Source organism: Paenibacillus xylanexedens (assembly GCF_001908275.1).
Taxonomy (GTDB): Bacteria; Bacillota; Bacilli; order Paenibacillales; family Paenibacillaceae; genus Paenibacillus; species Paenibacillus xylanexedens_A.
The window spans coordinates 4,844,407-4,902,077 of the sequence record NZ_CP018620.1 but is presented as its reverse complement, the minus strand read 5'-3'; the positions used below and the strand labels follow the sequence as shown (position 1 = coordinate 4,902,077).

The window sequence follows — 57,671 nt, the reverse complement described above, 5'->3', positions numbered from 1 at the left end:
TTTATCTACTAACTTATTAAAGAGAAACTGAGATTAGAATTCTTTCTACAGTGCATTAAACTGTCTGAAGCAAAAGATTTAAATCAAACTTCCTTAGAAATTCTGATAGCCACGAATAGGAGGGAATACTAGCTCTCACTCTTTCAAAATTCCAACCATCCTTCAAATACATACAAATGGATGTTTCATTTGTATGTTGAAAGTTTCATATAGAAGAGGTATACTTTAATTAAATTTTGAGCAATTTAATTTCAAATAACTAATTGGAGATGTTAATGTGGATCAGGCAAAACAACTTGTGACAGAACAACGTACATTTTTTTATACAGGACAAACTAAAAATATCGAGTATCGGATTAATGCACTTCAACAGCTTAGAAAGGGAATTGAAAAGTATCAGCAACGGATTCAAGATGCACTTCGGGCAGATCTGAACAAATCTGAGGCGGAAGCTTACGGTTCCGAGATTCGCATTGTTTTGGGTGAACTGGATTTTGCATTAGAACATCTGCAGGAATGGGCTGCACCAAAACAAGTCCCAACTAATCCGGCTATGCCGGATGGGGTGAGCACCATTTACCCTGAACCGTACGGAGTGGCTCTTATTATTGCACCTTGGAACTATCCTTTCCAACTGGCCTTTGGTCCACTGATTGGAGCAATTGCAGCCGGTAACTGTGCAGTTATCAAGCCTTCTGAATTAACACCAGCGGTATCTCGTCTGACATATGATCTGATTCAGGAGATCTTCCCTCAGGAGTATATCGCCGTTATGGAAGGGGAAGTTGAAGCCAGTACAGCATTGTTGAAAGAGAAGTTTGATTATATTTTCTTCACAGGAAGCACAGGTGTTGGTCGCATTGTTATGAAGGCAGCTGCGGAGCATTTGACTCCTGTAACCCTGGAGCTAGGGGGCAAGAGTCCTGCTATTGTCCATAACGATGCAGAACTGAAGCTGGTGGCCCAGCGTATTGTTCGTGGAAAGTTCCTGAATGCAGGGCAAACATGCGTTGCTCCGGATTACTTGCTTGTGCATGAACAAGTTCATGATGAATTGATCAATCTGATTGGCGCAGAGATCAAAGATAAATTTGGGGATGATGTGTTACAGAACGCTGATTTCCCGCATATTGTCAACGCGCGTAACTTTGATCGGTTGTCGAAATTCCTCACAGATGGCAAAACGCTGATTGGTGGGCGTTCTGTACGTGAGCAGTTGCTTATTGAGCCGACGGTAATCGGAGATGTGAACTGGGAATCAGCTGTCATGCAAGAAGAGATCTTCGGTCCGATTCTTCCTGTATTTACGTACAGTGACCTGAATCCTATGCTGGATGAGATTGTTCGCCGGCCAAAACCATTGGCGCTATATCTCTTCACACAGGATGAGCAACTGCAGGATCAGGTTCTGAATCAAGTATCCTTCGGTGGTGGATGTATTAATGACACACTTTCTCATATGACTTCACACTATCTCCCGTTTGGTGGTGTAGGAGAGAGCGGTATGGGCTCATATCACGGACAACAGAGCTTTGATGTGTTCTCGCATCACAAGAGTGTTCTGAAACGCAGTGAATAATTAGCCGGAAAAATAACATAAACATGAAAAAAAGAGGTTGTCCTGTTGATCAGGACAACCTCTTTCGTATTTCATTACATCTAGTTTTGTTACTCAAGTTAAATATTAATGAATATCTCGGAAAAGGCCAATGACTTTACCCAGAATACTAACATGTTTCAAACGTAAAGGTTCGAAGGTCGCATTCTCCGGTTGAAGGCGAATATGATCTTTCTCTTTATAGAACGTTTTCACTGTAGCTTCATCGTCTTCAGTCATTGCAACGACGATATCACCGTTATCAGCAGTTTGCTGTTGACGGACAATAACGTAATCTCCATTAACGATTCCAGCTTCCACCATACTATCTCCCACTACTGAAAGCATAAACACTTTCTGTTCGCCTACATAATGTGTAGGAAGGGGGAAGTAGTCTTCAATGTTCTCGGTTGCAGTGATTGGAACCCCGGCTGTAACCTTACCAACGACAGGAATACGTGCAACGCTATGAGCAAATTGATGAGAATGCTCAGACTCTTCCTGGCTCAAAAGCTCAATGGCTCTTGGCTTGGTAGGGTCGCGTCGGATCAAACCTTTTTTCTCCAAACGATCCAAATGTCCATGTACTGTTGAGCTGGAAGCCAGTCCAACCGCTTCACCAATTTCCCGTACGGAAGGAGGATACCCCTTCAACCGGACTTCATTTCGTATAAACTCCAGAATAGCCTGCTGCCTGCTGGATATCTTCGACATACCGTATCAACCCCATTTTAGTAACGTTTGGGAAAATTATAACATAGAACCTCCGTTCGTACAAACATAAGTTCTAAATAAAATAGCATTAAATCAGTGTTTTTTAACTTATAGAATAGAAATTGTCCAAAAGTCAGAGCATAATACTGCAAATGTTTTGCAAAAGTACTTGAAATAAGATATTGCTCCTTCTAAAAAAAAGCGAACAATTGTTCTAAAAAATCTATTGAACAAAACAAGTGTTCGTGTTATATTGATTTCAACAGATAGGAACAAACGTTTGGAGGCGGGTATTTAATGAGATATTCTACTTATCAAAGCATTTATGAACCAATGAATTCGGAACTGGTGAAGTCTAACATAGGGAACTACAAGAAGGTTTTAGCGCGTTTCAAGATTTCTTCATGGATGTTAAAGGTAGCCATTACCTCTATGATTATATTTATTGGATGCAGCACCGTTTTAACTGTATTTGCCGGCAATGAGAATGATGTTCTGCCTGGAGGAAAGATAGCTGTTTCACAAGGGGAAACATTATGGAGTATTTCTTTGGAACATAAACCGACGAATATGGATACACGTATTTATATAGAAGCAATTAAGAAAGTGAATCAACTTCATACAACTTCCATCCAAGTGGGACAAGTACTAGCTCTGCCGCAATTTGCAAAATAAAATGCACATCAATGAGTGTTAGCGCGTGTCAGCTTGACAAGCAGCCTTTATAATGGCAAAGTTAATATGACTTTGTATTTTTGGAGGGGACAAGCTTGGATATAGATAGTCTGGTAGCACGCATTAACGAATTGGCTCGTAAGCAAAAGTCCACTGGATTGTCGGAGGAAGAACTTGCTGAACGTGCCGAGCTAAGAGAGATTTATTTGAGCAATATTCGCAGTAATTTCAGACAACAACTGGATACCATTGAGATTGTTGATGATGAGAATGACAAAGGCCACCAAGGCAAACTCAAACACTAACGAAACCTAATGATATCATATATGATATTTAGGTTTTTTCCTGTTATTTTGAGTGTGCAATTTATAGGGGGAAATGTTGGTTTGCAATTATGTAAGCCGATACAAAGACACATAAGGGGGATTCTCATGTCGCGTTCGTTCGAGAGAACGGTTAAGAAAAATTCCAAGCAGTTAAATCAGCAACGCAAAAAAAGTGGTCAACCAATCACGGGTACACCAGGTGAAGAAGTCTTTAAGGGACGCAGCTTGTTGTTCCCAATATTTTTGATCGGTCTCGCCTTTTTGTATCTGTTTATGAGCACATTCCTTGTGCAAGCTCCAATGACAACTTGGGACTGGGTGACCATGCTGCTTTACGTATTTTTGGCAGTCATCTTCATGCTTCGCCGTCCATACATCAAGATTAGCAGTAATCGGATTATAACGACGAAGGGTAATCGTGAACGTTCAATTGGGGTTGACGATATCGTCAAATTCAGAATTGAACCAGGTACAGTTGTTATCGAACATAACAGTCGCGGGAAAAGATGGGTGTTCACCAAGTTATTGAACCGTTACGATACAGATGCGATTGCAGAACGTTTGCTGAAGTTTGCAAAAGCACACCAGATCACCGTGGAAACCGTCGAAAAGTAATTATTGCATAAAGGGGTAGATGATCGGAATGGCGTTAAAAGCGATTTTGTTCGACCTAGATGATACTTTATTATGGGATGAGCGTAGTGTTCGAGAAGCTTTTCATGAGACTTGTCTAATCGCAGCGCAAGAGACTGGGGTCAAACCAGAAGAACTTGAAGAAGCTGTTCGTAATGAGGCACGTGGACTGTATGAATCATATGAAACCTTTCCTTTTACCAAAATGATTGGAATCAATCCGTTTGAAGGCCTATGGGCTAACTTTACTGGTGGGGATCAACCTGAGTTCCGTCAGTTGGAACAGCTTGCTCCAGTATACCGTAAAGAATCCTGGCGTCGTGGCTTGTTGAAGTTGGGTATAGATCGGGAAGATCTTGCTGAACAACTGGCTGCGCAGTTTGGAGTAGAACGGAGATCCAGACCACATGTATACGAAGAAACGATGGATACCTTGCGTCAGTTACAAGGCAAGTACAAACTGTTGTTGTTAACGAACGGTTGTCCTGCTTTGCAACAAGAGAAGTTGGATGGTGTACCTGAATTGACGCCTTTCTTTGATGAGATTATTATCTCGGGTAACTTCGGAAAAGGAAAACCAGATCCGTCGATATTTGAACATGCTTTGAGTAAACTGGATGTTAAACCCGAAGAGAGCATGATGGTTGGAGACAAGTTAACGACTGATATTCGTGGTGCTTTATCATCTGGCATCCAATCCGTATGGATTAACCGTGAGCATAAGACCAACAATGAAGCGTATGCGCCAGACCATGAAATAACACATTTATCGGAATTAAATCAGCTTATTGCTAATTTCTAAGCGGAATCAGTTATAACATCTTTCCTCAGCACCCTGAAACATTGGAAGCTTCAATGAACGATGATGTCGTTCTTGAAGTTACCAATGTTTTTTATTTGAGCTTGTTGAGTAAATTACCTTGTTAAAAGAGATCTCCACTTTTTTTTGCTAAAAGTTATTGAAATTAGGGGGAAGCTGGATTAGAATATAACTAACATACTAGTATGACTAGTATTTAGATTGTCATAAAGCAATTTCTTTTTGACTTACTTCATTAAATGGAAGCAGGGAGTTATTGCTTATTATTTTCGATTAATTGTAAGCGCTTAATATTTTAGAGTATCTTCTTCCGTTTTGGCAATCACACCACTTAGTAAGTGCTAATGAATGATGTGAAGCACCTTGGATTGTGTGATTCTACATAATACATCAAATTGATATCGCTTACATTTAGAAATTATCTATTTGGTAGTGGGGGTGAAGTTAAAGGAGTTGTTGTCTTCTACAAGAGGAGAAACGATGGGAACTGTACATGAATTACTCTTACTTATCAAGTCCTGGATCGGAGTGAAAACACATGGAGTCGGAAACCGCTAAAACAACGTTAACCATGACATCTTTACGTAAAGAGAGCAGATTACGAACGGCAGCAACTTTGTTCCGCAAAGACTGGCAGCTGTATTCACTATTAATCCTTCCCATCATTTATCTCCTTATTTTCAAATATGGACCGATGATTGGTAATGTGATTGCGTTCAGACGTTTTGTTCCCGGGGGAAGTATATTTGGAGAAACGTGGGTTGGATTAAGATACTTCAAAATGTTCATTGAGGACCCTACCTTCTGGAGAGTATTCGGTAATACGCTGATGTTGGGCGGACTTGCATTGCTCTTTACATTCCCGGTTCCAATCATTTTTGCCTTGATGCTTAACGAAGTGAAGAGTAAACGATTCAAGAAGTTTGTACAGACCGCGTCATATCTGCCTCATTTTCTGTCCATCGTTATCGTTGCGGGTATGATCCTGCAGCTGACAGCAGTGAATGGTTCCATTAATGGACTGGTGGCTTTCTTCACCGGAGACAATATTCCTTTTATGCAGCGGGCTGAGTGGTTCAGAACAATCTATATCACTTCCGAGGTATGGCAGGGTATGGGTTGGGGAGCGATTCTGTATCTGGCTGCACTGACAACCATTGATGATTCTTTGTATGAAGCTGCGCGTATCGATGGTGCCAATCGGTGGAAGCAAACGATTCATGTAACGTTACCAGGGATCTTGCCAACGATTGTGACGTTATTGATTTTGAACATGGGTAATTTCCTGGCAGTTGGATTTGAAAAAATCTTACTCTTGTACAATCCGCTGATCTACGAGACATCTGATGTGATCTCCACTTACCTGTATCGGGTTGGACTGGAATCCAGTAACTTCAGTTATGCTACCGCAATTGGCTTGTTCGAATCGCTGATCGGTCTGATTCTGGTATTCTCCGTAAATGCCATTTCACGCAGACTGACACAAAGAAGCTTATGGTAAAGGAGGAGCACCATGCAGGAATCCAGATCTTACAAAGTATTTAAAGTATTCAATGTCATCTTTCTGCTGTTCGTGGTATTTATAACGCTCTATCCATTCTTAAATGTCGTGGCACAATCCTTCAGTAGTGAGTCCTATATTAATTCGGGTAAGGTTAGTTTGTTCCCAAGAGGATTTAATGTGGAGACATACAAGACCATCTCACGTGACAGCATGTTCTGGACAAATTATAAAAATACGATTATCTACACTGTAGTAGGTACGTTAATCTCCATGTTTATGACGACTATTTTCGCATATGCCCTGTCCAAAAAGAGGTTGATGGGTCGCAAGTTTCTGACGATGTTCGCCGTATTTACCATGTTCTTCAGTGGTGGATTGATTCCAAACTATGTGTTGATTAATTCCCTTGGGTTCAACAACACCATGTGGGCACTTGTTGTTCCTGGCGCAATTAGCATATACAACATGCTGATCATGAAGTCATTTTTTGAAAATATGCCTGAAGAACTGGAGGAAGCTGCCTCCATTGACGGTTTGAACACATACGGGATCTTGTTACGCATTATATTGCCGCTTAGTAAAGCAGTTATGGCAACCATGGTGCTGTTCTACGCAGTAGGTCATTGGAATTCCTGGTTCCCAGCCTTTCTGTATCTGGACAAAAAAGAACTGTTCCCTGTCACCATTTATTTGCGCAATATGATTGCAGGAGCGACAAGTGGGGCATCTGCCGGTGCAACCTCAGCTGATAACCTGACACAGATTGCTGCCAATATTAAGTCAGTAACGATGGTATTAACCATCTTGCCGATACTCACCATCTATCCATTTGTCCAAAGATACTTTGTAACCGGTATCATGTTAGGGTCTGTTAAACAGTAATACGCAGCAGCTATATAAATTGAACTAAAGATGATTTACACGGAACACTTCGATGACAGAATAACCTTTCAATCGCTGTTATCCCCAGATTTTTTCGATTCCCTTTTTTAAAGGAAAAATCCGGTGATAGCATATGCTTCCGATGCAGCTTTCTTTCAGAAAGCTCTAGGCGAGCGCTTCGCTTTTTATTGAATAAAAAGTTTTAAGTCAAGGTCAACCTAAACCAAATTCAGGGGGATAACCTAAATGAATCAAAAGCCACGTAAGTTTGTTGGTAAAATGGTGTTGGCAACAATGATGACTTTCGTACTGGCAGCATGTAGTAGCGGTGCTGGAACTGGTGGGGACGTCACGGAAGTTCAAACCAAGGCAGCGATGGAAACGTACAATGTAGGTGACACATTCAAGGCAACTGAGCCGTTTAATCTATCGATACTATATAGCGACCATCCGATCTATCCGTATAAAAAAGACTGGTTGTTTTTTGACAAAATTACCGAACTGACGGGTGTTACGCTTGAACCAACGATTGTTCCCATGAGTGACTACTCTCAGAAGAGATCTCTTCTAATCAGTTCAGGCGATGCACCGCTGGTTATTCCCAAAACCTATCCTGGTGAAGAATCTGCATTTGTATCTTCCGGTGCGGTCTTGCCCATTAGTGATTACATTGATTTGATGCCGAACTTCAAGGATAAAGTGGAAAAATGGGGATTGGAAGAAGAACTCGAAGGACTTCGGCAAGAAGATGGAAAGTACTATGTGCTCCCGGGTCTGCATGAAGAAGTATGGCCGGATTATACATTACTGGTAAGAACGGATGTTTTTGAAGAAAATAACATCCCCATCCCGACGACATGGGACCAATTGTATGATGCAGCCAAAAAGCTGAAAGAAATCTACCCGGATTCCATTCCATTTTCAGATGGATTTAAATTCAATAGTACATTGAACATCGCTGCTACTGGCTTTGGTACCAAGGCAGGATGGGGTTTTGGTAATGGATTGACGTATAAGGAAGATCAGGATGAATTCGTATACACGGCTACAACACCAGAATACAAAGAGCTGCTGACGTATTTTAACAAGTTGGTATCCGAAGGATTGCTGGACAAAGAAAGTTTTACACAGGATGATGATCAGGCTGTACAGAAATTTGTATCCGGCAAATCATTCATGATTAATGGTAATTCCCAAACGGTAGTGCTGCACCGAAATGATATGAACAAAACGCTGGGAGAAGGTAAATACTCTGTTGCGAAGATTACAGTTCCTGGTGGGCCAAAAGGGCAATTAATGTCTGGCTCCAGACTTGAAAACGGTGTCATGATATCCGGGAAAATTCAAAAAAGCGAAAACTTCAAAGCCATTATGCAATTTGTGGATTGGTTATACTACAGTGATGAGGGTCAAGAGTTTGCCAAATGGGGCGTTGAAGGCGAAACATTTACCAAAGAGGGCGGAAAACGTAAATTGGTAGAAGATGTGAACTACAATGGTTTGAATCCTAAAGGCACGAAGGATCTGCGTATTGACTTTGGTTTCTCTGGTGGAGTATTTGCCTACGGTGGTACCACAGATCTGCTGCAATCGATGTTTAGTGAAGAAGAGTTGAAATTCCAACAAGACATGAAGGATACCAAGGAAGTGATCCCGGCAGAACCACCAATTCCTTACTCTTCAGAGGACCGTGAACGGGTGACACTTCTGAGTACACCATTGAAAGATTATTCGGATCAGAATACACTTAAATTTATCTTGGGTGAGCGAGACTTGTCTGAATTCGATACGTTTGCCAAAGAGCTGGATAGCCAAGGATTATCTAATTATCTGAAGCTGGCAAATGACACGTACAAAGCCTACAAAGAAAACAAGCAATAATATAGTTGATGCTGGCCAGATTACCGTTTCACACCGATATAAGTGGAACGGTAATTTGTGCTAAGATGAATGAATACGGCTGATAGAAAGAGGTCTAGGCATGTCACTTAATCAAAAAATTAGAGGCTCGACCCGGGCATATTCATATAACCTGTTAAAAGAACGAATTCTTCATCTGGAACTTAAGCCGGGTACCAAGATTTCAGAGAAAGAGATTGCAGATGAACTGCAGGTGAGCAGAACACCCGTGCGAGAAGCATTCATGAAGCTTGCTGAAGAAGAACTGCTGGACATTATTCCCCAGAGTGGAACGATCGTCTCTCATATTAATCTGGAGCATGTGGAAGAAGGCAGGTTTATGCGGGAGAAGATGGAGAAGGAAATCGTGACTTTGGCTTGTGTTTCTTTTCCTGAAGAGTACAGATTTCGACTTGAAACCAACATTGCAATGCAGGAAGTCTGTATAGGGAAAAACAATTTCTATCGTCTATTTGAACTGGATGAAGAGTTTCATCAGATTTTGTTCCAGGGCACGGGTAAGCTAAGAACATGGAGAATGTTGCAGCAACTGAATATTCCGTTTAATCGGTTGCGTTTATTACGTCTAGCGGAGGACTCCAACCTGGAGGTCATTATCTCCCAGCACAAAGAGATTTATCGTCTTATCACAGAGCGTAAGACCGAGCAAGCTGTTCAGGTGATGGAAGCTCATCTTAGACTCGTTGTTATTGAACAGGAATCGATAAAGGCGAAATACCCGCATTATTTTATATAATGCATCGATGTTGTGTAATACTTTCCATATGCATATGCCAAAACCCCTGTTCAATTGAACAGGGGTTTTGGTTAAGCAAGTTGTAACACGAGAGTGTTAGGCTTGTTTGATAAAAGTAGGATCAGGGTATGGATCTGCAATCCAGCCATCTTTTTCGATGAACAGACGTACAGCAATAATTTGTTTGTTCTCCATTAAGGTGAAGAAGTGCGGTGTATTCTCAGGTACAGAGATAACGTCTCCAGGAGACAGTTCTACATTAAAGTAGCCCACATCATCTGTAGCTTTGATAACAAAGATTCCTTTACCAGCGACAATTGCACGGATCTCATCTTCAGCGTGGGTGTGGATCTCTTCGAACTTAGCCAGCTTTTCTTCGATATCTGGTGTTTGTTCGGACAACGTGATGACATCCCAGATCTGATATCCGCGACGTGCAGCCAAATCTCTGATTTCATAATCGTAAGTTTCCAAAACCTCGGTTTTCTGTTCATCCGTTAATCCAAAGTTATTTTGCAGATCAGTGTTCAGTTTGGAAGCGTCCCACTTCTCATATAATACTTCGTATTTGTTTAAGAAATTTCGAACATTTTCGTCACCAGTGATGCGTTCGTTCGTATTTCGGATAACAATTTCAGCCATTTTCTTTCCCTCTTTTCCACTTGGTTTAATTGAATTATATCGGATTGCTTTGTTTTTGTCGATTCTCAAATTCCGTTCATATTCGTGCAAACCCGCCATCTTTCGGGACCAAACCCGATCTTTCACATTAAGTTAGTTTCTGTTAAACTAAGATCTAACGTTTTGCGGGGGTGAAGATATTGGATAAGATTAGTCTACACGATGCATTAAAACAACGAATATTAATCCTCGACGGTGCAATGGGGACCATGATTCAACAAGTTGATCTGACTGGCGAAGATTTTGGCGGCGAAGATCTGGATGGATGTAATGAAATGTTAGTGCTTACTCGTCCAGAACTGATCCAGCGCATTCATGAAGAATATCTGGAGGCGGGCGCCGATTTAATTGAAACCAATACATTTGGTGCCACATCCGTTGTGCTTGCTGAGTACGATATTCAGGATCGGGCACGCGAGATCAACCTGGAAGCAGCCAGAATTGCGAAAGCTGCGGTTGATCGTTTCTCTACACCTGAATCTCCACGTTATGTGGTAGGTGCGATGGGACCAACAACCAAAACACTGTCTGTAACTGGGGGCGTGACGTTCCAGGAACTTATCGAAAGTTATTTGGAGCAAGCGCTTGCTTTAATAGAGGGAGGCGTTGATGCGCTACTACTCGAAACCTCACAGGATACCCTCAATGTAAAAGCAGGCAGCATTGGAATTCAGCAGGCCTTCGAACAGAGTGGCGTTACACTGCCCCTGATGATATCAGGAACGATAGAACCGATGGGAACGACCCTTGCGGGTCAGAACATCGAATCCTTTTATATATCCTTAGAACACCTTAACCCAATTTCAGTAGGACTAAACTGTGCTACGGGTCCAGAGTTCATGCGTGATCACATTCGTTCACTTTCCGGAATGGCATCGGTTGCCGTTAGTTGTTACCCGAACGCGGGTCTTCCAGATGAGAATGGTAATTACCATGAGTCACCAGACTCGCTTGCTCAGAAGATTGGTGCTTTTGCCGAGCAGGGCTGGTTGAATATCGCTGGTGGATGTTGCGGGACAACCCCTGCACATATTCGGGCGATGCGCGACACACTTGCCCAGTACCCCCCAAGAGAAATGAACGGAACACATCCACCGGCATTGTCTGGTATAGAGCCAATTTATATTGAACAGGACAATCGTCCATATATGGTTGGTGAGCGTACGAATGTGCTAGGATCACGGAAATTCAAACGCCTCATCGTAGAAGGTAAATATGAAGAAGCCTCGGAAATTGCACGTGCTCAAGTGAAAAATGGAGCGCACATTGTTGACGTGTGTGTACAAGATCCGGACCGCGAAGAGTCTGAAGACATGGTGAAGTTCCTTGAATTGGTTGTGAAAAAAGTAAAAGTACCACTCATGATTGATACGACAGATGCTTCCGTAATTGATCTGGCCCTCCAGTACTGTCAAGGTAAAGCGATAATTAACTCCATTAACCTTGAGGATGGCGAAGAGAAATTTGAAGTGATTACGCCGTTGCTTCATAAATATGGTGGTGCGGTTGTTGTCGGAACGATCGATGAACGGGGTCAGGCGATTAGTCGGGAGGACAAGCTGGACGTAGCCAAGCGCTCTTACGATCTGCTGGTGAACAAATATGGACTTAAACCAGAAGACCTCATTTTCGATACGTTGGTGTTCCCGGTAGGTACGGGAGATGAACAGTACATTGGTTCAGCCAAAGAAACTATTGAAGGTATAAGAGTGATTAAAGAAGCGATGCCAGAATGTCATACGATCCTCGGGATTAGTAACATTTCATTCGGACTGCCTGAAGCAGGCCGTGAGGTCCTGAACTCTGTATTTTTGTATGAATGTACCAAAGCAGGTCTCGACTATGCGATTGTGAACACAGAGAAACTGGAGCGTTATGCGTCTATTCCGGAAGAAGAACGCAGACTCTCGGAAGAACTTTTATATAACACGAATGATGAAACACTGGCGGCGTTCGTAGCGGCGTTCCGTAACAAGAAGGTTGAGAAGAAGGAAAAAATCTCGAACCTTTCATTAGAAGAGCGTCTCGCTTCATATGTAGTCGAAGGAAGTAAAGAAGGATTGCTGCCAGATCTCGAACAGGCACTTGCCAAATATACAGCACTTCAAGTGATTAACGGTCCACTGATGCGGGGGATGGAGGAAGTAGGTCGTCTCTTTAACAACAATGAGTTGATTGTAGCTGAGGTGTTGCAGAGTGCGGAGGTTATGAAGGCTTCTGTAGCATATCTGGAGCAATTTATGGAGAAGAACGAAACTTCGGTTAAAGGCAAGATCATTCTCGCCACTGTCAAGGGTGATGTGCATGACATCGGGAAGAACCTGGTTGAGATCATCCTGTCCAATAACGGTTACCGAATCATTAATTTGGGTATAAAAGTACCACCAGAACGTATCATTGAGGCATACCGAGAAGAAAAAGTCGATGCGATCGGTCTCTCGGGTCTATTGGTAAAATCAGCGCAACAGATGATTCTTACCGCTCAGGATTTGCGAACAGCAGGTATTGATGTTCCTATTATGGTTGGCGGAGCGGCGCTAACACGTAAATTCACCAAAAATCGTATCCGTCCTGAATATAACGGAATGGTTGTATATGCGAAAGATGCGATGGATGGTCTGGATCTGGCGAACAAATTGATGAATCCCGTTTCACGTGAAGTGATGCAACTGGAGATGGAAGCAGAAAAAGAAGCTGATGCTTCAGGTGCTGTAGCTGTTCAGGCTCTTCCAGAGCTTACCCGGGTAGAACGTTCGGATATTGCTGTAGATCATCCGGTTCTTGTACCGCCTGATCTGGAGCGGCATACGATGCGTAACTATCCTTTATCACATATCCTGCCATACGTGAACATGCAGATGTTGCTTGGACATCATCTGGGGTTGCGCGGTTCAGTAGAACAACTGCTTGCTTCAGGTGATAAGAAGGCTACCGACCTGAAAGCAGTCGTGGATGATATCATGCAAGAGGCTGTTCGTGACGGGATTATTCAGGCGCATGCCATGTATCGTTTCTTCCCGGCTCAGTCCAGTGGTAACAGCGTCATTATCTATGATCCAAAGGACACCAGTAATATTTTGCATACATTTACGTTCCCACGTCAAAAAGTCGAGCCGTTCCTGTGCCTGTCCGACTTCCTGAAACCTGTTGAATCCGGTCAGATGGATTACGTTGGTTTCATGGTTGTTACGGCCGGACACGGTGTGCGTGAACTATCCACGGCGTGGAAAGATCAAGGGGATTACCTTCGCTCGCATGCTCTGCAATCCGTAGCGCTTGAAGTAGCAGAGGGATTAGCTGAACGTGTGCATCATATGATGAGAGATATATGGGGATTCCCGGATTCTGCCCAGATGACCATGAAGCAACGTCACGGTGCACGTTATCAAGGGATCAGGGTATCTTTTGGATATCCGGCTTGTCCGGATCTGGAAGACCAAGGGCCGTTGTTCAAGTTGCTGCAGCCTGAGGATATCGGTGTGGAATTGACGGAAGGTTTCATGATGGAACCTGAAGCTTCCGTATCAGCGATGGTATTCAGCCATCCGCAAGCTAAGTATTTTAATGTAGAGAAGGCATAAATTCAGTAGAGTGTCAGGCAAAGCCCTCCGCATTGTCGGAGGTTTTTTGCTGGCAACAGAAAGAGGTGCGATCCAGAATGGAACTATATTTCCTGGGAACTAATGCTGGTGTACCTACGCTTCAACGGAATGTAACTTCCATTGGGCTACGCATGTTGGATGAGCGCAGAGCTTTGTGGTTGTTTGACTGCGGGGAAGGAACGCAGCACCAGATTTTAAGTTCTCCGCTTAAACTAAGCAAATTGGAGAAAATATTCATTACTCACCTGCATGGTGATCATGTATTTGGACTTCCTGGACTGCTATCTAGCAGAGCCTATCAAGGTGGCACCACACCATTAACGGTATATGGTCCGCCAGGTACGGAACGAATGATCAGTACAACAATGGAGCTGAGCCAATCGCGGGTTAACTATGATCTGAATATCGTGGAACATACGGGCGGTGTCCTGTTCGAGGATGACAGTTTTATTGTGGAAGCTGCTTTGCTTGAGCATCGGATTGATAGCTATGGATACCGGATCACGGAAAAAGATCGTCCAGGAAGCCTGGACCCAGCCAAACTGGCGGAATACGGTTTGAAACCAGGCCCATTGTTCGGCCGGCTGAAACGTGGAGAAACTATTACGCTGGATAACGGTGATTCGCTTCGTCCAGAAGATGTATTGGGAGCGCCAAAACGAGGCATGGTGATCACCATATTGGGTGATACACGTCCATGTGACAATGTACAGCCACTTTCCATCAATGCAGATGTACTTGTACATGAAGCTACATTCATGCATGATCTGGCCGATACAGCGCATGAGTACTATCATAGTACTTCTAAACAAGCGGCAGAAGCGGCTAGAGCAGCCAATGTAGGGCAACTAATCATGACTCACTTCAGTTCACGCTATAAGGATGAGGATCAACTTCAGCCACTTTTGGAAGAGGCGCAGTCCGTATTCCCAAATACCAGACTTGCAAACGAACACCAGCTTATTCCTGTCGTGCATCGCAAGCAAGAATCTTAACCCTGATTGCGAACCAGTGCACGGTTAAACACGTCATATAAAGATCCGGGTAATTGCACGGGACTGAGGGAGAGGAACTCCCGCGGTCCCTTTTGCAATCTGGTCAGAAAGCGTGTAGGATGGGCAATATGAAGAGGGAAATGATTCAAATTATTTTCCGGGAAAGCGCAGGAAATGACAAGCTTGTACAGAAGACGCGCGAGTTAAACCGTCGGTGTTCGATCCGGTTCGACTTGTTGCGTGCATATGCCAGCAAGCCATTATTTTTTGCCTGAATACATAGGTTCGCGGTCAAGTTCGAGGTAATTGATTAAGGACATGAAACGTTAATGGAATGAAGAAAGGAAGTGCTGTGTGTGATTAAGGCCTATCTGATTGACTTGGATGGTACGCTCTATCATGGCAGACATCGTATCGAAGGAGCCGATCAGCTTATTCGAACACTGCAAGAGCTAGGAAAGCCGTATTTATTCGTAACAAATAATTCTTCCCGTACACCACAAGGTGTGGCAGATCATCTGAACGGGATGGGCATACCTGCCGACGCGTCTCAAGTATGTACTTCTGCTGTGGCGGCTGCTGAATATGTTGCTGAAGAGTCCCCGGGTGCAAAAGTGGCATGTATTGGAGAAGCAGGACTGCTGGAAGCCATAGAAGAAGCAGGACTACAGCTGACGGAAGATTTACCAGATTACGTGATACAGGGGATTGATCGTGAATTTTCCTATCATAAACTGACCAAGGCGCTAAGGTGGATTAATGCGGGATCAAAATTCATCATGACCAACCCGGATCTGCAGCTTCCTTCCGATGATGGACTGACACCTGGGGCGGGAACTATTGGAGCAGCAATTGAAGCAGCAACCGGAGTTCATCCTACCGTTATTGGCAAGCCATCGAGTGTTATAATGAAGTCAGCCATTAGCCGGCTAAACCTGGCGTCTCATGAAGTGGCAGTGATCGGAGATAATATGCGAACCGATATTGCAGCTGGAGTGGCAGCAGGGTGTGAGACGCTGTTGGTACTTACCGGTGTGACAACACGGGATAATATGGATGGACACATTCAAGCAGCGAAGGCTCGACCTGATCATGTGTTTGAAGATTTGCATAAATTGATGGAGTGGCTGTCGCAAGAGGCAGACCAAGCTTCCAAAAAGGGGTAATGTACGATGCCGGAACTGCCGGAAATGGAAAATTACCGGACCTTGCTGTCCGAGGAAATACTTGATCTACTGATTACAGGTGTTGTAATTAACCGCGATAAAACGATAAATACGGAGCCTGATCTGTTTATCAATGAACTTACAGGTAATCGCATCATATTTGTTGAGCGCCGAGCGAAGCATCTGATTTTCCACTTGGCTAATGGTAAACGCCTGGTGCTGCACCTCATGTTGGGTGGTATGATTTTCTGGGGCACGGAAGAAGAACGTCCTGATCGTTCCACGCAAGTGGAAATTCAGTTTGGCGATCACATTTTATTCTTTATCGGACTGCGCTTGGGTTATTTACATCTGCTTACTTCGAAAGAAACCGAAGAGGCGATGTCTGATCTTGGACCTGAACCTTTGGATCGACGGATGAATGTGGAACGTTTTGCTTCCCTGTTAAAAGGTCGCCGGGGTACGCTCAAGACAACATTGGTAAACCAACATATTATTGCGGGGATCGGCAATTGTTATTCGGATGAGATTGCCTTTGCTGCTGGTCTGAGACCAAGCTCCAAAACGCAGAACATCGCGAATTCACCTGAGCTGACGGAGCGTTTGTTCCATTCGATGCAGTCCGTGTTGCGTGAAGCAGCTTCTGAGGGCGGTTATATGGAAATGCCACTGATGCAAGGGGATACGAAGACAGGAAGTTTTGACGAGCAATGTCGCGTGTACGATCGGGAAGGCGAGACTTGTCCGCGCTGCGGGGGAACGATTGAACGAGTGGAAATTACGGGCAAGAAGGCATTCTTCTGTCCGAAATGCCAGCATGAAGCCTAAAACCGGAATCGGGGCACATGTCAGCACCAGAGGTGGATTTCTTCTGGCAGCCAAGAGAGCACATGCGATGGGGGCAACGGCGTTTCAGTATTTTCCGAAGAACCCGCGTAGTCTCAGCCTGAAAAGTCTGGACCTCAAGGATGCTGAGCAGTGCAGGGATTGGTGTGAACAGCAGGGACTTGCTTCGATAGCCCATTCACCCTATCCCACGAATCCGGCGTTGGGCATGACCCGTGGAGAGGCGGGGTTTCATGCTACAATAGCTTCTATTCGCAATGATCTTGAAATTTCGAATGCTTGCGGTTCTGTTGGGACGGTGGTCCATTTTGGACATATCAAAACAAACAATCCGCTGGAGGGTTATCAGAACCTCATTCATTGTCTGGATACCGCCTTGGAGAATTGGAATGGACATTCAAAGGTACTGATTGAAAATCAGGCAGGTGATCATGGCCCGATGGGCACGACAATGGAAGAAATGATACAGATTCGCAAATTAAGCCGATATCCGGAGCATATTGCTTTTTGTTTTGACACATGCCATGCTTTTGCTTCAGGTTTGTGGTCGTCAGGCAACGAAGCGGCGATGCTCGATAAGGGCAGGATGCTCGGATATTGGGATAATGTTGCTGCTGTCCATTTTAATGATTCCAAATATGCGTCTGGTTTGTGTAAGGATAGACATGCAAGGATCGGACAGGGATATATAGGAAATGAATCAATGAAAGCATTGTTAAAGGCGCCTGAGTTCCGAAATGCGGTTGTTGTGCTCGAGACAGAAACGGGCGAAGATGGAACGCACCGTGATGATATAGCGCTCATGCGTTCCTGGTTATAATGGGGAGAGGAGCGATTGTATGCATGTTTTTTTGGATGACTATCGGGCATGTCCGAAAGGATTTGTTCTGGCAACGAATGCTGAAGAGTGCCTGATGCTGCTAAGAGAAGGTGACGTGGACATTTTGTCTCTGGATTATGAGCTTGGTCCAGATTCGCCCAATGGCGGTGAGGTCGCGGCATCCATTGTACGAGAAGGTTTATTTCCGCGCGAGATCTATTTGCATACGTCCAGTATGTTTGGGAAACGCCAGATGTACGAGATGTTATATAGCAATAAACCGGATTCGGTAACCATTCATAATGGACCAATGACGGGTGAGGTCATGCTGCGTGTTGCCGCGGGAGATGAAAGTTAATGAAGCCAATTACATCCAAAATGTTAATGCGCAGTGTATGGGAAGGCATGCCACAGGCTGTATTTATATATACCCCTTTATGTGGGACATGTGCGGCAGCACGGCGTATGTTAGAGGTCGTTGAGCACATGCTGCCAGAAGGTATTTTATTCGAAATGAACATTCATGACATTCCTGAACTTGTACAACAATTTAAAATTTCAAGCGTTCCAGCAGTGATGCTCTTTGATGGCCAGTTAGATGTTCCAAAAATGGTTTATCGGATGAGCTCTGTGGAGCATTTGCTCTCGGAGATCCGGAAGGCGGTGCTGAAATGAGTATAATCTCGATGGAACATGTCTCACTTAGACGAGAAGAGAATCAAATCTTGGATAACGTGCATTTGCGCATTGAACAAGGCGAACATTGGGTTATTCTGGGCCGGAATGGTTCTGGCAAAACAACGTTACTGGAAATGATGAATGGATATATGTTTCCAAGCCAGGGGCGCATTGAAGTGCTCGGTAATCTGTATGGACAATGTGACGTCAGGGAAGTTCGTAAGGAAATCGGTTATATCAGCCAAACGTTAATTGAGAAACTCACGCCAAGAGATCCGGTATGGGAGGTCGTCGCTACAGGAGCTTATGCTTTTTTGCGTTTTTATCAGACAATTCCTGATGAAGTAAAAGCAAAGGCAATGAGTTTGCTGGATGACATGGGCTTTGCCAACTTGGCCAACAACCCGCTTGGAACGTTATCCCAAGGGGAGCGCAAAAAAGTCATGCTTGCTCGTTCATTAATGGCTGAGCCAAAATTGTTGATTATGGACGAGCCTTGTGCCGGACTAGACTTATATGAACGTGAGAAAATGCTGGCTGAGATTGATCGTCTGCGCCAGCGTAACATTACAGTTGTGTATGTAACACATCATGTTGAAGAGATCGTACCTTTATTTACACATGTGGCCTTGATCCGCGATGGACGTATTGCGGCAGCAGGCCCCAAACATGAAGTTTTGACACAAGATACAATTAAGCATACGTACGATGTTCCGGTCGATATCCAGTGGGATAATGGTCGTCCGTGGATACGCGTACGTTCTGGAGGGTAACACAATTTGAGTACACAATCGTCTTGGGAAGAAGGCAACTTCTCCCGTTTTATCTGCACGGCCAATCATGGCTTTGCCCCTTATGCTCAGGAAGAGTTGCGCCGTACGTTTGGTGCGGTGAAGAGCACGGTACTCGTACCAGGAGAAATATTGCTTGCGGGTCTGCCTGTAGCGGAGGAAGAAGTTGCAGATAAGCTGTGGGCAGAGTATCCAACGTTTTTACGTCATATTCAACCTGTTCAGTTTCAGGAGAATACTGAAGATTCGGAGCAGTCTATTGAGAAATTGATTGCATTTGTGTTGAATCATAAGGAACTGACCGGTACCCCTGTCGTGCTGCAGGTACGGAAGACAGAAGGGGCCTTTTGGCAAGAAAATGCAGCCTCATTGAAGCAATTGCTAACTGAAAAGCTGGATGAGCTAGGCTGTGAATGGGTTGTACGTGATGCTGAATATGTCATTTCCGTATTTGCTGCGAATGATATGTTGTATGCTGGCGTATCCAGACCTGAACAGAACCTGTCAGACTGGAGCGGGGGAGCCGTACGTTTTCAAAAAGAAGATGGGCAGATCTCGCGTGCTAAGTTCAAATTGCTTGAAGCCGAGCAAACGTTTGGCATTGACTTTACTTCATTTCATAAAGCACTTGATATCGGTGCAGCACCAGGTGGATGGACCTCGTTCCTGCTTGAACGTGGGCTTGAAGTAACGGCGGTAGATCCGGCGAAGATGGATGCAACGCTGCTGGCATCACCCAAACTGACTTTCTTGAAAAAGAATGCAGGGGATGTTCGTTTCCGCGAAGGAGAATTTGATCTGCTCGTATGTGATATGAGTTGGAGTCCGAAGCTGATGAGCCGACTTGTGTCGGATCTTCTATACAGCCTTCAGCCTGGGGGAACAGCGATTGTTACCGTGAAGTTATTGCATAAAAAACCGCTTGCACTCATTAAGGATGTGATCGATACGTTTGAGCGTTCGCGGATGCAGATTCAACGTTCCAAGCAGTTGTTCCATAACCGGGAAGAGATTACACTCTATATGGTCAAATATTAAGAGATCTAGCCTTGATTAAAGCTGTTAAAGGTATTATGAAATTGATTCGATTAAGCTCATTAAATTTTGTGCTTTACAATCTATTCCTGCCTGTACTATAATGATACCAATATTAACCATAACAAACCTGAGGGAAAGCATCCCGAAGTGAACGAAACCGGATATCCGGTCTGTTCTTCTTCGGTGAAGCTTTCCCTTTTTTGTTGTGTATTGAAGGAGGAATTGGTATGAGACATCCGGCCAGGCTGGAACGCGGAAGCCTGCTGGGAGGTAGATATCGTATCGTATCCATTCTGGGAACAGGCGGAATGAGCCATGTATACGAGGCGGAGGATCTGAAGTTGCCGGGCAAGATATGGGCAATTAAAGAAAGTGTAACGATTATGCCATATGAAGGCAGTATGGAGACGGAAGCCGCTCTTCTGACATCACTTCGCCATCCAAGATTGCCGCAAATTGTTGATTTTTTTGTCCCGGATGAAGACGGATACACATACTTGGTGATGGAATACATCGACGGGTTAACGCTCAGTGAGTATTTCAAACAGTGTCGTGGGAAGATCCCGATGGAGCAGTTGACGGAGCTTGTACTTCAATTGCTCGATGTGTTGAGTTATTTGCATAATCTGAATCCACCTGTTATCTATAGGGATCTGAAACCATCAAACATCATGATCACGCCGGAACATGAAGTAAGATTAATTGATTTTGGCATCGCCAGAAGTTACAAACCGCAAAGTGCTGAAGATACCGTTAAGTTGGGAACCGCTGGTTTTGCCGCTCCAGAACAGTATGGCGCGGGTCAGACCGATGCGCGTTCAGATCTATATGGGCTCGGAGCATTGCTCCTTTATCTTATGACAAGTGGTGCGTATACGGAATGGATTCAGGGTGTGGAAAGCTCTATCCGGAGTGATGTTCCGCGGACATACATCCCTGTGGCGAGAAGACTGTTAAGGTATAATGCCGAAGAGCGATTCCAATCTGCCGATGAGGTTCGGAAAGAACTGCTCCGCATACCCGGCGGAACAACGCCCGGTGGAGATACAACCATGACCTTGAATGGGGGAACAAGAGTTATTGCCCTGACTGGTGCTTCATCTGGTGTAGGGGTTACCCACACGGCTATAGCTATCAGTCATTATCTCGAAAGGCAAAACTTCAAAGTAGCTGTGATTGAAATGTCACCTCGCTCTCAATCCTTTGCAAGAATTCAACAAATCGCTCAAGCGGGTAAACCGGTGCCAGCAGGCAGACAGTTTGCAGTGGATGGTGTGCATTATTGGAAACAATCCGGGCGAGCGGATATTTTGTCCTTGCTTGGGGGGAGTTATCAGTTCATCGTGATGGATCTCGGTAGTGGTCAGGACCAGAACCGGCTGGAAGAATTCCTGCGTGCAGATCTGCCAATTGTTATAGGCTCAGGTGCCGAATGGAGACAAGCGGAGATTGGTGCTTTTGTTCGATCACATCATCGGTATCCACAAGAGAAATGGATATATTGTCTGCCCTTGGCAGCAAGTGAGGCTGTTCAGCGCATTCGTAAAGCTCTGGATACATCGAGTGTATATGGTCTGCCGTTACATATTGATCCTTTTGACAAGGACGCACAGATGGATAAAGTGTTTTCTCATATTTTAACGCATATGATGGCACAGCAGCCCAAGAAACGTTCATTCTTTTCAAGAAGGAAAGTACATGATTAGAAGATTACGAAAGGAGAGCCTCTTTTGTCTAAATTAAGAAAACAAAGCCGTCAACTGATCTATGCCGGACTTATCGGAGCAGGAGCTGTAGGGTTGGTGTTCGGAGGATATGTTATTTACAATGTCAAAACGATGGGGGATGTCAGGTCAGCCGTAGAAGCCCGGTATTTATCGGCATATGAGGAAAGGGAAGCTGAGTTAAAGCAACAATGGGATTCGGGCGCACAAGGATGGGTTACGATTCGGGATATTGAAGCAGGTGAACCGATATTACCGGAGGATCTGAAGCTCATTGCTGTTCCGGATGCACAAGCACCACGAAATCTCTGGTCCAGTACCAAGCAAATGGAAGGCCAAGTGGCCAAAATAGAGTTAAAAAAAGGAACAGCCATTACCACCGAGATGGTATATGAGGATACACCGGCTCCGCCCGATTTAAGAAATCGAGAGCTGCAAGTTGTATTACTGCCGTCCTCACTTGTTAAGGGAGATATTATTGATGTTCGTATCCAATTCCCTACCGGACAAGACTATGTTCTTTTATCGAAGAAGAAAGTGGAACGACTCAATGCAGCTACCTTATGGATTACGATGACGGAGGAAGAGATTCTGTCACTCTCAAGTGCAATTGTAGATGCCTATTTACATAAAGCTTCAATCTATGCCTTAACCTATGTAGAACCACAGTTTCAGACACCTGCAATCCCGACGTATCCTGCCAATTCAGAAGTGTTGAAACTGCTGGAGAGTGATCCGAATATTGTTCGACGAGCCGAACAGGAGTTATCCAGACAAGTGCGAAGTTCGCTTGAAAGTTCACTGGCCGCCTCCGTGACAGCACCATCAAAAGGAGTGGAACAGGATGTGGCCCAATCCTCAGTTACTTATAACAGTCGTCCATCTGCAAATAATCCGGTAACATCGGATGGAGTGATGTGGAATGATGGTTCAGGAAACGGGGCAGGAGCTAATTCTGGAAGCGTAAATGATCCTGCTGAAGCTTCACAAACAGAACAGCAGAGCTTGCTAACGGGTGGAGAGTAGAGATTAATCTAAGGTTTTCACATTAAGATAATTCAAATAACAAAGGTTTAAAGAAATAGAAGGGAGTTGTAACATCTATGTATACATGGATCTTTGCGGGTTTATGTGAGAAGAATGATCTGATGTTATATCTTTGCAAGATATTGGCTTCGACAGGCAACAAGGTCTTGCTCGTAGATGGAACCTTACAACAGAAGTATGGGTACGGTGTAGGTGACGGTCAGCAGTCTTTGCGAATTACGGAATTTGAAGGATTTGATATCGCTTGTCATTTTGTCACTTCGGCAGCTGTAGAGAATCATCTTGAAGTAAATGGAGAGCGATTGGACAGTTATGATTATGTGTTATATGACATGGAGACTTCACATTTTGCTTCACGTAATCTCTGGCTAACCGCTGATGTAAGAGTCTGGGTGAGTGATTATGAGCGTTACAATCTGGAACGTGGCAAGGGCTGGTTGAAGCGGTTGCTTGAAGAACAGTCATTGCCGGGTGAGCTGTCATTTCAGCGGCTCTTAATTAACGGGGTTGACTGCAAGCTTGAAGCTCGTTATCTGTGGGCGTATCTGGACGGCAGTCCGTTTGTGTGGACAGGAGAATCCTTAGTGCTTCCATGGGATGAGTTAACAGCGGCGGTTAAGCTTGAGAATGAGCATCATCGCCGAGTTCATCTTGGACCTTTGTCACGAAATTACAAAAAATCGTTGTGTCGCGTGGTCGAGCAGTTAACAGGTTGGGAAAGTGTTCGTAGTCGCCGTGCGATGAAAGAAGCAGAGAGGATGAGAGCATGAGCACCATTACCTTTTGGAGTCCTTTTGCAGGAACAGGTTGCACATCAAATACATTAATTAGTGCTTATGCGATGGCACTTCACTACAGAACAAGAGTGTTACTTGTTAATGCAGGCCTTGCCGGAACTGGCACAGAAGCTGCTCTACCATCCAAAGATACGGATTCAGCGGATTTTATGTTCTCCTTCGAAGAGGGTGGCTGGGATGCGATTGAACGGCTGCATTCGAGCGGCAGTCTGAATAAGCACAATCTCAGGGATTATACCAAGCCACTTCTGAAGGAAAGACTTGATTTCCTAACCGGAAGAATTGATGAGATGGAACGTTCCCCGCAGGAACATGGTGAGACAGTGAAAAAGCTGCTAAATGTAGCTAACGAGTATTATGATCTGGTTCTTCTGGATGCGGATCATGCTGGTGTTGATTCACAGCTCAAGCTGCAACAGGCGGACTATGTTGTCATTAATCTCGATCAAAATATGCGAAATCTGGAGTTGTTCTTTGAAGAGATCCTGCCAGAACGAATGAACAATAAGAATATACATGTCGTCATTAACAAATACGATTTGCATTCCCGTGCAACGCTTTCCAATATTCGGCGCCAGTTCAGATATAAAGGCACGATATCTGCGATACCGTACACAACCGGATACCTGGATGCAATGAATCGGCGAGATGTCGCTAGATACTTGCAGTTGGAAAGTTTGACTGAGGATAAGGATATTCGTAAAGGGAGTTTTGCTGCAAGCATGAGCGAACTCGCTCGCCTGATTATGGACGGTGCAGGTATGCGCACAGTTCTGAAGAGGCTGGAAAGGGGAGCCTGAACCTCCGATGCTCTGGAATACCATATGGATAAGTTTGATTTTGATTCTGTGCCTGACTTATATCTGGTTCAAGTATAGAACGTTTCTTCGTGAAAAGAATGCTCGTGTGCCTGAACAGGAATCATTCACGATTGACATGTTGATTGAGAAGGTGAAGAACTCACTTCATGAGCTTAGTCATAGTCAGCTCGCGGATGCGGGTCTGCATGAAGAAGAATATCGTCGAAGAATTAATCAGCGTGCCGAGATGAGAAAAGCGCTGAAGGGCTGTGTCTCAGGCAGTATCAGCGACAAAACGTATGTTAAAAATCTGATAGGGGATCTCCTGACCCGAAGCATAGGGCTGAACAAATCAAATGTAGATGAAGTTATTTTGTTTACAGAACCAGATTTGCTGACGATCCAGGACCGATTCGAGATTGTGTTTTATCTGTACCGACAGCAATTCGGTGTAGATGCACTCTCCCGTATGATTGATACCTACGATCTGGGAAGGCTGAGAATGGAAGAAGGTACGGACGATGGAGGAAGTTATTATATCTCTGAGGAGGATATTCAGTATGTGTTCGAGTGCGAATATCGAGAGCTTGGATTCAGAGAAAAGACGGATATTATCGTGCAACGTATCTACCAGCATTATAAAGGATTCTCGGTTGTTGATGAGATAAGGGACCAGCGTATTGACGGCGTTAGTGGTGGTGTTAGCGGTATGCTTGATGATGTTCATAATATGGGACTTCGAAAACCGGCTTCATGGAATGATTTGCTGGATCAAGGACTGGAGGATGATGCACATGAAGAACCGCTTAGCGGCATGGAAAGTGTCTGGATTTTCTATAAAGGTAAGTCCATTCATCTATCCTTTCTGTCATTCGGAAGCATCCGTGAACTGAAAAGGGTATGCCAGAATATATACAAATACAATTATCCCGGACAGTTGTCGGAAGCAAGTGGATACAAGGTGAACGAGATGAAAGACGGCTCCCGTGTCGTTGTTGTTCGTCCTCCTTTTGCAGAATCATGGGCGTTCTTCGTCCGGAAGTTCGATATTCCGAATGCTTCACTTGAACAGTTGATTACGGGTAACAACGCAGATCTGCCAATAACACTGCTTCAATACCTGATGAAAGGAAGCCGGATCACAGCTGTAACCGGGGCACAAGGTTCTGGTAAAACAACGTTGCTTATGGCTATGGTCAAACACATCTATGCATCGTACACCCTTCGGGTACAGGAGATGGCGTTTGAACTTCAATTAAGACGGATCTATAGCCGACGTAATATTTTGAGTTTCCGAGAGACTGAACACATTTCAGGTCAACAAGGGCTTGATTTGCAGAAAAAAACGGATGGTACCGTCAATATTCTCGGTGAGGTTGCGAGTGATGAGGTGGCCGCATGGATGATTCAAATGTCTCAGGTTGCCAGTCTGTTCACCCTGTTTACCCACCATGCTAAAACGTTTCGTGATCTGGTCTTCTCCCTCCGAAATTCCTTGCTCAAGACAGGTATGTTCCAGCATGAGCATATTGCTGAGGAGCAGGTTGTGAGTGTAATCAACTTCGATGTCCATATGAAGAAAGATGCTGAGGGACGAAGATATATCGAACGAATTACGGAATGTCTTCCTCGTGCGAATCAAGGTGATAGCGTGGAAGAGAGGGCAGGTTTTACATTTCATAATGTTGTGGAGTACAGAGATGGAGTGTATGTTGCAACAGCTCCAATCTCCTCTGGAAGCATGATAGATATGCGAGAACAGATGACATTACAGGATGCTGAGAGATTTGAACAGTTTATGAAGCAACACTGGGGTGATCAGCATGACAATTAAATGGTTTTTGCTCCTCGTATTAAGTATTTGTGCAGGAGGTTTGCTGATCACACTTCTGGTTTTAAGTATGTTACGTCACAGAGGAGGTGGTTCAACAAGTCAATCCGGCGTGATTTTTGCTCCTAGCGGGAAGGGATTCAAGGGACTGGGATCAATTTTGTTGCAGTTCTACCGTCTTGGAATGAAAGTGCCACTGCTATCAGCTTATATTCTACAGGTGCAGAAACGTATTTCATTCCGCCATGTTGGGGATGAACCTTCACTTCGCAGACTAACGATGATAGTGGTTCTGATTATTCTTGGAGGTTATGGAGGCATTAGTGTCATTCTGTTTTTTCTGCAGCCCGGTATCGCTTTTGTAATACTATCCATTCTCTGTGCTGTGGTGTTAAACAGTCTGGTATTGGATATGTGCCTCAGTCGTATGGAGAAAAGGTTGCTGGTTCAGATGTTGGATCTCTTTGCGGATGTACGGCATAGGTATCATCAACATGGCATGGTTGAGGAAGCGCTCTATGAAGCTGCTGAAGCAGGTACAGGAGAAGCAGCAGAACAAGTAAGACTGATCTACGAAGCTCTAACTTCTCCAGATCCGAATGAAGCACTTGAGCGTTATTATGAGGTGGCTCCCAACCGTTTTCTCAAAGGATTCGCCGGCGTTTCCTATATGGTCATGGAGTTCGGGGATAAGGACAGGGCACAAGGTTCTATTTATCTCAAAGGACTTGGTAACCTAACTCAGGAGATTCATTTGGAGATTTTGCGGCGTGATAAATTGGATTACCTGCTCAAAGGGCTTAATATTATCGCTCTTGCTCCGGTATTGTTCACCGCTCCAATCGAACGTTGGGCCAGAGTCAGTTTCCCAACGATGGATGAATTTTATCGCAGCAAAATCGGTTTTGTTACCAAAATATCGATCTATGTCATCATTATCCTTGCCTATTTGCTTCTGCAAAGGCTCCAGCAATACGATGAGACCCGTTACCGGTCAGGGCATAAGCATTCATGGTTGGATCAGTTTCTTTACAGGCAGACCTTCATACGGAAATTGGCGATGTTGTTTGCAGCGAAACCTGGCAGTGCACAGTACAGTCAAACGATACGGCTCATGAGGGAGAGCAGCTCGGAGTTGAAATACGAATGGCTTGCCATTCGACGAGTGATGTTATTCGCAGGTTGTTTGGTCCTTACAATGGGTTGCATCTTGCTGTTGCATCAGGTTGAACGTAACCACATCTTGTATGATCCAATTCGCGATGATCGAATGTTTGGTGCAATGGCTGAAGCGGATCTCAGGAAAGCTGAGGAAAAAACAGCGTTGGATCAATCCGTGCTGAAAAGTGTAGAAATGAACCGAGGAGCTACATACGAAGAAGTCGCCAACGCATTACAGCAGTTATCTCCCGTTCAGATGGACCTTGATACCCAGAATGAGACCATCACGCGCATTATGCAGAAACTTGAGGTGTATAACAAGCAATATGTACGTTGGTGGGAAATGATTATAGCCATTCTTATGGGTGGAGCTGGGTACTACATGCCCGTATGGCTCATGTTATTTCAGCGGAAAATGCGAAGGTTGGATATGCGACATGAAATCTATCAATTCCAGACAGTGATATCCATTCTGCGTGAGATGGACCGGATGTCAGTCGAGGAGATATTGGAGTGGCTTAATCGATTTGCCGTCATTTTCAAACGCCCGCTGCAAAAATGTTTGTTGCATTTTGAACATGGACCAGAGCTTGCACTTGAACAATTAAAGGAAGAGGCGGGTTTGCCCGAGTTCCAGCGACTGGTTGATAAATTACAGCTTGCCCTTGGCAAAATCTCAATACGTGAAGCCTTCGATGATCTCGAGAGCATGATGGAATTTTATTTTGAACAACGCAAGCAGGAGTACAGCAAAATGATTGATGTCAAAGCATCATGGGGCAGAACCATCGGATTTACACCTATGTACGCCCTTATCTTTCTGTATCTGGTCATTCCATTGGTTGGTATGAGCTTCTTGCAGATGAACATTTATTATGAGCAAATTCAGAAACTGTAGCACAATTTATCTGTGTGACAGCCTGAAATAGTTTAATAACTTATAACTTGGGAGGATTTATCATGAACAATGCATCAAGCGCTTTAAAGGTGGCAGCAGGGATATTTTTAACAATCGCTTTGATCACAATTGTAGTTCTGTTGTTTATTTCGGCTCAGGAGGCAACCAAGACGGCCCAGAACAATTTTGCTGATATCCAAACCGAGTTGTCCCAAGCCGCATTTACGGTGTATGACGGAACAACCATCAGTGGATCACAGGTAACGAATGCGCTGCGTAAATACGCGGACAAAGATCAGTTCGGTATTCAAGTTATTACAGGTAAAAATAAAGCGGGTCAATGGTATGGCAATCAATTGAACATTTCACAGGATCTCAATAATGCCGACTACGGCTCGGTTATTGCTCCTGACGATAAAGTGGGGATTATTAACCAGACCATGAGTGAAAAAGACAATCAATATGTCAATCCCAGTGGTAAATTCAAAGCCATTATCGTAAAAGACCGTTCCAACGTGGTAAGAGGGCTGATCTTCCAGCAATCCTGACAGGAGTTGGTTTAACATGTCCCGGAATACCCAGCATCTCATGTTGTTTTGTACGGCGGTTGTCCTTTTTGTGACAGCCTGCCTGTACGGGCAACAGAATGTTAAGATCTTGTCAGCGGCCTTGACCGACAGAGTACAGACAACAGCAGGCATGGAAGGTCGGCTGACAACAACACTGCGTACCACTAATCCGTATCAGTATAATGGTGCCGAAGTGTTGCATACCGTGAGACAGATGACAGGCACAGGCATTCCTGTGGAGGTAGATGGAACTTCGTATGTGATCGATCCACTTGTCAGCAAAACAGCGACGATTCCTGTCCAGCTCGATGCCACCTACAGACCAGAGTTTATACGAAATGAAACTGGAGAACTGCTCAAGATTGCTTTTAGGAAGGGGGCCAGTGTGAATTGATTAATGCCGCATCCAAGCTGCTTGCCGTATTGCTCGCAGTCCTTCTGCTCTATGTGTACCCAGCTGCTGAAACAGCCGATCGGCAGGATGATATAGCACGTATGACGGCTGTTCAGAATGTTACACGTTTTGTTGATGCTGTCCGAACGAAAGGGTATATTTCACCTCGAATGTTGGCTGAGTTTGAGGAGCAACTGGCCCAGACGGGCAATGTGTATGAGTTGTCGATGGAACATTTACATAAGAAATATGTACCTCACTATACAGACCCGATGGACAATAACAGTTTTACCGGGACTTACGAGGTTGTACAGGATGGATATTACTCAGCTCAGATTCGCGAAAGATTATTCCCATCCTCAGGTGTGATACCGGTTGATGATCCTGGCCGAAGATATACGTTGACAACAGGGGATTTTTTCACCGTGACGCTCCAAAATACCAATCGTACACCTTCCATGCTCATTCGTGAATGGTTGAGTGGTACGGCTCAGGCTTCAGCAGTATTTGTAACATACGGAGGTATGGTCCTCAATGAAGATTACTGAGCTATCCATTGTATTCGTGATGATCTTCTTCCCGCTCTTCTGGATCATCTCACTCCATACCCAAGATGCCGAAGAGGCTCAATATCTTGGCCAACGATACAGATCTGCACTTCAAACTGCAGTCATGGATGCAGGTGCAGTGATGCATCAGAATGAGAAACAAAATGATGAAGCAGGTTATGATTCAACCAAGTTTGTTAGAGCGGACAAGGAGCTTGCCTTGTTGACATTTACGCAGACGATGGCTTTGAATATGGGGATTCAGGATGATCCCGCAGCTATTCGAAACATGTTTAATTACATTCCTGCCGTGGTTATTCTGGATTATGATGGCTATTATATGTTGTCCACAGAAACAGAGATGACAGGTAACCGTGAAGATTCTTTCAGGCAAGTGTGGAGCCCCAAGAAACCTTATACATATTCAGATTCTAATGGTAACAGTATTAACTTTACACTGGACGACTACGTATATGCCTATGACGCAAACGCAGGGAAATGGATTGAAGGATTTCAAAAAGAACTGGCTTCAAGCACACAGATTCCTTTACTTCAGAATACCAGCGTATTTGAGCAAGTTAGACAAAGCCGGATTGTGACTACTGTGCAGGATGATCTGGCTGATGTGATTAACCGCCATAATGAGTTTGCCAGAAAGAACGGTATTTCCTATACGTTTACGATGCCCCTGATTGCGCAGGAAGATTGGTACAACTCCATTAACGATACAGGGATTATGGCCTTTATCCAAGGTATAGGTGTGGGTGACCAAAAGATCAACAATTATGCGATCGGTGGAGGCAGACTTGTGAAGAAAACGGCCATCGTAGGTGGGGTAGATCCTTTAACGGGTATCAAGTACTACTATCCCTCCACATGTGGTAATGGTTACCGTGCTGAAGAGGTGTTTACAGACGCAAGAGAAGCAGCTGCACAAGGCTATTTCGAATATAAATGCTCTAATCGTTAGGGTAGCCTGTATGACAAAATCATGTAAGAGGTTCCTGAACTGTTTACATTACTTTCAGAAAAGACGGGACCTGTGCTAGAATAGGGTTTCGGAACAATAATAAAAGTAATGTCTAATAGATAGGAGCAACCTCATCTTATGAGTTTATTGTCAGTAGAGAACGTAAGTCACAATTTTGGAGATCGCACGTTATTTAAGAATGTATCGTTTCGTTTACTTGCCGGAGAGCGCGTAGGACTTGTTGGTGCCAATGGTGTGGGTAAATCCACATTAATGAACATCCTTACCGGTAAATTGCTTAAAGATAGTGGAAAAGTGGAATGGACACCTAAGGTCCGTTATGGATATCTGGATCAGCACACGAAGCTTACGCCAGGCAAAACCATACGTGACGTGCTTAAAGATGCATTCCTTCCGTTGCTTGAATTGGAAAAAGAAATGATGAATATTACGGACCAGATGGCAGATGCAGATCCAGATAAGCTGGAGCAGTTGCTGGAAGAGATGGGCGATATTCAGGAACAACTGGAGCAGGGCGATTTTTATCTGATTGACGTAAAAGTCGAAGAGATGGCCAATGGTCTTGGTTTGTCCGCAATTGGTCTTGATCGGGATGTCGCAGCTCTAAGTGGTGGACAACGTACCAAGGTGCTTCTTGCCAAGCTTCTGCTCGAGAAACCTACAGCTCTTTTGCTGGATGAGCCGACCAACTATCTGGATGTAGAGCACATTGAATGGTTGTCACGTTACCTGAAGGACTACCCGCACGCGTTCCTCTTAATCTCCCATGACACGGAATTCATGAATGAAGTCGTAAATGTCATTTATCATTTGGAATTTGCCAAATTAACGCGATATGCAGCGAACTATAACAAGTTCCTTGAGATGGCTGATATGAATAAAGCCCAGCATATTGATGCGTACGAGAAACAGCAAGAGTACATCAAGAAACAGGAAGATTTCATTCAGCGTAACAAGGCACGTGCTTCAACTTCTGGTCGAGCGAAGAGCCGGGAGAAGCAACTGGACAGAATTGAACGTATTGATCGTCCAGATGAAGCGGCCAAACCAACGTTCAAATTCAAGGATGCCCGCGCGAGCAGCAAAACGGTCTTTGAGGGCATTGATTTTGAAATTGGATATACGTATCCTTTGCTGCCCAAAATGACAATGACAATTGAACGTGGTGAGAAAATTGCCATCGTAGGTTGTAATGGTGTGGGTAAATCGACGCTGTTAAAAACCATCCTGGGAAAAATATCTCCACTTAGTGGAAAGACTTTCTTGGGAGATTATCTGGAAACGGCCTATTTTGAGCAGGAAGTTCGTGCTGGGAATATCACGCCGATTGAGGATGTCTGGAATGAGTTTTCACATCTGACCCAAAATGAAGTCCGGGGTCATCTCGCTCGCTGTGGGTTGAAAAATGAGCATATTACCCGTCCGCTTAACATGCTGAGTGGTGGAGAACAAGCCAAGGTTCGGTTATGCAAACTCTTGATGCGTGAAAGTAACTGGATTCTATTCGATGAGCCGACGAACCATTTGGATGTCACAGCTAAAGCTGAGTTACAGCGTGCCTTGCAAGAATTCAAGGGAACGGTGTTGCTGGTATCTCATGAACCTGATTTCTACGAGGGTTGGGTTACCAAAACATGGAATGTTGAAGAATGGTCTGAGAAAAACTAGACAATTCAAGCAACGCTTAATAGAAATGAACGGTGACAAAAAAATCCTTCTATGGTAACATAGGCTACAACTTCATATGAACACTAGGGGGGCCGCACGATGTGGCTGAGATGGAAGAATGCGATTCCGGACCCTTTGCACCTGATCTGGATCATACCAGCGTAGGGAAGTGGCGAGCGCGTTTCAGTGAATGATGTGAGCAAACGGCAATTCGAAAGAATTCAACCGTCTTGCTTAGTAAATTGAAACATGCAGTTGCGTGTATAAGGTTATGGCTATAAGGTCTATAGCTTTATTGCACGAAATGAACTGTATGTATCAGTCAGTCATCTGGTCCTATAATTAATACGCAGCCACTCCCCTACGGGAGTGGCTTTTTTTGTTTTCATAGCATTCACGCCTGGAAGGAGATGAACAGTACGGTATTTTCTCATGAACATGTACACGGATCATTTGAACTGCATGTTGTATCTACGGGTGCAGGGGATCAAGCATCTTTTGTAAAAGCTGCAAAGGACGTTTGGCCATGGGTGGACTATATTCACATACGAGAAAAACAACTCACATGGCAAGACAAGATCGGTTGGGCTGAAAGTCTGCGTGGTATTGGCGTTCCATCTTGTCGTATCGTTATCAATGGTTCAGAGCTACCTTCACAGAATGATATCTATGGCGGTGTACATTGGGGGCAAGATGCAATACGTAACTACAACCCTGCTGTTATAAGCAATGTGCAGCGACTTCGTCTGGGTGTATCTGTTCATTCAATCGATGAGGCAAAAATCGCTGAAGAACGGGGAGCCGATTACCTATTCTTCGGGCATGTCTACGCAACCAACAGTAAGCCGGATCTTGAACCAAGAGGATTATATGCTCTGGCTGAAGTGTGCTCTGGTGTCTCCATTCCTGTCATGGCGATTGGGGGCATCGAACCGGGAAACATTCACGCTATTCGCTTTGCAGGCGCACAGGGAGTCGCTGTGATCTCGAATGTATGGGCGAGCGATTCCCCGGATCGGGCGGCTGCATTATTAAGGCAGGCTATCGTTGCTACAGAAAGTCTGAGTCGCTGAATCAAGGAGATGAGAGGATGAAAAAGATCATTACTGATAGACCGGATAAGATTCATGCAGAAACGATTATTGTAGGTGGAGGCGTTGTTGGTTGTGCCATTGCGTATGAGCTTGCTTTCCGTGGACAGGATGTGCTGTTACTGGAGCGTTCGGCGATTGCAGGAGGCACTTCTTGCGCGGCGGCTGGAATGCTGGCGGCAGATAGTGAGGATTTTGCTCATCCTTTGATGGCTAAGCTCGCTAGGCAGAGTAGACATTTACTTATTGAGCAACAGGTGCTAATGGCTTCACTCAGTGAGGTAGAGACTGGCCTGCAACGCCAGGGATTCCTAACTCCTTTTCGTTCATACAGTGAATTAAGTAGTTATAAGGACAATCGGAAGTCTGCGTTGTCTGCTGATGAGGTGTGGTGGGACCGTTCCGTTGTGCAACAGGAGGCATCATGGCTTAACAGAGATACGTATGGAGCCTACTACAGACCTTACGAGAGTGAGATTCTTCCAGTCCATCTAACGAAGGCATATGCTGAATCCGCTCAAGCATTGGGAGCACGGGTTATGGAGGACATACAGGATATACGTCTGCAAGCAAACGAACACGGCGTGCAGGGGATCACCACATCGATCGGTGAGATGAAATGCAAACATGTCATTATAGCGGCTGGATTACAGAGTGAAGAGTTGATGAGACATGTGAATCTGAGCTTGCCTGTGTGGTCGGTAAAAGGTGAAATAGCCGCCGTTCAGTTCTCAGATGAACATGCAGGGTACAGACCTGACAGAACGGTGTATGCAGAGGATATCTATATTGTTCCCAAAGCCAATGGAGAGGTTTGGCTCGGGGCAACCAGTCTGCCAGGCAGAACGGATTTGAACGTTTCTGTACAGGGTGTTCAGAAGCTATTAACAGCGGCTACCCACTGGGTGCCTGGGATGAAAGAGGCACAATTTTTGCGGGCGTGGGCAGGCGTAAGGCCGGCAACTCCGGATGGTCTGCCTTATATAGGTGCTTGCGAAAGTGTTCCCGGGCTGTTTGCCGCCTTTGGACATTACCGTAACGGTATTTTGCTCAGTGCGATAACAGGCAGACTAATCGCTGAATTGCTCGCGGGCAAAAGCTCAGAAGAGCTCGGAATTGAGGCACTGAGCCCTGAGCGATTGAACAGAAAGGGAGTGGTGCAGTGAATATCATCGTTAATGGTCAACGGATGGAGATTGAAGACAGATTGAATCGTGTGGATAAACTGCTTCAATCTTTTGATCTGCAAGTCAAGACTGTAGTTGTAGAGCTGAATAAGCATATTTTAACCCGCGAGTATCATGAAACGACAGTATTAAGAGAAGGCGATCGAATTGAGATTGTACATTTTGTAGGAGGCGGTTGATGATGTTGAACATTGGTAAATATACGTTTGAGTCCAGATTGTTGCTCGGAACAGGCAAGTTTTCGGATCTGGAAGTGCAAACTCAGGCTGTGGAAGCATCTGAAACGGAAGTTTTGACCTTTGCTGTTCGTCGTCTGAATTTGGAGGAACGTAATCAGAAGCACTTCCTGGATACGTTGGATCTGGATAAATACACACTTCTTCCGAATACGGCAGGGGCTTCCACTGCGGAAGAGGCGGTGCGGATTGCCGAGCTTGCGCGGGCTTCAGGACTTTGTGATATGATAAAAGTCGAAGTCATCGGAGATGGAATCACGTTACTCCCAGATCCGATTGAAACGTACAAGGCTTGCGAAATTTTGCTTGAAAAGGGCTTCACGGTATTGCCTTATATTTCGGATGATGTCATTCTGGCCAAAAGGCTACAATTGCTTGGTGTACATGCTGTAATGCCTGGCGCTTCTCCCATCGGAGCGGGCAGAGGCATCATCAATCCCTATAACCTTGAGATCATCATTGAGCAGGCCGTTGTACCTGTAATTGTGGATGCAGGATTGCGCTCCCCAAAAGATGCTGCTTATGCGATGGAACTTGGTGCCGATGGCGTATTGTTAAATACAGCCGTATCCGGATCCGGGGATCCAGTGAGCATGGCTAAAGCGATGCGATTGGGGGTAGAAGCGGGTAGATTGGCATATGAGGCAGGCATGATTCCCGTAAAGCGTTATGCAGCAGCCAGTAGTCCGGTGGAAGGAATGGTTCATACATGACAGATCAAATAACATCTTCCGAGCAGGCTGATCGTTATTCCAGACAGGAACGGTACGCGCCACTTGGCAAGGAAGGCCAGGCCAGATTAAAGGGCAGCAGAGTTTTAATTGTAGGCGCTGGCGCACTCGGAACAGGAATTGCAGAAACGTTAGTTCGTTCAGGAGTCGGACACTTAACGATTGTGGATCGTGATTATGTGGAGTGGAGTAACCTGCAGCGGCAGCAATTATATGTAGAACAGGACGCGCTTGAGCGGATACCGAAGGCAATGGCGGCGGAAAAACGTTTATCTGCCATTAATTCCACGGTCTATGTGGAAGGGAAAGTGTTGGACGTCAGAGTAGATGAGTTGGAAGAACTCGTTCAGCATACAGACTTGATCATGGATGCAACGGATAACTTTGATACCCGACTACTCATTAACGATATGGCACAGAAACACCGTATTCCCTGGATTTATGGTGGATGCGTAGGTAGTTACGGCATCACCTATACGTTTATGCCCGGAGATACGCCATGTTTAAATTGTTTGCTGGGTGAAGTCCCTCTGGGTGGAGATACCTGTGATACGTCTGGCATCATACCTCAAGCGGTACAGATGGTAACGGCGAATCAGACAGCAGAAGCGATGAAGTTACTTAGTGGCAATGCCAATGCATTGAGATGTAAGTTATTGTCATTTGACGTGTGGAGGAATGAATACATATCCATCAATGTGGATGGTGCGAAAAAGCAAGACTGTCCTTCCTGCGGTACTTCGGCAACGTATCCATATCTTTCTGCATCCAATCTGGAGAAAACCGATGTGTTGTGTGGCAGGGACACCGTTCAGATCCGACCTGCACGGCGCATGAATCTGGATCTTCAACATACAGCAGATCGCCTGAACAGGCTTCAAGAAGGAAAAGTGGAATCCAATCCGTTTCTGGTTTCTTTTACAACAGGAGTCCATAGAATGGTCATTTTCCAGGATGGACGTGTCCTCGTACACGGAACAAAAGACACAGCTGAAGCACGTACGCTCGTCCATCGTTACTTTGGTTAAAGCAAGAAAGAAGCAAAGTCTGTTCCCTTGAGGGAATGGACTTTTTCATTTTACGGCATGCTAACTGTACCAACCATTGCTGCGAGCAGCGGGGATAGAGACAGGCCGGGTGAAAAACAGTGAAAACAGCCATTTTGCTGATTGGAGCAGGAGAACAGGTCAGCCTTATTCAGGACTTATTATGTAGCGAAGGGTATGAGGTGCAACAAATGGAGTGGTCTGAACTAAACCAATCCGTAGAGCCTTCGTTACTGCATATTAACCTGATCATCCTGGTAGACCGGGAAGAGGGGACGAAACATTGTGGCCAGGATCAGAAATTAGAATTAAAACGATGGTTAGATAAAGGTCAGGTTATACCTCTACTGGTTATTACTTCAAATGCATCTCCTCAGTTCATCGTGGAATGGCTGGATTATGGAGCTAATGACGTGATGGAGGAACCTATCCACATGACCGTGATGCTTGCCAGAATACGAAATTTATTGCGTGTTTTTGCGAATGCAACACCAGAGGGTGAGGAAGTAATTGTAGTTCATGATCTTAAAGTGAATTTGCGCTCAAGAAGGGTAAGTCGTGCGGGTGAATACCTGACATTAACACCAAAAGAGTACGAATTGCTGGAATTTCTGGCCCTGCATGTGAATGAAGCATGTACCCGGAGTGATATTTTGCGGGAAGTATGGGGATATGAGTATGCGATGGATACCAACGTTGTGGATGTGTATATCAAACATCTGAGGGTAAAGGTGGATAAGGGAAGAAGTGTGAAACTGATTCATACTGTGCGTGGGATCGGTTATATGCTTCATGATAAAAATTAGATTTTCACCGCATTCCATGAATCACCAGTTTAGAGTGTGGCAAAAAGAGGGTGAAAAATAAAAGACCGGATAGTAACCTCCGGTCCTTACTGATTAGCTATGATGTGATTCTAAAGCACACGACGAGCTTTAACATACGTTCTCTTCCAAGTACCAGAGTCCAGATCAGAGAGGGTTACGCCTGGAGATCCGTACGTATGCAGAATCTTACCATTTCCCGCATAAACGCCTACGTGAGTGACATTGGAACCGGTAGAACGACTACCACTGGAGAAGAATACCAGATCTCCGACACGCAGATTAGCTTTGGACACAGCTGTGCCTTCTTTGGATTGGCTCACGGAAGTGCGCGGCAAGTCTACACCATACTTTTTGAAAATATATTTCATAAAAGAAGAGCAGTCAAAAACTTTGGTTGTTGAGGTTGAAGCACCAAATTTATATGGAGTTCCAGTGAATTGTTTACCATAGTTAACAATCTGTTGACCTGTGGATACAGAAGCAGTTGCTGCCTGTGCAACAGGTGCGTTAGTCATTAATACAGCTCCAAAACCTAGTGTAGCGCACAACCCGACGGTTACGGCCTTTTGGACAAAGATGTTTTTTTTCATGTTAGTTAGTACCTCCAAAATTCGTTTTCGTTAAGTTGCTAGAGCGAGTATAACAGCTTTGTAACAGCCTAGAAATTGGATAGGGAAGTGTAATCCCTTGCGCCGCAATGGTTTGGGTATGTTTATTAAAATATGATTAAAAATGTCAAAAAATCAATCATTGACGTATGGAGGATAATGATGAAACAACAAAGACCCTTGAATATCAAGGGTCTTTGTTATGTGTGAACCTATTTTCTTCGTTGAATCACTGGTTACAAAAACGTAATAAATAATTATAAAGCATTTGAATAGATTCAATCTTTGCTCTGAATAATCAGTAATAAGCCGCTATCGATAGTGACTGTACCGGAGGAGCCTAAGAGTTGGTTGCTAACTCCCAAGGATTGTCCCATGCGTATGGTGGCTTGATCTAGCGGATACATAAAACCATCTAGAGTTATTCCTGTAACTTCATGAGTCAAGGGGAGCAGAGAAACATATTTATAGTCACGGTGCTCAACCACAGCTTTAGATGTGGTCAGTGTCATGTAGTTGTGCTTGTCCTGAATGGCACAGGAGATGTGATGCTGCATCGCGCGAACCATGATATGTACATTGGCGAGTGTGTGATCCATACGTGTACCTGTAGCACCTAACATTAAGATGTGAGAAGGTTCGTAATCTAGCGCTGTCTCAAAAGCCATTTCTGTATCAGTAAGATCTTTATGAACAGGGTCACATGTAATGAATCGAATGCTATTGTTACTTACAATAATACGTTCCTCTTCATTAATGGAGTCGAAGTCACCAACTGCAATGTGTGGCTGAATGCCGTGTTCAATTAAAAATAATGCACCGCGATCGGCCGCGATGATCATATCATCTTCTCGTATTTCCTGAAGTAATTCTACAGATAAGTTTCCGCCTGTAAAAATAACAATCCGTTTCGCCGTCATTTTCTTTCATCCTTCCTAATTCAGAGAAAAATAGTTCCTAGTCCAAACATAATGTTGGAACCTGTACAAATATATTCACCAAACCAGTATAATCCACAAAATGTGGTTGCACAATTTAAGTGCTCGCGGATACAATGGGTAGAGCGACATGGAGATGACTTGAAAAGTGAGGTTTGAACAGGTTGGACTTACACATTTTTGAAGTATTCAGCATTATAGGGACTATCGCATTTGCAATGTCCGGTGCCTTCGTGGCAATGGAAGAGGAGTATGACATTCTGGGTGTACTAGTGCTTGGACTTGTCACCGCATTCGGAGGCGGGATTATCCGGAATGTACTTATAGGTATACCTGTAACGACATTATGGAGTCAGGGATCACTTATTATGTTAGCCTTAGTATCTGTAGCAGTTGCGTTTATATTGCCTCTCAAGTGGATTAGTCACTGGAAGCGAACAGAGGCGTTATTTGATGCAATCGGACTTGCAGCATTTGCAATTCAAGGGGCACTGTACGCGGCGAACATGGGACATCCTATTAGCGCAGTTATCGTTGCAGCAGTAATGACCGGTATTGGTGGAGGCGTTATTCGTGATGTGCTCGCTGGACGTAAACCGCTTGTATTGCGTGATGAAATCTATGCTGTATGGGCAATGACAGCCGGTTTTGTCATAGGTATGGGCTGGTTAACAACGAATACCGGATTATTGCTAGGTTTCGCGGCCGTTGTGTTTTTCCGGATGTGTTCTGTACATTATAAATGGAAACTGCCACGTCGTTCGTTGGTGCCATCTGAGACGGGCAACGTCAGTCCTCAGCCGGAGAGCATTGTGACACAGCCAACATCGTCGGTACTTCAAGGTACGTTAAGCAAGGGGGATTAATATGATTAATGTTTTGTTTGTATGTCTGGGTAATATATGTAGATCACCAATGGCTGAAGCCGTTTTGCGTCTCAAAGTCCTGGAGAAGGGGCTTGAACACCAGATTCGTGTGGACTCAGCGGGTACAGGGGACTGGCATGTTGGTAAACCTCCGCATGAAGGGACTCGAAAATTGCTGGATTCGTACCAGATTTCTTATGCCAACATGGCAGCAAGACAGTTCGCCAGCGAAGACTTTACTCAATTTGATTACATTGTGTGTATGGATAATTCCAATGCAGATAATGTGCGCAACGTTCCAGGCGGAGCTGAGGCGGACATCATCAAGTTCATGGACATGCTTCCCGAGGAAAAACTTAGAGAAGTACCTGACCCATATTACACAGGCAATTTTGAAGAGGTGTACGAGCTGGTTAACGCAGGCTGCGATGTTCTGTTGAGTAAGATTGAAGCGGAACATTCCTTAGCCTAAAACAAACGAAATTCATGCTTAATTTGTAATTCGACAAAGAAGCAGGATTAGAGCACTTAAAGCAAGCAGGATATCCTGCTTCTTTTTCAGATTATAATTGTAAGCGGTATCATTAAAATTAAAAACAATAGCGGCATTTCAGCCGCCTGTTAAAGTGATCCTTTTATCTTTCCTGGAGAAAATAAAGTAATGCTTCGGGCAATTCCTTCTGCCAAAAACCCCATTGGTGTTTTCCGTCTTTCTCCTGGTAGGAGACGAGGGCACCACGTTTTTCCAGCAATTCTCGAGTATCCCGGTTTAATTGAACAAAATCATACGTACCCGTGTCTGCCTCAAAATCAGTTTCCTGCAAACCAACAATCATCCAGATCGAGAGCCAAGATAGATCTTCAGCTGCGGCATAGATTTCCTGAGAAGCAGAGTAGAAGGCGCCAGACATGCTGATCACACGTGTGAACAGATCCGGATATAACAGAGCAAGATGAAGCGAAACACTGCCACCGAGCGAGTCTCCGGCAAGAATGCGTTCCTGCGGAGATGGACGCACAGGATATTTCTCTTCTATATAGGGAATAATCTCTTCAGCGAAGCAAGCGGTATATGCCTTGAATCGATCTCCAAATGGGGCATATTCCTGCGTTCTCACAGAAACATCGACCTGAACCCCTACAATAATGAAAGGTTCGGCTCCTTCGTCCAGAATAATTTGGTTAGCTGTTGTAGCAATTCGTCCGAAATTAAAAAATTCTTCGCCATCCTGACAATAAACGACAGGGTAGCTAAGTAATTCGTTATAGCCCGGAGGAAGGTAAATACGGAGTGTTCGCTTCTCTCCGAGATAGCGACTTTCAATCTCTTCCTTCACAATCGTGCGTTTCAAATAGCGGGAATCCGTCATAAAACGTCACCTTTCTCGGTTAATTTTTTGCATTCGACCGCGCAATACGGTAAGATTACCCTTGTGCGGGGTTAGGTCAAACACGCAATCATGTATTATGCTGTTATACCAATATTAAGCTCCTGTTATACATACAATCCGGCAGGAAACATAAAAAAATTACGGATTTCTTTGACGTATGGAGTGAAACAGGTGTATAATAATATTATAACAGCGGAACTTGATATTCAAATTTTTTGTTGAGGTGAAGAAAAAAATGAGCAAGGTTCCTTATGAAGTGTATACAGAGGATGTAGAAGCTCTGTCCGTGCTGTCTCCTGACGGCGAAATTGTTAACAAAGACATGATGCCTACACTTTCCGATGATCAATTAAAAGAAATTATGTACCGCATGGTATTTACCCGTACTTGGGATGACCGTGCAGTAAACCTGGGCCGTCAAGGTCGTCTTGGTTTCTATGCTCCAGTATCTGGTCAAGAAGCGACAATGGTTGGTAGTGAATTTGCAATTGAAAAAGAAGACTTTGTATGTCCTGGCTATCGTGACATTCCGCAACTCGTATGGCATGGACTTCCTCTTTATCAAGCATTCTTGTACTCCCGTGGACACCAACATGGTGGACAAATTCCAGATGGCGTTAATGTCTTGATGCCACAAATCATCATTGGTGCACAAATTCTGCATGCAATGGGTATCGCTATGGGTTACAAATTGAAGAAACAAAAACAAGTTGTCATCACGTACACAGGTGATGGCGGTTCTTCTGAAGGTGACTTCTATGAAGGTCTGAACTACGCTGGTGTATACAAACTGCCTGTTATCTTCTTTGTACAAAACAATGGTTATGCCATCACTACTCCTTTTGCTAAACAAACTGCAGCTCTTTCCATCGCTCACAAAGCGGTAGCAGCAGGTATCAAAGGTGTTAAAGTTGACGGTATGGACATCTTCGCTGTTATCAAAGCTGTTCAGGAAGCTGCTGAGCGTGGACGTAACGGAGAAGGCGCAACATTGATCGAAGCAGTAACTTACCGTTTCCGTCCTCACTCCCTTTCGGATGATGCTTCCAAGTATCGTACAAAAGAAGAAGAGGCAGAATGGTCTGCTAAAGATCCTATCGCACGTTTCGCTAAATATCTGGAGAAAAAAGGTCTTTGGACTGAAGAAGATACAGCACGTGTGAAAGAAGAAGCAAAAGCTAAAGTAAATGAAGAGATCAAAAAAGCGGAAAAAACCGAGAAAATGACGATTTCAGGCTTGATCGACAGCATGTTCGAACAAACGCCTAAGCACTTGGAAGAGCAAAAAGCTGATTTCCAATAAGTTTTTTCCGATAAAGCATAAACATCCGCGACTTTAATGTCCCGGTATACATGTACGAATTCAAATGTGAACTGTCAATGTTTAAGGAGGAAATGAAGCAAATGGCACAAATGAACATGAAAGAAGCAATCCGTGATGCGCTTCGCGTGGAGTTGAAACGTGATCCTAACGTTCTGCTTTTCGGTGAAGACGTAGGTAATGTAGGCGGCGTTTTCCGTGTAACGGAAGGTCTGCAAAAAGAGTTTGGCGAAGAGCGTGTATTTGATACACCACTGGCTGAGTCCGCTATTGGTGGTCTGGCTGTAGGTCTGGGTGTACAAGGCTTCCGTCCGGTTGCTGAGATCCAATTCGTTGGTTTTATCTTCGAAGCCCTTGACCAAATGGTAGTGCAAGCTGCTCGTATGCGTTTCCGCTCCGGTGGAAAATACAATTCTCCAATCGTATTCCGTACACCATTCGGTGGCGGTGTAAAAGCGGCAGAATTGCATACAGATTCCCTGGAAGGTCTGCTCACGCAAACACCAGGTATCAAAGTCGTTGTTCCTTCTAACCCTTACGATGCAAAAGGTCTGATGATCGCTTCTATTCGCGATAACGACCCTGTATTCTTCATGGAGCACTTGAACTTGTACCATGCTTTCCGTGCAGAAGTGCCTGAAGAAGATTATGTTGTTGAATTGGGCAAAGCGAACGTTGTTCGTGAAGGTTCCGATGTAACGATCATTACTTACGGTATGATGGTTCACACTTCTGTGAAAGCAGCAGAAGAACTCGAAAAACAAGGAATCAAAGTTGAAGTTATCGACCTTCGTACGGTTAGCCCGATCGACATCGATACCATCGTTGCTTCCATTAAGAAAACAAACCGTGCAATTGTTGTACAGGAAGCTCAAAAGAGCGCAGGTGTTGCAGCTGAAGTCATTGCCCAAATCAATGAAAAAGCAATCCTGCACTTGGAAGCACCGGTTCTGCGTGTAGCTGGTCCGGATACTGTATATCCTTTTGCACAAATCGAAGATTCTTGGCTGCCTAACCCAGCACGTATCGTTGCTGCGGTTAATAAAGTCGTAAATTTCTAATTTAATCATCTGACATGCCGCAAGGCGCAGTATGGTGATTCACACCGCAGCGCAAGCTGCACTGTAAACAGCCATTAGCCCCTTGAGTAACAGTTATTTGCATTAGCAGTAACAGTTGTTTCTTGGAGTTAAGGGTTGTTTTCAGGATTGAGCACATAATCAAGGAGGTTTTTCAGTTGGCTAAATTTGAATATAAATTCCCTGAATTGGGCGAAGGCCTACACGAAGGCGAAATCATCAAGATGCACATCAAAGTCGGTGACAAAGTAACTGACGATGACATCATCATGGAAGTACAAAATGACAAAGCGGTTGTAGAAGTACCTTGTCCGGTTAACGGAACAGTTACAGAAGTATTCGCTAAAGACGGTCAAGTCTGCCACGTTGGTGAAGTTGTAGCGATCATCGATGCAGAAGGCGAACTTCCTGAGCAAGACGACGCTCCTGCTGGCGATCAAGGCGAGCAAGAGAAAGATGCAGCTCAAGGCGGAGCTGACACAAGCGGTTCTTCTGCAGCAGCTTCCAGCACGGATGCAGCTAAAGAAGGCGGCAATAACAGCGTTCCGGCAGTACCTGCCAAAGACGTTCTGGCAACACCAAGCGTGCGCAAATTTGCTCGCGAACAAGGTGTAGACATCGCTCAGGTTAACGGCACTGGCAACAACGGTAAAATAACCAAAGAAGATGTTGAATCCTTCAAAAACGGTGGCGGTTCTTCCGCAGCGGCATCTTCCGAAGCTCCGGCTCAAGAAGAGAAAAAATCCGCAGCACCAGCAGCGGCTGCAGCTGATCAACACGTTGAAGAAGAGCGCGTACCATTCAAAGGTATCCGTAAAGCGATTTCTAATGCAATGGTTAAATCGGCTTACACAGCACCTCACGTTACAATCATGGACGAAGTGGACGTAACTGAATTGGTTGCTTTCCGTACTCGCATGAAACCAATTGCAGAGAAAAAAGGAACAAAAGTTACTTATCTGCCATTCATCGTTAAAGCACTGGTTGCGGCTTCCCGCCAATTCCCGGCTCTGAACGCTATGATTGATGAAGAAGCTAACGAAATTGTTTACAAAAAATACTACAACATCGGTATCGCTACAGATACAGACAACGGCTTGATCGTTCCTGTTATCAAAGATGCTGATCGTAAATCCATCTGGATGATTGCTGATTCTATCCGTGATCTGGCTGCTCGTGGTCGTGAGGGCAAATTGAGCGCAAATGAAATGAGAGGAAGCACAATCTCCATCAGTAACATCGGTTCTGCTGGCGGTATGTTCTTCACTCCAATCATCAACTTCCCTGAAGTTGCTATTCTCGGAACAGGACGCATCAGCGAAAAAGCAGTGATCAAAAACGGCGAAGTAGTTGCAGCACCTGTAATGGCTCTTTCCCTGAGCTTTGACCACCGTATCATCGATGGCGCAACAGCACAAAACTTTATGAATTACATTAAACAGCTGCTCGCTAATCCTGAGCTGCTTGTTATGGAGGTGTAAGATATGGTAGTAGGCGACGCTTCTCTCAATATCGACACATTAGTAATTGGTGCGGGTCCTGGCGGCTATGTAGCTGCCATCCGCGCTGCTCAACTGGGCCAAAGCGTGTTGATCGTAGACAAATCCGAACTGGGCGGTGTTTGTTTGAACCGTGGATGTATTCCATCCAAAGCCCTAATCTCTGCTGCACACCAATATGAGTCTGCACTTCACGGTGAAGCTTTTGGTATCTCTGCTGAGAACGTAAAAGTGGACTTCAGCAAAACTCAAGAGTTCAAAAACGGCGTTGTTAAGAAAATGACTGGCGGCGTAGCTGGTTTGCTCAAAGGCAACAAAGTTGAAGTTTTCAACGGTGAGTGCATGTTCATCAACGAAAACGAAGCTCGTGTATTCAATGACCACGAGTCTCCACGTTACAAATTTAAAAATGCAATTATTGCAACAGGTTCCCGTCCAATCGAACTGAAACCTTTCCCGTTTGGCGGACGCATTCTGTCTTCGACAGAAGCTCTGAACTTGCCTGAAGTACCAAAAAGCATGATCGTTATCGGTGGCGGATATATCGGTGCTGAGCTTGGTCAAATGTACTCCAAATTCGGTGCAAAAGTAACAATCATCGAAGGTTTGGATACAGTACTGCCAGGTTTCGATAAAGACATGACTAGCCTCGTGGCTAAAAACATGAAGAAAACAGGCATCGAAATCGTAACGGGTGCAAAAGCTGAAAGTGCTGAGCAAACGGATAAAGATGTAACTGTTAAGTACTCTGTAAATGGTGAGTCCAAAGAAGTAACTGCAGATTACCTGCTGGTAACTGTTGGACGTCGTCCAAACACAGATGGAGAACTGGGTCTTGACATGATTGGTGTTGACGTTGACGAGCGTGGCTTCGTTAAAGTTGACCACCAAGGTCGCACAAGCATTCCGCACATCTTCGCTATCGGTGACATCGTATCTGGCTTGGCTCTGGCACACAAAGCTTCTTATGAAGGTAAAGTGGCTGCTGAAGCAATCGCAGGACAACCATCTGTAGTTGACTACAAATGTATGCCAGCTGTTGTATTCACAGATCCAGAGTGTTCCAGCGTAGGTTACACTGAAAAAGAAGCTAAAGAAAAAGGTTACAAAGTAAAAGCAGGCAAATTCCCTTATGCGGGTAATGGTCGTGCTGTATCTTTGAACCACGCTGAAGGCTTCGTGAAAATCGTAGCTGACGAAGAAAGCGGCCTTGTATTGGGTTGCCAAATCGTAGGTCTGGAAGCTTCCAACTTGATTGCTGAGCTTGGTTTGGCAATTGAGATGGGCGCAACTTTGGAAGATCTGGCTCTCACAATTCACGCTCACCCAACTTTGGGCGAAATCGTGATGGAAGCTGCGGAATTGGTTATGGGTCACCCGATCCACATCATCTCCCGTTAAGATCATCTAAGCTTCGGATCCGTCCGGCATTATACGTATATCAGAAGAGACGAATGACGTTAACGCGTTATTCGTCTCTTTTTTCTGAGCAAGAGTCAAGAAATTTAAGATACTCGTGTATGTAATATGATGAAAATTTACACGCTCATAAGTTTCAGTGAATTGATTTTATCCAACAACTCAATTGTGGTACACTGTAGTAATGATCAGTTATGATGTGGCTCCAAGCCAATCACGGTCTATATATTTAGTCAAACTAACCTTTTACACTAGAACGTAGAGGACAGAAAAAACCTGAAGAAGCGGAGCTAAAAGCTTTCTGAAGGAAAGCTGCATCGGAAGCATACGCGTTCGCCTTTATCCCCGGATTTTACCTTTGGAAAAGGAGATTAAGAAAATCTGGGGATAACAGCGATCGGAAGGTTGTTCTGTCATCGGAGTGGTAAGTGTAAATAATCTTTAGTTTAGTACGAATAAAAGTGCGAGGAGATTGCAACATGAAAAACTATCTCGATTTATTGCAGGATATTCTGAACAACGGCGTGCATAAAGGAGACCGTACAGGAACAGGAACACAATCTGTATTTGGCAGACAACTCCGTTATGATCTCTCCGAAGGATTTCCGCTGGTAACAACCAAACGAATTCATCTCAAATCGGTTATTCATGAACTGTTATGGTTTTTGAGTGGCGATACGAATATATCTTATTTGAAAGAAAACGGTGTGAAGATCTGGGACGACTGGGCGGACGAAAATGGAGATCTTGGACCGGTATATGGTTCGCAGTGGCGCACATGGGAAGCACCAAACGGAGAAAAAATTGATCAGATCGCCGCAGTTATTGATTCGATCAAAAATAATCCGGATTCACGTCGTCATCTTGTCAGTGCATGGAATGTGGCTGAGATCAATAATATGAAGCTTCCACCTTGTCATTTTGCGTTTCAGTTTTACGTTGCAGAGGGTAAATTATCATGTATGCTTACGATGCGTTCCGTGGATACGTTCCTCGGATTGCCGTTTAACATCGCGAGTTATGCGCTCTTGACTCATATGATCGCCCAGCAATGTGATCTTGAGGTAGGTGATTTCATCTGGTCTGGAGGGGATGTTCACATCTACTCTAACCATGTTGATCAGGTTAAAACTCAGCTGGAGCGTGAACCTTATGCTTTACCTAAGCTGGTAATCAATCGTAAGCCGGATTCTATTTTTGATTATAAGTTTGAAGATTTCGAGTTTGAGAACTATCAGCATCATCCGGGCATTAAAGCTCCAATTGCAGTCTAATTATGTGTTCAATCTCGACAAGAGACTTGGATTGAAGGAGTGTATTACCCTTGAGTATTGAATTGGTATGGGCAATGGGGGAAAACGGTGTGATCGGATTAAATAATTCGATTCCATGGCGTTTACCCAAGGATATGGCCTTTTTCAAACAACGTACGCTGAACAAAACCATTATCATGGGACGTAATACGTGGGAATCTTTTGGTGGTAAGCCGCTTCCTCAGCGTCGTAATATTGTGGTGACAAGAGATCTGAACTACAAGGTGGAACAGGCTGAAATCGTACATACGATTGAGGAGGGTCTGAGTGTAACCAAAGGTGAGGAACTGTGCGTAATTGGGGGTTCCCAAGTGTATCGTGAGTTCCTGCCACTTGCAGATCGTCTTGTAGTGACCAAAATTCATGAGAATTTTGAGGGAGATACGTTTTTCCCTGAAGTGGATTGGTCCGAATGGGAACTGATTGAACAGATTGAAGGCGAACAGGATGAAAAAAATGTTCATGCGTATACATTCGAATTTTACGAACGTAAACGGTAAATATGGCATAAGAAATTCCTGACTCCGGTCGTATTTGTATGATGAGAGGCGCTGATTGCGAAATATTCGTGAACAGCGTCTTTTCTTTATAAAAAAAAAGAGTCACTTGTTTAAACTGGAATACATATAACATTAATATAACATAAGTGATTGGTATTTATGTATATTATACATACGGCCAAGCATTAAACAGTAAAAAAGTGTAAAAATTTTGGGGTTTTAACGTTGTGAAGCCCTAAAACGGGTCTGATATTCGGAATTGAGAACGATTTATAGCAAAATATGTTGAATTTGATGACAAATTATCTGACATTCACTTAACGTTTCGACTTTTTATTTCTTTAACACACAACAGATTTCGCAGTTCAAAACCACATTTAACACCAAAATAAGGGTATTGACCATGGGTAGACCTGAAAGATATGATGTATAAAATACAAATAATTATGCGGATAATCCATTTAATATTCAGCACAGTAAATGCTACTATAATTGAAATATCTTCGAGAAGATTTTGTGATACAATAGACAAAAACTCAAGTAATGAGTAATCCATTTCATATAGAACCATGCACATGAAGGGATTAAGACAAGAACGGATGGGGGAAAACGTAAGATGTCTACACCTACTGGATTTATGGAATACAAACGTCAACTGCCAACAGATCGTGAGCCAGCGGAGCGGATTAAGGATTGGGAAGAGTTTCATAAACACATGGCTGAAGAAGAGCTCAGAACACAAGGTGCACGATGCATGGATTGTGGTACCCCGTATTGCCATACAGGTATAGATATGATTGGCGGCACGTCAGGTTGCCCCGTGCATAACCTGATTCCAGAATGGAATAATCTTGTATATCGCGGACTGTGGAGAGAAGCACTTGAGCGCCTTCACAAAACGAATAATTTCCCAGAGTTTACAGGTCGCGTCTGTCCAGCTCCTTGCGAAGGATCATGTACAGTTGGCTTAATTGGTCAGCCTGTAACCATCAAAACGATTGAAGAAGCAATTATTGAAAAAGGTTTCGAAGAAGGATGGGTGGTTCCCCAACCTCCTGAAAAACGTACGGGTAAACGTGTAGCTGTGGTAGGTTCAGGTCCAGCGGGATTAGCTACTGCGGCTCAGTTGAATAAAGCAGGTCACTCGGTAACCGTATATGAGCGTTCGGACCGTGTCGGCGGATTGCTGATGTACGGTATCCCAACGATGAAATTGGATAAAAACGTAGTTCAACGTCGTGTTGATCTGCTCGAAGCAGAAGGTATCCAATTCATTACGAACACCGAGATTGGTAAAGATATTGCAGCACAACAACTGGTGGATGAATATGACGCTGTTGTATTGTGCGGTGGTGCAACGAAGCCGCGTGAATTCAATATTGAAGGCAGCGACTTGAAAGGCGTTCATTACGCAATGGATTTCCTGAATGGCAGCATTAAGAGTTATCTGGACTCCAATCTGGAAGATGGTCAATATCTGTCCGCTAAAGATAAAGATATTATCGTCATTGGTGGCGGTGATACAGGATCTGACTGTGTGGCTACATCGCTGCGCCATGGTTGTCGTACGATCACTCAATTCGGTACGCATACACAAGCGCCTATGGAACGTGATCGCATTAACAATCCTTGGCCGCAATTCCCGAACGTATACACACTTGATTATGCACAAGAGGAAGCCAAAGCGTTGTTTGGTCAAGATCCGCGTGAGTTCTCTATCATGACAACGAAATTTGTCGGAGACGATGAGGGGAACCTCAAAGAATTGCATACAGTACAGATCGAGCGTATTGTGGATGAGACTGGTCGCAAGATTTATCAGCCGATTCCAGGTACAGAGCGTGTATTCCCGGCTCAGATGGCCATGATTGCCATTGGTTTTGATGGACCGGAACAAACGTTGGTAGAGCAACTGGGACTTGCAACAGATCGTCGCACCAACGTTAAGGCACGTTACGGCAAATACAACACCAATGTGGATAAAGTATTTGCAGCAGGTGACATGCGTCGTGGTCAAAGTCTGGTTGTATGGGCGATTAATGAAGGCCGTGAGGCTGCTCGTGAAGTGGACAAATACTTGATGGGTGCTTCGGTTCTGGTGTAAAAGTATAGAACAAGATATCAATGACAACCTTCGCGATCAGCGAGGGTTGTTTGCTGTTATTTTAACCAATTTGACTACATATTTCATGTAAGTGTGAGCAATATCATTGCTTTTTAAGCGATAAAGATTTATTATTATATTATAATGATTATAAATAAGGATTCACTGAAACCAACAATCCGTACGATAAAAGTAAAATTCAATGAATATAAACCGGAGGTGCGACCTGCTATGGCAAGTAACCGGGACAAGTCCATTTCAGAACAGATCTTTCACATTAAAAATCAATTGGTTGAAAAAGGATATAAGTTAACACAACAACGGGAAGTTACTGTACGTGTATTGCTTGAACATGAAAAGGATCATTTTAGCGCAGAGGAAGTATTTCTCCTGGTTAAGGAGCAGTTCCCTGAGATTGGATTGGCTACCGTATACCGCACTCTCGAACTGCTAAGTGACCTTCAGGTCGTTGAAAAGATTAACTTTGGTGATGGCGCTGCGCGTTTTGATCTTCGAAGTACAGACGGTTCCCATCACCACCATCATTTGATCTGTACAGAATGTGGTAAAGTGGAAGAGATTATGGAAGATGGGCTTCTTCGCTTGGAACAACAAATTGAGCGTCAGTATGGCTTTGCAGTGACAGATCATCGTCTGGATTTCCAGGGTGTATGCAAAGAGTGCAGACAAAAGCATGTATTAAAAGAACAGGCAGCAGGATAATTCATTTCGGGAAGGTGCTCCCGAATCCAAAATCTGATATAATGAGTTTCAGAAGCAAGGGGCTTCCGTCGGCGGAATGCCCCTTTTTGCCGTCGTGCGGACGGTGAAGGAGGAGAGATGGACGGATGAAGACACTGGTTATAGCGGAAAAACCCGACATGGGTCGAACCATTGCCGCCGTCATAGAACCAAAGGCCAAGAACAATCGCACGTATCTAGAGGGTGAACATTACATCATCACTTGGGCGATAGGGCATTTGCTTGGACTGGCTGAACCGGATGCCTATGATACAAAGTACAAACGCTGGAATATAGCGGACCTGCCGATCATACCCGATCAGTTCAAGATTGTACCCAATCCGAGGACTAAAGATCAGCTTAAAATGATTGGAGAACTGGCAAAACGGGCTTCAGCGATCGTTAATGCTTGCGATGCAGGGAGAGAAGGTCAGTACATCTTCGCCCTCATACAACAGCAATTAAAGCTGCGTCAGCCTGTAAAGCGTTTATGGATATCGGATTTGACAGCAGAGAGCATTAGACGTGGTTTTGATGGTCTGAAGGATGCCTCTGAATTTGAAAATTTGACCCATGCTGCTCGCGCCAGAAGTGAAGCCGATTGGCTGATCGGCATGAATGCCTCACGGGCGTTTACAACCCGCCATAATGCATTGTTGTCTGTAGGCCGTGTGCAGACGCCGGTACTCGCGTTAATCTACGATCGTGAAATAGAGATTGAAGCGTTCCAGTCACAGACCTTTTATGAAGTAGCCGCCTGGTTTCGGCAGGAAGGTGTCGAGTACCGGGGACTGCGTCAGGGAGATAAGTTGACCGATGCGGAGGCAGCAGAGGCCATTGCAGCCAGTGTGAAGGGCAAGACAGGGCAGATTACCAAATACGAAGCGAAGCAGACGAAGGAGTATCCGTATCGTTTGTATGACCTGACCCTTTTACAGCGTGAAGCCAATGCCAAGTTCGGATATGGAGCCAAAAAAACACTGGATATTGCACAGGCCTTGTATGAAAAACACAAGGTAATTTCGTATCCGCGGACAAACTCCAACTATGTTACAGAACAGAATATTGAAGGTATGCACAAAACGCTAAACCTGCTTAAAAATGGTACCTATAGTGAGCTTGCGCAAGGGGCCAAGCCAGAGCTTGTTCATAAAAATAATAAAGGGGTATGTAATCCGAGCAGGGTTGAGGATCACCATGCGATCCTACCTACTTTGAAGCGACCAGGTACCTTATCCAAGGATGAGCAGAACATCTATGATTTGATTGTAAGACGTTTCTTGTCTCACTTTTATCCTCCGGCGGAGTATAAGCAACATACCGTGCTCACCGAAGTGGAGAAACATCAGTTTAAGACATCTGTCAAAGAGCTGTTGTCCCTCGGATGGAAAGTGGTTCTCGGTTCTGGAGATCAGGAACAGGGGGCTGCAGGCAAGAAAAAGACCAAGAAAAACGGCAATGAGGAAGAGGAAGCTGAAGAGTGGACGGACAAGGCTTTTAGTGTGCAACCTGAATTGCCTGTTCAATGTACGAAAAGTGAGTTTAAGGAGAAGGCGACCCAGCCTCCCAAAAGTTATACCGAGGGAACATTGCTGAAAGCGATGGAGAGTGCAGGCAAGCAGATCGAGAATGAAGAGCTGCGAGATGCGATGAAAGATAGTGGTCTGGGTACTCCGGCTACACGTGCGGCTACAATTGAGCGTCTCAAAAACGTAGGTTACATTACGCTGCAAGGGAAGAAAATGCAGTTAACGCTCAAAGGCAGAACGGCTATTGAGTTGATTCGTCGCGCGGGTGTAGATCTGTTAACTTCACCTGAGATGACCGGGCAATGGGAAAGAAGGTTATATCAGATTTCCAAAGGTGAGGCAGGTCAGGACAAGTTCATGGAGAACGTCAAGAAATTCACCTTGTCCATCATTGAGAAAGTGCGTGTACAAGCTCCTGCTCCAGCAGATGCTTTTGGAGAAGATTCACGGGCAGGCAGGGGGAAAGGCAAGGGAGCCAGAACCCAGGCAGGCAATACAAGGACATCAACCAAGACAGCTAGTGGCGGTTCAACTGTAAAAACGTCTCGTCAGGCTACGGCATCTTCATCGAGAGTTGGCAGTGGGAAAAGCACGACCACCAAGGCGCCGTCCTCAAGTGCGAGCCCATCTGGAGTGAGAGAGTTACTGGCACCTTGCCCCTCTCCCGGCTGCACGGGTCAGATTATAGAGGGCAAGAAGGGTTATGGATGCTCACGTTTCAAGGAAGGCTGTTCATTTGTGGTCTGGAAAGAGTATGCGGGCAAAAAAATCACCAGTACGATGTTAAAATCGCTGATTGAGAAGGGCAGTACACAAGTACTATCGTTTAAACGAAAAGACGGGAGTACGGTGAAAGCGCGTATTATTTTGCAGGACGTAGTAACAGGCAAATTATCTGGCGAGAAGCAGGATGCTTGATCTTAGTTAACAGTTAACATACAGCAAAAGGACCCTTATCCAAGGGTCCTTTTCTGTTGCTGCTGTTGTATATTTTCGTGTATGACTTTTGGTACCTCTTCCAGTGCAGTGATGGTATACATCGACGTTTCCGGATTAGGCTGAAGTTCTACGATGTTGTATTGCCATTCATTCGGTTGTTTGATATAAATGCTGTGAATTCCGGCTTTTACCGCAGGCATAATATCTGTGCGTAGTGAGTTGCCAATCATCCAAGTTGCACGACGATCAAACGGACCATTAGACAGAATGCCTTCCAGTGCCTCGACGTTTTTGTGTTGTCGGATATAGATCCGATCATCAAAATAAGCCGAGAGTTTCATCTGATCAATCTTGCGCTGCTGAATCACGGTTTCGCCGCCGGTATATAAGTAGAGGGAATGTCCGGCACCTTTGAGGTTCTCAAGCGTTTCAACCATATGAGGGTAGGGTTCAACCTCCTGATCGTACACACTCATACCCAATTTACTCAGATAAGACTCTTCTCTGGGAGAGGTTAATCTGGCGAACTTGCCGGAGAAATAACGATAGGTATCAATCAGGGATTGCGGGAAATGATGACTCGCAAAACCAAGCTTGTTCACTCCGGTTACATCGATCTCCAGCTGTTTTTCCCGAATCTCTTGTGTTGTCAGAGAATGTCCATCAAACCACTCTTGCATATTCTCAAAGAATTCTCCCAAAATCAGGTTGAAGTATTTGTTGCAATATACGAGTGTATCATCAAGGTCAAACAAAATATGTTGTTTCATTATTTTCATGATCTAACTCACTCCTTGTAGCCAGTAAATCCACAATGGTTCAACTAAATTATATACGAATATAGGATTCCAGGAACATATTCAATTCAGATACGCCATCCGGCCGAATGCTGTATTTCTCTTTACGGTTACTTCCGAGCAGATGGGTCCGTAGCAGACCTGCGATGCGTAGCGCCATAACCTGGTCTTTGACCGTGTCTTCGTCTTTACCCAATTCTTCACACATCTCAGCGAGGGATTTGGGTTCATCCGATACGTAACGAAGCAAGCGAAGTCTTTCGGGATCAGCCAGCGCATGGGTAAAACGTAAAAGGCATGTTGGTGGCTGGTCTTCGTTCTCTTCAGGTGCATCTACGGGATACTGCATGATCATCATCCCCTCATAGAAGCAGTACATATTAATAGGACGATTGTGCACCGTTGGGAAGAGGATGACTTCGTTCAGTCCAGGCATCGGTTCAACAAGAACACCGGCTGTAGCATATTCAATAAGCAGTTCAGAGCCCATTTTATCAAGCAAAATGCGTTTTTCTTCGGCATCTTCTTCAAGCCACACACGCTGATCTTCGCTCATATTCTGACAGTAGTGTTCATCCCATAGTCGCAATAATGGGACATAACTGTTCCGAATGCGCGTAGATTCTTCTATTGTAAGAGCGGGCAGAATAGGAGACACACGCGCAAACAAGTCTTCCGCTGTCATTCCGGCAAGCATGTCCAGGAAATCACGATTCTCCGATGTATCATTTTGATAGGCTGCCCATGCAAACAAAACATCAAAATCATCAAAAGGCCAAGTGGCAGCAGGTGCGAGCGCAGCTCGTACATTGGAACTTAGTTTGCCTTCCACTTCCAGAATCCATTCAGGACCAATATCCAGATGCTGAATCCATTTTTTCGTGACATAAACCAGAAAGCTGTTGAGCATTTCATATATCGGTGAAACATCAATTTTCACATGATAAGCCATATTGTTGCAGAATCCTCCCGTCACATCTAAATGTACGCAGCGACTTAAGTACGATTAGTGCGTGTTCAAAAAGTCTGGTTTCCATCTTCGAAGCTGATGATGCCACTAGGCATGATTCGTAATCAAAAGTGAACTTTTTGAACAACCTCTATTATGGCTTGTTTTGCAGGGCGTTGTCCACTATAATGTTCAAGTCCGGGGCAAAGCCCTGATCTTTGAATAGCAGTTTAAAACCATATGTATACCATACAAAAGTCGTCAGCGATGGCGATTTTTCTTTGTGTGCTCGCAGGAGGAATGAATTCGTGTCATCGATTATTCGTCCCAAACTATCACACTCGACAGCCAACTATCTCATTTTGATTACGGTTATTGTGGTGGCGGGAATAAGTCAGGGGCTTTTGCTGCCTGTGCTTTCGATTTTTTTGGAGCAAAAAGGGGTTTCACCAGGTTTAAACGGATTAAATGCCGCCGCGTTGTACATTGGCTCTTTTGCCATGACTCTCGTAGCGGAACGGTTATTGGGAGCATTCGGGTTCAAAAAGTTGATTGTAGGTGGCCTGATATTAGTCATGGTCCCTTTAATACTATTTCCGTATTTACCAGATATTAAAATATGGTTCATATTGCGTCTGATCGTTGGAATAGGAGACAGCGCACTTCATTATGCGGCTCAGCTCTGGGTGCTACTTGTCACTGCACCTGAAAAACGTGGACGCTACATATCACTCTATGGTATGTCCTACGGTCTGGGATTCAGTATTGGTCCGCTGGGAATTAAGCTGCTTGGCTTTGGTGATGCTGTCCCTTTCTGGGTCTTGTTCATCTGTATAGCAGCAGTGCTTATACTGGTATTAATGAAGCTTCCGGATACAAAACCGGAAAAAGCAGAGCATGGCCTACTGCCGGAACGTCGCTTCCGTCGTAGTCTGGCATGGGCCTGGTATGCACTGTTACCAGCACTCTTATACGGATATATGGAAGCGGGTATGAATAGTAACTTCCCCGTGTATAGGTTGCGTATTGGATTCGATACCAATCAGATTTCGTCGTTGCTTCCTTTTATCGGGATTGGAGGTTTGTTCCTTCAATTGCCTCTCGGAATGTTAAGTGACCGATATGGGCGTAAGAAGATATTGATGTTTGCGGGCATCAGTGGAGGAATCATCTTCATGCTAGTTCCAGTCGCAGGTACACATTTTTGGTGGACGCTTGTATTGTTAACAATCGCAGGTGGTCTGGTCGGTTCATTTTTCTCACTGGGCCTGGCCTATGCCGCAGATATTTTACCTAAAGTGTTGCTGCCTGCAGCCAACGTTGTGGCTTCCTTTCATTTCACGATTGGAAGTATTATTGGACCGAATCTGGGTGGTCAGATGATCAACTGGATTTCACCCGGAAGCATGTTCACCTTGCTCGGAATCCTGTACCTTCTTTTCGGCTTGGCAGGTATATTATTTCGTCGTAAAACTGAGTTCGAATCTGTGTTAAAATAGAAGCTGGTGTTCGCATGGAAATTGATGTCCATTTCCGAGTACACTAGTGGTAGGGAAAAACATGGACAAGAGGAGACATCGCGATGATCAGAGTAGAGAACTTGAGTAAATCCGTTGGCGTGGACCGCGTTCCCGTTCTACGGGATATTCGATTTGATATGCAACAGGGTGAAATGATAGCTGTAGTTGGCTCAAGCGGTAGTGGTAAA

The 57,671-nt window shown here is 44.5% G+C and carries 55 protein-coding genes and 1 riboswitch (1 of these 56 running past the window's edge); of the genes, 48 read left to right on the top strand and 7 right to left on the bottom strand.

Features of this window, described 5'->3' with window-relative positions:
- The first annotated feature begins 277 nt into the window (after nucleotides 1-277).
- A complete protein-coding gene (locus BS614_RS21400; RefSeq protein WP_074095496.1) occupies nucleotides 278-1,579 on the top strand; it encodes an aldehyde dehydrogenase in 1,302 nt (433 codons plus the stop codon).
- 105 nt (nucleotides 1,580-1,684) lie between these two features.
- Here BS614_RS21400 and lexA read toward each other — a convergent pair whose 3' ends face one another.
- A complete protein-coding gene (gene lexA / locus BS614_RS21395) occupies nucleotides 1,685-2,311 on the bottom strand; it encodes a transcriptional repressor LexA (RefSeq protein WP_017688034.1) in 627 nt (208 codons plus the stop codon).
- A gap of 297 nt (nucleotides 2,312-2,608) precedes the next feature.
- Here lexA and BS614_RS21390 point away from each other — a divergent pair, with 297 nt between their 5' ends.
- The 8 genes from BS614_RS21390 (at nucleotide 2,609) to BS614_RS21355 (ending at nucleotide 9,807) form a co-directional block, all read left to right on the top strand.
- On the top strand, nucleotides 2,609-2,986 hold the full coding sequence (locus tag BS614_RS21390; RefSeq protein WP_074095495.1) for a LysM peptidoglycan-binding domain-containing protein: 378 nt from the start codon (nucleotides 2,609-2,611) through the stop codon (nucleotides 2,984-2,986).
- Between the two features lie 95 nt (nucleotides 2,987-3,081).
- Entirely contained in the window at nucleotides 3,082-3,291 is a 210-nt protein-coding gene (locus BS614_RS21385) for a DUF896 domain-containing protein (RefSeq protein ID WP_017688036.1), read from the top strand.
- A gap of 126 nt (nucleotides 3,292-3,417) precedes the next feature.
- On the top strand, nucleotides 3,418-3,927 hold the full coding sequence (locus BS614_RS21380; RefSeq protein ID WP_017688037.1) for a hypothetical protein: 510 nt from the start codon (nucleotides 3,418-3,420) through the stop codon (nucleotides 3,925-3,927).
- Between the two features lie 28 nt (nucleotides 3,928-3,955).
- The gene (locus BS614_RS21375) at nucleotides 3,956-4,747 is read left to right on the top strand and encodes an HAD family hydrolase (protein ID WP_074095494.1); all 792 of its coding nucleotides are present in this window, start codon (nucleotides 3,956-3,958) and stop codon (nucleotides 4,745-4,747) included.
- Nucleotides 4,748-5,336: 589 nt separating this feature from the next.
- Nucleotides 5,337-6,266: an ABC transporter permease gene (locus BS614_RS21370; protein WP_339177159.1), complete on the top strand. Its 930-nt coding sequence runs from the start codon at nucleotides 5,337-5,339 to the stop codon at nucleotides 6,264-6,266.
- A 12-nt stretch (nucleotides 6,267-6,278) separates the two neighbouring features.
- Nucleotides 6,279-7,151, top strand: a complete 873-nt coding sequence (locus BS614_RS21365; protein WP_036613592.1) for a carbohydrate ABC transporter permease — start codon at nucleotides 6,279-6,281, stop codon at nucleotides 7,149-7,151.
- Nucleotides 7,152-7,397: 246 nt separating this feature from the next.
- On the top strand, nucleotides 7,398-9,032 hold the full coding sequence (locus BS614_RS21360; RefSeq protein WP_074095493.1) for an ABC transporter substrate-binding protein: 1,635 nt from the start codon (nucleotides 7,398-7,400) through the stop codon (nucleotides 9,030-9,032).
- Nucleotides 9,033-9,132: 100 nt separating this feature from the next.
- Nucleotides 9,133-9,807: a GntR family transcriptional regulator gene (locus BS614_RS21355; RefSeq protein WP_074095492.1), complete on the top strand. Its 675-nt coding sequence runs from the start codon at nucleotides 9,133-9,135 to the stop codon at nucleotides 9,805-9,807.
- Nucleotides 9,808-9,903: 96 nt separating this feature from the next.
- Here BS614_RS21355 and BS614_RS21350 read toward each other — a convergent pair whose 3' ends face one another.
- Complete coding sequence (locus BS614_RS21350) at nucleotides 9,904-10,449, bottom strand: cupin domain-containing protein (RefSeq protein ID WP_047843398.1); 546 nt, start codon at nucleotides 10,447-10,449, stop codon at nucleotides 9,904-9,906.
- Between the two features lie 179 nt (nucleotides 10,450-10,628).
- Here BS614_RS21350 and metH point away from each other — a divergent pair, with 179 nt between their 5' ends.
- From metH to BS614_RS21220, 26 genes are all read left to right on the top strand, one after another.
- On the top strand, nucleotides 10,629-14,069 hold the full coding sequence (gene metH / locus BS614_RS21345; protein ID WP_074095491.1) for a methionine synthase: 3,441 nt from the start codon (nucleotides 10,629-10,631) through the stop codon (nucleotides 14,067-14,069).
- A 77-nt stretch (nucleotides 14,070-14,146) separates the two neighbouring features.
- Complete coding sequence (gene rnz, locus BS614_RS21340; protein ID WP_017688042.1) at nucleotides 14,147-15,085, top strand: ribonuclease Z; 939 nt, start codon at nucleotides 14,147-14,149, stop codon at nucleotides 15,083-15,085.
- Between the two features lie 356 nt (nucleotides 15,086-15,441).
- Nucleotides 15,442-16,251, top strand: a complete 810-nt coding sequence (locus BS614_RS21335) for a TIGR01457 family HAD-type hydrolase (protein ID WP_074095490.1) — start codon at nucleotides 15,442-15,444, stop codon at nucleotides 16,249-16,251.
- 6 nt (nucleotides 16,252-16,257) lie between these two features.
- A complete protein-coding gene (locus tag BS614_RS21330; protein ID WP_074095489.1) occupies nucleotides 16,258-17,079 on the top strand; it encodes an Fpg/Nei family DNA glycosylase in 822 nt (273 codons plus the stop codon).
- Nucleotides 17,069-17,917 (top strand): deoxyribonuclease IV, encoded by an 849-nt coding sequence (locus BS614_RS21325; protein ID WP_074095488.1) that lies wholly within the window; start codon nucleotides 17,069-17,071, stop codon nucleotides 17,915-17,917. Before BS614_RS21330 ends, BS614_RS21325 begins: the two co-directional genes overlap by 11 nt.
- 19 nt (nucleotides 17,918-17,936) lie before the next feature.
- Nucleotides 17,937-18,275, top strand: coding sequence for a cyclic-phosphate processing receiver domain-containing protein (locus tag BS614_RS21320; RefSeq protein WP_074095487.1), 339 nt, complete (start codon nucleotides 17,937-17,939; stop codon nucleotides 18,273-18,275).
- Nucleotides 18,275-18,592 (top strand): thioredoxin family protein, encoded by a 318-nt coding sequence (locus BS614_RS21315; RefSeq protein WP_074095486.1) that lies wholly within the window; start codon nucleotides 18,275-18,277, stop codon nucleotides 18,590-18,592. The genes BS614_RS21320 and BS614_RS21315 overlap by 1 nt, the downstream gene beginning before the upstream one ends.
- Before the next feature lie 2 nt (nucleotides 18,593-18,594).
- Entirely contained in the window at nucleotides 18,595-19,368 is a 774-nt protein-coding gene (locus BS614_RS21310) for an ABC transporter ATP-binding protein (protein WP_074096944.1), read from the top strand.
- Nucleotides 19,369-19,374: 6 nt separating this feature from the next.
- Complete coding sequence (locus BS614_RS21305) at nucleotides 19,375-20,424, top strand: SAM-dependent methyltransferase (protein ID WP_074095485.1); 1,050 nt, start codon at nucleotides 19,375-19,377, stop codon at nucleotides 20,422-20,424.
- A gap of 227 nt (nucleotides 20,425-20,651) precedes the next feature.
- Nucleotides 20,652-22,130, top strand: coding sequence for a serine/threonine protein kinase (locus tag BS614_RS21300; RefSeq protein WP_074095484.1), 1,479 nt, complete (start codon nucleotides 20,652-20,654; stop codon nucleotides 22,128-22,130).
- A gap of 24 nt (nucleotides 22,131-22,154) precedes the next feature.
- Nucleotides 22,155-23,174, top strand: a complete 1,020-nt coding sequence (locus BS614_RS21295) for an SAF domain-containing protein (RefSeq protein WP_074095483.1) — start codon at nucleotides 22,155-22,157, stop codon at nucleotides 23,172-23,174.
- A 77-nt stretch (nucleotides 23,175-23,251) separates the two neighbouring features.
- Nucleotides 23,252-23,965: a hypothetical protein gene (locus tag BS614_RS21290; RefSeq protein ID WP_074095482.1), complete on the top strand. Its 714-nt coding sequence runs from the start codon at nucleotides 23,252-23,254 to the stop codon at nucleotides 23,963-23,965.
- A complete protein-coding gene (locus BS614_RS21285; RefSeq protein ID WP_074095481.1) occupies nucleotides 23,962-24,792 on the top strand; it encodes a CpaE/TadZ family protein in 831 nt (276 codons plus the stop codon). The genes BS614_RS21290 and BS614_RS21285 overlap by 4 nt, the downstream gene beginning before the upstream one ends.
- 7 nt (nucleotides 24,793-24,799) lie before the next feature.
- Complete coding sequence (locus BS614_RS21280; RefSeq protein WP_074095480.1) at nucleotides 24,800-26,626, top strand: ATPase, T2SS/T4P/T4SS family; 1,827 nt, start codon at nucleotides 24,800-24,802, stop codon at nucleotides 26,624-26,626.
- Entirely contained in the window at nucleotides 26,616-28,682 is a 2,067-nt protein-coding gene (locus tag BS614_RS21275) for a hypothetical protein (protein ID WP_074095479.1), read from the top strand. The genes BS614_RS21280 and BS614_RS21275 overlap by 11 nt, the downstream gene beginning before the upstream one ends.
- Before the next feature lie 62 nt (nucleotides 28,683-28,744).
- Nucleotides 28,745-29,230: a hypothetical protein gene (locus BS614_RS21270; protein WP_062834890.1), complete on the top strand. Its 486-nt coding sequence runs from the start codon at nucleotides 28,745-28,747 to the stop codon at nucleotides 29,228-29,230.
- 16 nt (nucleotides 29,231-29,246) lie between these two features.
- Nucleotides 29,247-29,645 carry a hypothetical protein gene (locus tag BS614_RS21265; RefSeq protein ID WP_074095478.1) on the top strand — a complete coding sequence of 133 codons (399 nt, stop codon included), beginning with the start codon at nucleotides 29,247-29,249 and terminating at the stop codon, nucleotides 29,643-29,645.
- A complete protein-coding gene (locus BS614_RS21260; protein WP_074095477.1) occupies nucleotides 29,642-30,193 on the top strand; it encodes a hypothetical protein in 552 nt (183 codons plus the stop codon). Before BS614_RS21265 ends, BS614_RS21260 begins: the two co-directional genes overlap by 4 nt.
- Nucleotides 30,180-31,163 (top strand): hypothetical protein, encoded by a 984-nt coding sequence (locus tag BS614_RS21255; RefSeq protein WP_074095476.1) that lies wholly within the window; start codon nucleotides 30,180-30,182, stop codon nucleotides 31,161-31,163. The genes BS614_RS21260 and BS614_RS21255 overlap by 14 nt, the downstream gene beginning before the upstream one ends.
- Nucleotides 31,164-31,301: 138 nt before the next feature.
- Nucleotides 31,302-32,852 carry an ABC-F family ATP-binding cassette domain-containing protein gene (locus BS614_RS21250; RefSeq protein WP_036613631.1) on the top strand — a complete coding sequence of 517 codons (1,551 nt, stop codon included), beginning with the start codon at nucleotides 31,302-31,304 and terminating at the stop codon, nucleotides 32,850-32,852.
- A gap of 75 nt (nucleotides 32,853-32,927) precedes the next feature.
- Nucleotides 32,928-33,037, top strand: a riboswitch (TPP riboswitch).
- A 225-nt stretch (nucleotides 33,038-33,262) separates the two neighbouring features.
- Nucleotides 33,263-33,925 (top strand): thiamine phosphate synthase, encoded by a 663-nt coding sequence (locus BS614_RS21245; protein ID WP_074095475.1) that lies wholly within the window; start codon nucleotides 33,263-33,265, stop codon nucleotides 33,923-33,925.
- Nucleotides 33,926-33,942: 17 nt separating this feature from the next.
- On the top strand, nucleotides 33,943-35,109 hold the full coding sequence (thiO, locus tag BS614_RS21240) for a glycine oxidase ThiO (RefSeq protein WP_074095474.1): 1,167 nt from the start codon (nucleotides 33,943-33,945) through the stop codon (nucleotides 35,107-35,109).
- Nucleotides 35,106-35,309 (top strand): sulfur carrier protein ThiS, encoded by a 204-nt coding sequence (gene thiS, locus BS614_RS21235; protein WP_074095473.1) that lies wholly within the window; start codon nucleotides 35,106-35,108, stop codon nucleotides 35,307-35,309. Before thiO ends, thiS begins: the two co-directional genes overlap by 4 nt.
- Before the next feature lie 2 nt (nucleotides 35,310-35,311).
- Nucleotides 35,312-36,079, top strand: coding sequence for a thiazole synthase (locus BS614_RS21230; protein WP_074096943.1), 768 nt, complete (start codon nucleotides 35,312-35,314; stop codon nucleotides 36,077-36,079).
- Nucleotides 36,076-37,125 carry a ThiF family adenylyltransferase gene (locus tag BS614_RS21225; protein ID WP_074095472.1) on the top strand — a complete coding sequence of 350 codons (1,050 nt, stop codon included), beginning with the start codon at nucleotides 36,076-36,078 and terminating at the stop codon, nucleotides 37,123-37,125. The genes BS614_RS21230 and BS614_RS21225 overlap by 4 nt, the downstream gene beginning before the upstream one ends.
- A gap of 119 nt (nucleotides 37,126-37,244) precedes the next feature.
- Nucleotides 37,245-37,949 (top strand): response regulator transcription factor, encoded by a 705-nt coding sequence (locus tag BS614_RS21220; RefSeq protein WP_074095471.1) that lies wholly within the window; start codon nucleotides 37,245-37,247, stop codon nucleotides 37,947-37,949.
- Between the two features lie 110 nt (nucleotides 37,950-38,059).
- Here BS614_RS21220 and BS614_RS21215 read toward each other — a convergent pair whose 3' ends face one another.
- Complete coding sequence (locus BS614_RS21215; protein ID WP_074095470.1) at nucleotides 38,060-38,560, bottom strand: C40 family peptidase; 501 nt, start codon at nucleotides 38,558-38,560, stop codon at nucleotides 38,060-38,062.
- A gap of 296 nt (nucleotides 38,561-38,856) precedes the next feature.
- Nucleotides 38,857-39,498, bottom strand: a complete 642-nt coding sequence (locus BS614_RS21210; protein ID WP_074095469.1) for a thiamine diphosphokinase — start codon at nucleotides 39,496-39,498, stop codon at nucleotides 38,857-38,859.
- 182 nt (nucleotides 39,499-39,680) lie between these two features.
- On the opposite strand from BS614_RS21210, the gene BS614_RS21205 reads away from it, so the two are divergent.
- Nucleotides 39,681-40,382: a trimeric intracellular cation channel family protein gene (locus tag BS614_RS21205; protein WP_074095468.1), complete on the top strand. Its 702-nt coding sequence runs from the start codon at nucleotides 39,681-39,683 to the stop codon at nucleotides 40,380-40,382.
- 1 nt (nucleotide 40,383) lies between these two features.
- Nucleotides 40,384-40,854, top strand: coding sequence for a low molecular weight protein-tyrosine-phosphatase (locus tag BS614_RS21200; protein ID WP_074095467.1), 471 nt, complete (start codon nucleotides 40,384-40,386; stop codon nucleotides 40,852-40,854).
- Nucleotides 40,855-41,017: 163 nt separating this feature from the next.
- On the opposite strand, the gene BS614_RS21195 is transcribed toward BS614_RS21200, so the two are convergent.
- Nucleotides 41,018-41,752, bottom strand: coding sequence for an alpha/beta hydrolase (locus BS614_RS21195; RefSeq protein WP_074095466.1), 735 nt, complete (start codon nucleotides 41,750-41,752; stop codon nucleotides 41,018-41,020).
- A 256-nt stretch (nucleotides 41,753-42,008) separates the two neighbouring features.
- Here BS614_RS21195 and pdhA point away from each other — a divergent pair, with 256 nt between their 5' ends.
- The 9 genes from pdhA to BS614_RS21150 all read left to right on the top strand — a co-directional run bounded on the left by pdhA (nucleotide 42,009) and on the right by BS614_RS21150 (nucleotide 54,196).
- Nucleotides 42,009-43,076: a pyruvate dehydrogenase (acetyl-transferring) E1 component subunit alpha gene (gene pdhA, locus BS614_RS21190; protein ID WP_017688072.1), complete on the top strand. Its 1,068-nt coding sequence runs from the start codon at nucleotides 42,009-42,011 to the stop codon at nucleotides 43,074-43,076.
- A 101-nt stretch (nucleotides 43,077-43,177) separates the two neighbouring features.
- On the top strand, nucleotides 43,178-44,155 hold the full coding sequence (locus BS614_RS21185; RefSeq protein ID WP_074095465.1) for an alpha-ketoacid dehydrogenase subunit beta: 978 nt from the start codon (nucleotides 43,178-43,180) through the stop codon (nucleotides 44,153-44,155).
- A 176-nt stretch (nucleotides 44,156-44,331) separates the two neighbouring features.
- Complete coding sequence (locus BS614_RS21180) at nucleotides 44,332-45,654, top strand: dihydrolipoamide acetyltransferase family protein (RefSeq protein ID WP_074095464.1); 1,323 nt, start codon at nucleotides 44,332-44,334, stop codon at nucleotides 45,652-45,654.
- A 3-nt stretch (nucleotides 45,655-45,657) separates the two neighbouring features.
- The gene (gene lpdA / locus BS614_RS21175; RefSeq protein WP_036613658.1) at nucleotides 45,658-47,073 is read left to right on the top strand and encodes a dihydrolipoyl dehydrogenase; all 1,416 of its coding nucleotides are present in this window, start codon (nucleotides 45,658-45,660) and stop codon (nucleotides 47,071-47,073) included.
- 497 nt (nucleotides 47,074-47,570) lie between these two features.
- Nucleotides 47,571-48,365, top strand: coding sequence for a thymidylate synthase (gene thyA / locus BS614_RS21170; RefSeq protein WP_074095463.1), 795 nt, complete (start codon nucleotides 47,571-47,573; stop codon nucleotides 48,363-48,365).
- Between the two features lie 50 nt (nucleotides 48,366-48,415).
- On the top strand, nucleotides 48,416-48,904 hold the full coding sequence (locus tag BS614_RS21165; protein WP_036613663.1) for a dihydrofolate reductase: 489 nt from the start codon (nucleotides 48,416-48,418) through the stop codon (nucleotides 48,902-48,904).
- Nucleotides 48,905-49,520: 616 nt separating this feature from the next.
- On the top strand, nucleotides 49,521-51,008 hold the full coding sequence (locus BS614_RS21160) for a glutamate synthase subunit beta (protein ID WP_036673826.1): 1,488 nt from the start codon (nucleotides 49,521-49,523) through the stop codon (nucleotides 51,006-51,008).
- Nucleotides 51,009-51,239: 231 nt separating this feature from the next.
- On the top strand, nucleotides 51,240-51,731 hold the full coding sequence (fur, locus tag BS614_RS21155) for a ferric iron uptake transcriptional regulator (RefSeq protein WP_036613667.1): 492 nt from the start codon (nucleotides 51,240-51,242) through the stop codon (nucleotides 51,729-51,731).
- A gap of 125 nt (nucleotides 51,732-51,856) precedes the next feature.
- Nucleotides 51,857-54,196 carry a type IA DNA topoisomerase gene (locus BS614_RS21150; RefSeq protein WP_074095462.1) on the top strand — a complete coding sequence of 780 codons (2,340 nt, stop codon included), beginning with the start codon at nucleotides 51,857-51,859 and terminating at the stop codon, nucleotides 54,194-54,196.
- Nucleotides 54,197-54,231: 35 nt separating this feature from the next.
- On the opposite strand, the gene BS614_RS21145 is transcribed toward BS614_RS21150, so the two are convergent.
- The gene (locus tag BS614_RS21145; protein WP_036613669.1) at nucleotides 54,232-54,996 is read right to left on the bottom strand and encodes an HAD family hydrolase; all 765 of its coding nucleotides are present in this window, start codon (nucleotides 54,994-54,996) and stop codon (nucleotides 54,232-54,234) included.
- Nucleotides 54,997-55,045: 49 nt separating this feature from the next.
- On the bottom strand, nucleotides 55,046-55,966 hold the full coding sequence (locus BS614_RS21140) for an ArsR/SmtB family transcription factor (RefSeq protein ID WP_074095461.1): 921 nt from the start codon (nucleotides 55,964-55,966) through the stop codon (nucleotides 55,046-55,048).
- 305 nt (nucleotides 55,967-56,271) lie between these two features.
- Here BS614_RS21140 and BS614_RS21135 point away from each other — a divergent pair, with 305 nt between their 5' ends.
- Together BS614_RS21135 and BS614_RS21130 are read left to right on the top strand one after the other, a co-directional pair.
- Entirely contained in the window at nucleotides 56,272-57,462 is a 1,191-nt protein-coding gene (locus BS614_RS21135; RefSeq protein WP_074095460.1) for an MFS transporter, read from the top strand.
- Nucleotides 57,463-57,545: 83 nt separating this feature from the next.
- Nucleotides 57,546-57,671: the 5' end (the start) of a phosphonate ABC transporter ATP-binding protein gene (locus BS614_RS21130; protein WP_036613671.1), read on the top strand. 600 nt of this gene lie beyond the right edge of the window; the window shows 126 of its 726 coding nt (coding positions 1-126); it begins with the start codon at nucleotides 57,546-57,548; its stop codon lies off the right edge, out of view.

Excerpts from the sequence above, each read along its gene's own strand:
- lexA (WP_017688034.1), bottom strand. The coding sequence starts at position 2,311 with ATGTCGAAGATATCCAGCAGGCAGCAGGCTATTCTGGAGTTTATACGA.
- BS614_RS21390 (WP_074095495.1), top strand. The coding sequence starts at position 2,609 with ATGAGATATTCTACTTATCAAAGCATTTATGAACCAATGAATTCGGAA.
- BS614_RS21380 (WP_017688037.1), top strand. The coding sequence starts at position 3,418 with ATGTCGCGTTCGTTCGAGAGAACGGTTAAGAAAAATTCCAAGCAGTTA.
- BS614_RS21375 (WP_074095494.1), top strand. The coding sequence starts at position 3,956 with ATGGCGTTAAAAGCGATTTTGTTCGACCTAGATGATACTTTATTATGG.
- BS614_RS21370 (WP_339177159.1), top strand. The coding sequence starts at position 5,337 with ATGACATCTTTACGTAAAGAGAGCAGATTACGAACGGCAGCAACTTTG.
- BS614_RS21365 (WP_036613592.1), top strand. The coding sequence starts at position 6,279 with ATGCAGGAATCCAGATCTTACAAAGTATTTAAAGTATTCAATGTCATC.
- BS614_RS21360 (WP_074095493.1), top strand. The coding sequence starts at position 7,398 with ATGAATCAAAAGCCACGTAAGTTTGTTGGTAAAATGGTGTTGGCAACA.
- BS614_RS21355 (WP_074095492.1), top strand. The coding sequence starts at position 9,133 with ATGTCACTTAATCAAAAAATTAGAGGCTCGACCCGGGCATATTCATAT.
- BS614_RS21350 (WP_047843398.1), bottom strand. The coding sequence starts at position 10,449 with ATGGCTGAAATTGTTATCCGAAATACGAACGAACGCATCACTGGTGAC.
- rnz (WP_017688042.1), top strand. The coding sequence starts at position 14,147 with ATGGAACTATATTTCCTGGGAACTAATGCTGGTGTACCTACGCTTCAA.
- BS614_RS21330 (WP_074095489.1), top strand. The coding sequence starts at position 16,258 with ATGCCGGAACTGCCGGAAATGGAAAATTACCGGACCTTGCTGTCCGAG.
- BS614_RS21325 (WP_074095488.1), top strand. The coding sequence starts at position 17,069 with ATGAAGCCTAAAACCGGAATCGGGGCACATGTCAGCACCAGAGGTGGA.
- BS614_RS21320 (WP_074095487.1), top strand. The coding sequence starts at position 17,937 with ATGCATGTTTTTTTGGATGACTATCGGGCATGTCCGAAAGGATTTGTT.
- BS614_RS21315 (WP_074095486.1), top strand. The coding sequence starts at position 18,275 with ATGAAGCCAATTACATCCAAAATGTTAATGCGCAGTGTATGGGAAGGC.
- BS614_RS21300 (WP_074095484.1), top strand. The coding sequence starts at position 20,652 with ATGAGACATCCGGCCAGGCTGGAACGCGGAAGCCTGCTGGGAGGTAGA.
- BS614_RS21290 (WP_074095482.1), top strand. The coding sequence starts at position 23,252 with ATGTATACATGGATCTTTGCGGGTTTATGTGAGAAGAATGATCTGATG.
- BS614_RS21285 (WP_074095481.1), top strand. The coding sequence starts at position 23,962 with ATGAGCACCATTACCTTTTGGAGTCCTTTTGCAGGAACAGGTTGCACA.
- BS614_RS21280 (WP_074095480.1), top strand. The coding sequence starts at position 24,800 with ATGCTCTGGAATACCATATGGATAAGTTTGATTTTGATTCTGTGCCTG.
- BS614_RS21275 (WP_074095479.1), top strand. The coding sequence starts at position 26,616 with ATGACAATTAAATGGTTTTTGCTCCTCGTATTAAGTATTTGTGCAGGA.
- BS614_RS21270 (WP_062834890.1), top strand. The coding sequence starts at position 28,745 with ATGAACAATGCATCAAGCGCTTTAAAGGTGGCAGCAGGGATATTTTTA.
- BS614_RS21265 (WP_074095478.1), top strand. The coding sequence starts at position 29,247 with ATGTCCCGGAATACCCAGCATCTCATGTTGTTTTGTACGGCGGTTGTC.
- BS614_RS21255 (WP_074095476.1), top strand. The coding sequence starts at position 30,180 with ATGAAGATTACTGAGCTATCCATTGTATTCGTGATGATCTTCTTCCCG.
- BS614_RS21250 (WP_036613631.1), top strand. The coding sequence starts at position 31,302 with ATGAGTTTATTGTCAGTAGAGAACGTAAGTCACAATTTTGGAGATCGC.
- BS614_RS21245 (WP_074095475.1), top strand. The coding sequence starts at position 33,263 with ATGAACAGTACGGTATTTTCTCATGAACATGTACACGGATCATTTGAA.
- thiO (WP_074095474.1), top strand. The coding sequence starts at position 33,943 with ATGAAAAAGATCATTACTGATAGACCGGATAAGATTCATGCAGAAACG.
- BS614_RS21230 (WP_074096943.1), top strand. The coding sequence starts at position 35,312 with ATGTTGAACATTGGTAAATATACGTTTGAGTCCAGATTGTTGCTCGGA.
- BS614_RS21225 (WP_074095472.1), top strand. The coding sequence starts at position 36,076 with ATGACAGATCAAATAACATCTTCCGAGCAGGCTGATCGTTATTCCAGA.
- BS614_RS21215 (WP_074095470.1), bottom strand. The coding sequence starts at position 38,560 with ATGAAAAAAAACATCTTTGTCCAAAAGGCCGTAACCGTCGGGTTGTGC.
- BS614_RS21210 (WP_074095469.1), bottom strand. The coding sequence starts at position 39,498 with ATGACGGCGAAACGGATTGTTATTTTTACAGGCGGAAACTTATCTGTA.
- BS614_RS21200 (WP_074095467.1), top strand. The coding sequence starts at position 40,384 with ATGATTAATGTTTTGTTTGTATGTCTGGGTAATATATGTAGATCACCA.
- BS614_RS21195 (WP_074095466.1), bottom strand. The coding sequence starts at position 41,752 with ATGACGGATTCCCGCTATTTGAAACGCACGATTGTGAAGGAAGAGATT.
- pdhA (WP_017688072.1), top strand. The coding sequence starts at position 42,009 with ATGAGCAAGGTTCCTTATGAAGTGTATACAGAGGATGTAGAAGCTCTG.
- BS614_RS21185 (WP_074095465.1), top strand. The coding sequence starts at position 43,178 with ATGGCACAAATGAACATGAAAGAAGCAATCCGTGATGCGCTTCGCGTG.
- lpdA (WP_036613658.1), top strand. The coding sequence starts at position 45,658 with ATGGTAGTAGGCGACGCTTCTCTCAATATCGACACATTAGTAATTGGT.
- thyA (WP_074095463.1), top strand. The coding sequence starts at position 47,571 with ATGAAAAACTATCTCGATTTATTGCAGGATATTCTGAACAACGGCGTG.
- BS614_RS21160 (WP_036673826.1), top strand. The coding sequence starts at position 49,521 with ATGTCTACACCTACTGGATTTATGGAATACAAACGTCAACTGCCAACA.
- fur (WP_036613667.1), top strand. The coding sequence starts at position 51,240 with ATGGCAAGTAACCGGGACAAGTCCATTTCAGAACAGATCTTTCACATT.
- BS614_RS21150 (WP_074095462.1), top strand. The coding sequence starts at position 51,857 with ATGAAGACACTGGTTATAGCGGAAAAACCCGACATGGGTCGAACCATT.
- BS614_RS21145 (WP_036613669.1), bottom strand. The coding sequence starts at position 54,996 with ATGAAAATAATGAAACAACATATTTTGTTTGACCTTGATGATACACTC.
- BS614_RS21140 (WP_074095461.1), bottom strand. The coding sequence starts at position 55,966 with ATGGCTTATCATGTGAAAATTGATGTTTCACCGATATATGAAATGCTC.